Below are 54,530 nucleotides of genomic sequence, written 5' to 3'. Positions count from 1 at the left end.
CGAAGATGCCCGAGCCGGGGGTGAAGAAGTTCACGAGGGTGGCGATGAGGCCGCCGATCGTCGAGGCGAGAAGCGCCATGACGGGAACGCCGCTCTTCGACTTCTTCGTCATGATCTTCGGCGCGAAGCCCTGCTCGGCGAGCGCCGAGAACATGCGCGACGCGGAGTACAGGCCGGAGTTCAGCACCGAGATCACCGCGGTGAAGATGACGAGCTGCATGATGACACTCGCTCCGGGGATGCCGAACTGCTCGAGCGCGTACGTGAACGGCGCGTTCGCGACGTCGGTCGGCACGGGGAGTTCGTCCCACGGAACCACCGTGACGATGATGAGCACGGAGCCGACGAAGAACAGCAGGATGCGCCAGATGATGGTGCTCGTCGCCTGACGGATGCCCTTGGCCGGATCCTCGGACTCGGCGGATGCCATCACGGCGATCTCCGTGCCGAAGTACGAGAAGATCACCAGCGCCACTCCTGTGAAGGCGACGCCGAAGCCGTTCGGCGCGAAGCCGCCGTGCTCCCACAGGTTCGAGATCGAGACCTCGGAGTTCGGCCACAGTCCGAAGGCGAACAGCAGACCGGCGCCGAGGAAGACGACGATCGCGAGCACCTTGACGCTGGCGAGCCAGAACTCGACCTCGCCGAAGGCGCGGACGGAGATGATGTTCGTGCCGACGAAGATGCCGATCAGGATCAGCGACCAGGCCCATGACGGGACCGCCGGGAACCAGCTCGCCATGGTCTCGCCGCCCAGCACCGCTTCGTAGGCGAGCACGCCGACCCAGAAGTACCAGTACAGCCATCCGACGAGATAAGCGGCCCAGTTGCCGAGACCCACTCGTGCGTACTCCATGAACGAGCCGATGGCCGGGCGCGACGCCGCCATCTCGCCGAGCATGCGCATGGCGAGGAACACGAGCAGCCCACCGATGAGATACGACAGCACGGCCGCGGGACCCACGGCGCGGATGACGTTTCCGGATCCGACGAACAGGCTCGCGCCGATGATCCCGCCGAGCGTGATCATCGTCACGTGACGGGATCGCAGCTTCTTGGCCTGCGGCCTGTCGACGGGCACCACCCCGGCTGTGGTGTCCGGTGACACCGGCCTGTCCCACGATGATTCGGATGATCCGTTCATCTCGATGCCGCCTTTCGTCACCACGCGGCCTCCACGTCGAGGCCGTCGTTCAGAGACACTTCTCCGACCGAGAATGACACGGCGGAGATGCCATGGTGCCACGTCGTCGCGGTGCCGCGCAGTATTCTCTCAGGCGGAGTGCGCGGGAACTCAGACTCAGCTGCCGAGTCGGCGGCGCGTGACTCCTGACGTCTCGTGGCTCCGGCGCACATCCGCCCCGCTCGGGACGAGCAGAAGGCCCCGCCGATCAGCGGGGCCTTCTGCTCTCTGCAGTCGTGGGGATCAGTCGCCGGCGAGGGATGCAGCGCCGATGATGCCCGAGTTGTTGCGGTGGATCGCCGGGACGATCGGGGTCTTGAGGTCGAGCAGGGGGAGGAAGTCGCCCGCGTTCTTCGACACGCCTCCGCCGACCACGAACAGGTCGGGGCTGAAGAGGAACTCGATGTGCGAGTAGAACTTCTGCAGGCGCTCGGCCCACTCGGCCCAGCTGAGTCCTTCGCGCTCGCGTGCCGAGGTCGCGGCGAACGTCTCGACCGACTCGTACTCGCCGAAGTTCAGGTGGCCGAGCTCGGTGTTCGGCAGCAGAACGCCGTCGTACAGGAAGGCGGACCCGATTCCCGTGCCGAGGGTGGTGAGCAGCGTGAAGCCGCGCACATCGCGCGCCGCGCCGTGACGGGCCTCGGCGACGCCGGCCGCGTCCGCGTCGTTCACGAAGACGATGTTGCGGCCCAGACCGTCGCGGAAGAAGCGCTCGGCGTCGAAGTCGATCCATTCCTTCGAGACATTGGCGGCCGAGAGCGTCTTGCCGCGCTTCACGATGGCGGGGAACGCCACACCGAGCGGAAGAGTCGAGTCGTGCACGTCGAGGGTCTTGAGAACCGTCTGCACGGCCTGCAGCACATCCTGGGGAGAAGCGCCCTCGGGAGTGGGTACGCGCACCCTGTCGGAGGCCATGATGCCGTGCTCCAGGTCGACGATGCCTGCTTTGATACCCGTGCCGCCGATGTCGACGCCGATCGCTTTTGCCATGCTCGATAGCTTAGCGACCGACGTCAGCGCCGATAGGATCGATGACACCACGTGAAGAAGGGGATCGGCCATGTCGAACGGCGATGAGAAGTACTGGTACAACCTGGAGACCGGCCAGGTGGAGTTCGGCATGATCTCCGCGTCCGCCGATCGCGTCGGGCCCTTCGACACCGAGGCCGAGGCATCTCGCGCGCCGGAGAAGCTCAAGGAGCGCTCGCGTGCATGGGCCGAGGAGGAAGCGGCCGAGAGCGGCTGGGACGCTGGCATCGGCAAGGGCGCTGAGTGACCGTGGACAAGCAGAGGGATTTCGTCCTCCGGACGATCGAGGAGCGCGGCGTCAAGTTCGTCCGCCTGTGGTTCACCGACGTCATCGGCACGCTCAAGTCCGTCGCCATCGCACCGGCCGAGGTGGAGGGCGCGTTTGCCGAGGGCATCGGCTTCGACGGCTCGGCCATCGAGGGTCTCACCCGTAGCTACGAGTCCGATCTGCTCGCGCAGCCCGACCCGACCACCTTCCAGACCCTGCCCTGGCGCGGCGAGATCGATCCGACCGCGCGCATGTTCTGCGACATCACGACCCCGGACGGTCGCCCGGCCGTGTCCGACCCTCGGCACGTGCTCAAGCGCACGCTCGCGAAGGCCGCCGACGCCGGATTCACGTTCTACACGCACCCCGAGATCGAGTTCTACCTGCTCAAGTCCTCGTCGTTCGGGCCCGAGGGGCCGGTTCCGGTCGACTCCGCGGGTTACTTCGACAACGTTCCCGGCGGCACGGCGCACGACTTCCGTCGCCGCTCGGTGCGCATGCTCGAAGACCTCGGCATCTCGGTCGAGTTCAGCCACCACGAGGGCGGTCCCGGCCAGAACGAGATCGATCTGCGCTACGCGGACGCGCTCACGATGGCCGACAACGTCATGACGTTCCGCACTGTGATCAAAGAGGTCGCGATCGAGCAGGGCGTGTATGCGACGTTCATGCCGAAGCCGCTCAGCGGTCACCCCGGCAGCGGGATGCACACGCACATGTCGCTGTTCGAGGGCGAGCGCAACGCGTTCTACGAAGAGGGCGCCAAGTACCAACTCTCGAAGACCGGCCGTCACTTCATCGCCGGGCTGCTGCGCCACGCCAACGAGATCTCCGCGGTCACGAACCAGTTCGTCAACTCGTACAAGCGACTCTGGGGCGGGGACGAGGCGCCGAGCTTCGTGACCTGGGGACACAACAACCGTTCCGCCCTCGTGCGCGTGCCGATGTACAAGCCCAACAAGGGCGGATCCTCGCGCGTCGAGTACCGCGCTCTCGACTCCGCCGCCAACCCCTATCTCGCATATGCGCTCATGCTCGCCGCGGGTCTCAAGGGCATCGAGGAGGAGTACGAGCTCCCGCCCGAGGCCGAGGACAACGTGTGGTCGCTGAGCGACGCCGAGCGGCGCGCGCTCGGCTACGCCGCGCTGCCCGCGAGCCTCGACCACGCTCTCGAGTACATGGAAACGTCGGAGCTCGTCGCCGAGACTCTCGGCGAGTCGGTCTTCAACTACGTGCTGCTGAACAAGCGCAAGGAGTGGGAGGCCTACCGTGGCCAGGTCACGCCGCTCGAGCTGAAGAACAACCTCGAACTCCTCTGACCTGCCGGCATGGCTCGATCAGACGACTCGGTCTCGCTCTCGGCACTCGCCCGGCTCGGTTTCGCCGAGCTGAGCGAGGCTGCCGCGAATCTCGCTGAGCTTGCCGAACTGCTCGACGTCGACCGGTTCGTCCTGCTCGACGGAGCTGTGGCTGCAGACCCCGACGCCGCCGTCGACGGGCTGTTGCGCGTCGCCCGCCGCGACCCGCAGCCGGTCGCGGCGCTCTTCGCGGACGCCGAGGCCCGCCGCAGCGCGTGGCGCGTGTTCGGCGCCTCCAGCGGGTTCGCGGACTTCTTCCTGCGGCACCCCGACCAGATCTCCATACTCGCGGAGCCGATCAGAGCCCTGCCCAGCGCGGATGAGCTGCGGCGTCGACTGCTCGACGCCGTGGGAGCTCGCGACGGATTCGCCGCAACGGGCGACGATGCGGCCGTGATCGCGCTGCGCGTCGCGTATCGCCGGAACCTCGCCGCGATAGCAGCGTTCGACCTCGCCGCGCATAATCCCGTGATGGTGCTGCCCGACGTCGCTGCGGCGCTGGCCGACATCGCGGGCGCCGCACTCGAGGCATCGCTCGCCGTCGCGAGAACGAAGACGGCCGAGACGCTGCGCCGCGAGCAGGTGGCTGCGACGCAGCTCGCTGTGATCGGCATGGGCAAGGCGGGCGCGCGTGAGCTGAACTACGTCAGCGATGTGGATGTGATCTTCGTCGGAGGGACGAGCGACGAACAGATCGTCGAGGAAGCGCGTGCGATCGACATCGCGACTCGCCTCGCGCGCGAGACCATGCGCGGCTTGAGCGGTATCGAGGTGGAACCCCCGCTCTGGGAGGTCGACGCGGCCCTGCGTCCGGAGGGCAAGCAGGGAGCGCTCGTACGGTCGCTGTCCTCGCACCTGGCCTATTACGACCGCTGGGCCAAGAGCTGGGAGTTCCAGGCTCTGCTCAAGGCGCGACCGCTCGCCGGTGATCCGGTGCTCGGCGGCGAGTACATCGCGGCGGTGCAGCCGAAGGTCTTCTCCAGCGCGGCCCGCGAGGACTTCGTCGACAGCGTGCAGCGGATGCGTGAGCGCGTGATGGAGTACATCGACCCGGCCGACGCTCCGTACCAGCTGAAGCTCGGTTCGGGAGGGCTCCGTGACATCGAGTTCACCGTGCAGCTGCTGCAGCTCGTGCACGGGCTCACCGACTCCCGTCTGCGCACGAGGGGGACGCTGGAGACCCTCGACGCGCTGGTCGACGGGGGATACATCGGGCGAGCAGAGGCTGGTACCTTCGCCGACGACTACTGCATCCTTCGGGTCATGGAGCACAGGCTGCAGCTCCGGGAGCTGAGTCGCACGCATCTGATGCCGCGGACGCCGGCCGGACTCCGGATACTCGCCCGCAGCTCGGGCCTCGCGGATTCCGGCGAGTCCATCTGGGCGCGCTGGGAGAGCGTGCGCCGTGAAGTGCGCGACATCCACACCAAGCTCTTCTACCGGCCCCTGCTCAGCGCGGTCGCTTCGCTGCCCGAAGAGGAGCGCACGCTCTCGACGGCGCAGGCTCATGACCGCCTGATGGCGATCGGGTTCCGCGATCCCGCGGGCGCCCTGCGGCACATCGGTGCTCTCACCACGGGTCTCAGTCGCAAGGCCACGATCCAGCGGCATCTGATGCCCGTCATGGTGCGATGGTTCGCCGACGGGAGCGACCCGGACTACGCGCTTCTCGCCTTCCGCCGCATCAGCGAGCGACTCGGCGAAACGCCGTGGTTCCTGCGCATGCTGCGTGACTCCTCGGGCGCCGCCGAGAGTCTCACGCGACTCCTGTCTTCATCGCGCTACGTCGGCGAACTCATGGAGTGGATTCCCGAGTCCGTCGCATGGCTCGACAGCAGCGACCTCCTGCGGCCCCGCAGCGGTGCTGCGATCGACGAGGAGGCCAGGGCGATCCAGACCCGTCACGAGTCGATCGGGGGCGCCCTGCAGGCCGTGCGCGCGCTGCGGCGGAGGGAGCTGCTGCGCACCGCGATGGGCGGTGTGCTCGATGTGCTGACGATCGAGGAGATCGCACGGTCGCTGACCGAGATCACCGAGGCGACGATCCAGGCGGCGCTGCGTGCCGTGCGGCGGGAGATCGTCCCCGATGCCGATGACGCGCTGGACTTCGCCGTGATCGCGATGGGTCGCTTCGGGGGAGCGGAGCTGGGGTTCGGTTCCGACGCCGACATCCTCTACGTCTACGACGCGAACGGAGTCGACCCGCAGAGGGCGCAGTCGCTGGCGACGCGCATCGTCGCGGGCCTGCGCGAGCATCTCACCGATCATCGGGTGCCGCTGGACCTCGATGCCGACCTGCGTCCGGAGGGGCGAAACGGCCCCGTCGTCCGCACGCTCGACGCATATGCCGAGTACTACCGCCGATGGTCCCTCTCGTGGGAGGCGCAGGCGCTTCTGCGCGCGCGTGGCGTCGCCGGCAGCGCCAAGCTCATCGCCCGGTTCACCGACCTCGCCGACAGCATCCGCTATCCGGCGACGATCGACCTGCAGGGCACACGCGAGATCAAACGGATCAAGGCCCGCGTCGAGGGCGAGCGGCTGCCGCAGGGCGTGGACCCCAGACGGCATCTCAAGCTCGGTCCTGGCACCCTGAGCGACGTCGAATGGCTGGTCCAGCTGCTGCAGCTGCAGCATGCGTACGACGTCCCGGCGCTGCGCACCACGTCGACGCTCGGCGCCCTCGATGCTGCGGTCGACGCCGGGTTCGTGCCGCCGGAATCCGCCGAGCTGCTGCGCGACGCATGGCTGCTGTCGAGCCGTCTGCGGTCGGCGATCACTCTCTATACGGGCAAGACCAGCGACGTCCTGCCGACCGAACCCCGCGATCTCGACGCGGTGGGTCGTCTGCTCGGGTACCCCGATCGTTCGGCGAGCGTGCTGGACGACGACTACCTGGGCGTGACGCGGCGCGCCCGCAGAGCATTCGAGGACCTCTTCTACGGCTGATGTCGTGCGGGCGCGTCGTTTGCCTTTTCAGCCCCTGTCGAACAGGCTGAGCGCATGACGATCTCGAAGCTTGGTGTGATCTGGAACCCCTCGAAACTCGACGGGGATGATCTGCGCAGCGCTGTGGCCGACGCCTTCCCTGAGGCGGAGCCGCAGTGGTGGGAGACCACGGTCGACGATCCGGGACACGGGATGGCCTCCGCCGCGGTCGAAGCGGGGTGCGATGTCGTGATCGCCGTCGGCGGCGACGGCACCGTGAGAGCAGTGGCCGAGGCGGTCGCCGGCACGGACACGGCTCTGGGCATCGTGCCTCAGGGCACCGGCAACCTCCTCGCCCGTAACTTGGATGTTCCGCTGAACGACATTCCCGCGGCGTTGCGTCGGGTGCGCGACGCGGAACCCCGCAAGATCGACATCGGCTGGGTCGACCACGACGGCACCGAGCACGCGTTCGTCGTCATGGTCGGATTCGGCATCGATGCCCAGATGCTCGTCGAGACCGATGACGATCTGAAGAGCCGGGCCGGCTGGATCGCGTACGTCGAGGCGATGGGGCGGGCTCTTGCGGGCACCGAGATGACCGATATCACGCTCACGCTCGACGATGGGGAGCCCCAGGGGCTCCGCGGCCACACCATGCTGATCGGCAACTGCGGGATGCTGCAGGGCGGAATCCGCCTGCTTCCGGACGCCCTCATCGACGACGGGCAGCTCGACATGCTGCTCGTAAGTGCTGACGGTCCGCTCCAGTGGCTCGACACGGTCCGTTCTTTCATCTGGGAGAACGGGATCCGTCGTGCCTTCGGCGCGGTCGACCAGGCCGTGAGCACGGAGTCGACGACGCATGTCGCCGCGGAACGTATCACGGTGACGCTCGCGTCGCCGCAGACGTTCGAGATCGATGGTGAAGAGGTCGGAGAGATCTCGGAGTTCTCTGTGCGCGTTCAGGCGGGCGCGCTCACAGTGCGCTGAGTGCTGTCACCGTTCGCTGAGCGTTCCCGGGGGGACGACCTTGCTGTCCTGAGTGGGGAACACGACCTTCTGCACGATGATGATGACGCTGGCTGCGACGGGAATCGCGACCAGCGCGCCCAGGATTCCGCCGAGAGCACCACCGGCCACGGCGGCGATGACGACGAGCGCGCCGGGAACGGCCACTGCCTTGTTCATGATGCGCGGAGACAGGACGTACGCCTCGATCTGCATGTACACGAGGTAGTAGACGAACGCGATCAGTGCGGTGACAGGGCTCACGATCAGACAGATCAGCGAGTTGATGATCGAGGCGCTCAGGGTGCCGACGAGCGGGATCATCGAGCCGATGAAGGCGATCAGGGCGAGCAGAGCAGGCACCGGTGCGCCGATGATGCTCAGGAAGATCAGGCTCAGGACGCCGTTGACGAGCGCGAGACTTGCCTGACCGATCACGTACCGCCCCACCGCGCCCGAGACGTCGTCGAGGAGGCCACTGAACGTGTCGCGCTGGTAGGCGGGCACGAATCGGGACGCGACGCCCTTCATGCTGCGCAGTGACGCCATGAAGTAGAGCGTGAGGATGAGCACGATCGTGACGCCGGTGAATCCGCCGGCGATCCCTGCACCGACCGCGAACACTCCGCCGCCGATGTCGGCGAGGTTGCCCGGATCCTGCAGGAACGACAGGACCCCGTTCGCCGCGTCTTCGAACGTCGACCCGAACTGGGAGTTGAGGTCCTTGAACCAGGCCGACGCCATGATGTCCTTGACCATCTGCGGGCCGTTCTCGATCAGGTTCGCGACCTGCTCCACGAGGATGGGCACGATCGCCAGGATGATGCCCGCGAAGGCGAGCACGACCCCGGCGACGACGATCGCGACGGCGGCCGGACGCGGAAGTTTGCGCTCGAGGAAGGCGACGATCGGGTCGAGGCCGAGGGCGAGGAAGATCGCCACTCCGATGTAGACGAGTACGGTCGCGAGCTGGTTGACGATCCCGCCGAGCATCAGGGCCACCAGCACGCCGAGAGCGCCGAGGAGACCGTACATGAACGGGTTGATGCGAGCTATCGCCGCGGCTGCGGTCTTCGGCTGCGCCGGGGGAGTCTCGGAGGTGAAGACCCTCTTCGACTGCGGCTTGTCGTGCTTGCGGCGCATTGCGGCCCCCACTGTGTTCGATCGGACCCCTCAGTTGACCAGTCGCACAGGACGAAAGCAAGCGCGACACGGTCACGTGCGGTCGCGGGGCGCGTCGCGCATGTCCGTGGCCTCTGCCATCATTCGTCCATGGAGACGATCACGCTGCGCCCCTGGTCGGCCGATGACATCAGTCTGCTTCGGCTGGCGAACAGCGGCGAGATGACAGCCCATCTGAACGGCCCCGAAACCGAGGAGCAGCTGGCGGCACGCAGCGCCCGGTACCTGCGTCTGCGGGCGACGGGCGAAGCACGGATGTTCGTGATCGAGGATGACGCGACACGAGCGGTCGGGTCCATCGGCCACTGGATGACTGAGTGGCGGGATGAGCCGGCACTGGAGACGGGATGGTTCGTCGTTCCCGAGGCGCAGAGACGAGGGATCGCGTCGCGCGCCCTGCGCCTGCTGATCGATGACGCTCGTGTCCATCGTGACGGACGTCGATTTCTGACGGCTTTCCCGTCGGTGACGAACCCGGGCTCGAACGCTCTGTGCCGTCGTGGTGGCTTCGCGCTCGTCGGCTCGATCACCGAGACCTTCCGAGGCGCAGAGCTGACGATGAACGAGTGGGTGCTCGACCTCGAGGCATGATCGCGGCGTACACGGGAAGAGCCCGTCAGGCGGACCTGACGGGCTCTTCTGCGGGGGTCCGGATCAAACGCCGTAGTACAGCTCGAACTCGAACGGGTGCGGGCGCTGGGCCATCGGCAGGATCTCGTTCTCGTACTTGTAGGAGATCCAGGTCTCGATGAGCTCCTCGGTGAACACGCCGCCCTCGAGCAGGAACGCGTGGTCCTGGCGCAGGGCCTCGAGCGAGTCCAGCAGGGAGTTCGGGACCTGCGGGATGTTCTTCGCCTCCTCGGGCGGCAGCTCGTAGAGGTCCTTGTCGACCGGCTCGTGCGGCTCGATGCGGTTCTTGATGCCGTCGAGACCCGCCATGAGCTGTGCGGCGAACGCGAGGTACGGGTTGCCCGAGGCGTCAGGCGCGCGGAACTCGATGCGCTTGGCCTTGGGGTTGGAGCCCGTGATCGGGATGCGGATCGCGGCCGAGCGGTTGCCGGCCGAGTAGACCAGGTTGACCGGAGCCTCGAAGCCCTTGACCAGGCGGTGGTAGCTGTTCAGCGTGGGGTTCGTGAACGCGAGCAGTGCCGGGGCGTGGGCGAGGATTCCACCGATGTACCAGCGGGCGATGTCGCTGAGCTGGCCGTAGCCGGCCTCATCGTAGAACAGCGGCTTGCCGTCGCTCCAGAGCGACTGGTGCGTGTGCATTCCCGAGCCGTTGTCGCCGTACAGCGGCTTCGGCATGAACGTGGCGGTCTTGCCCCACTGGTCTGCCGTGTTCTTGACGATGTACTTGAACTTCAGGATGTCGTCGGCCGCGTGCACCATGGTGTCGAAGCGGTAGTTGATCTCCTGCTGACCCGCGGTGCCCACCTCGTGGTGCGAGCGCTCGAGGATGAAACCGGCGTCGATCAGCTTGAGCGTGATGTCGTCGCGCAGGTCGGCCGTCTTGTCGACGGGGGAGACGGGGAAGTAGCCGCCCTTGTACGGCGTCTTGTTGCCGAGGTTGCCGCCCTCTTCCTCGCGGCCGGTGTTCCACGCCGCCTCTTCCGAGTCGACCTTGTAGAAGCTCTCACCGGCGGTGACCGAGTAGCGCACCTCGTCGAAGATGTAGAACTCGGCCTCGGGAGCGAAGAATGCGGTGTCGGCGATTCCGGTGGACGCGAGGTACTTCTCGGCGTTCTTGGCGACCTGACGCGGGTCCTTCGAGTAGATCTCGCCGGTGCGCGGGTTGTAGATGTCGAAGATCATGACGAGGGTGCTGGCCTCGCGGAACGGGTCGATGTACGCCGTCGTGACATCGGGGATGAGCTGCATGTCGGACTCGTGGATGCTCGCGAAGCCGCGGATCGAGGAGCCGTCGAACAGCTGTCCGTCGGTGAAGAAGTCCTCGTCGACGGTGGAGGCGGGGATGTTGAAGTGCTGCTGGACACCAGGGAGGTCGGTGAATCGGATGTCAAGGAACTTGACGTCGTTCTCCTTGATGTAGGCGAGCACCTCGGACGAATCTTTGAACATGTACGACTCCTGGATTGCGGATCGATGGCTTCACGGCCATTGTGCACAGTACGTGCAGGGCGTTACCCCACGGTATCGACTTTGTTTCGGGGATGTTACGCGCCGGTAGGCTTATGACGTGACGGATGCCGCTGATACGTACCCCGGAGAACGACTCGGAATGCCGGAGGCGGGACCCGGAAGCATCGCCCGCCCGGGGCGCCGGATCGGGGCCCTTCTGATCGATTACGCCGCGGCGACGATCATCGCGACGGGATTCCTCGGCTTCGATCAGTTCGCGCTGCCCAGCGAGGCGGGTCTCACGCAGTTCGCTCCGCTGGCGGTGTTCGCGCTGCTGCAGATCCTGTTCATCCCGACCGCGGGCGGAAGTCCCGGTCACAGAATCCTCGGTATGCGGGTCATCCGATTCTCGGGCGGCTGGGTCGGAGTCTGGCGGCCGATCGTCAGGACGCTCCTGATCGTCGTTGTCATCCCCGCCGTCATCTGGGATGCGGATCAGCGCGGGTTGCATGACAAGGCATCCGGGCTGGTGCTGATCCGGGCCTGAGAGGTCGGGTCAGTCCCTGCCGCGATTGCGCCGTCGCGCCTCACGCGGTGCGCGACCCCCGACGAACGACCGCGCCGGGTCGACGACGTAGCCCTGACGCAGCGCCTCGCGCCCGATCAGCATGCGGAAACCCATCTCGTCGCGGTTGCTCAGAGTGACCTCGGCGAGCACCTCGCGGTCGTAGAGACGGATGAGCAACTCGACGACATAGCGTCGCTGTGCATGGCCCGACGAGCTGCGCACCTCGCGCCGATCGTGCACGGGTGACTCGACGACGACCGAGTCCTCCTGGCTGTCCTGCCAGGGCTTGACCTGGAATCTCACCCACGACGCGCCGTCGCGCTCGAACTCGTGGATATCGAATGCGTGCAGCGAAGAAGTGCGTGCTCCCGTGTCGATCTTGGCTTTGATCCAGTCGACGCCGAGATCGGGCAGGCTCACCCATTCTCGCCACCCGATAAGAGTGTTTGAATGGGATGACTTGCTCACCCGACCATCCTGGCAGGAAATCCCCGTGAAGATCGCAGTGCTCTCCCGTGCGCCGCAGGCGTACTCCACCCAACGACTGCGCGCGGCCGCGTTGCAGCGCGGCCACACCGTCAAGGTGCTCAACACGCTGCGATTCGCGATCGATCTCACCGCAGACGAACCCGACCTGCACTACCGCGGACGTCAGCTCAGTGACTACGACGCGATCCTCCCGCGCATCGGCAACTCCATCACGTACTTCGGCACCGCTGTGGTGCGTCAGTTCGAGCAGATGGACGTCTACACGCCGAACACGGCGAACGGCATCTCCAGCGCACGTGACAAGCTCCGCGCCAACCAGATCCTCTCCCGACACAACATCGCGATGCCTCCCACCGCGTTCGTGCGCAACCGCGCCGACGTGCGCCCCGCGATCGAGCGCGTCGGCGGTGCGCCCGTCGTCATCAAGCTGCTCGAGGGCACCCAGGGCATCGGCGTGATCCTCGCGCCTCAGGTCAAGGTCGCCGAGGCGATCATCGAGACGCTCCACTCGACCAAGCAGAACGTGCTGATCCAGAAGTTCATCTCCGAGAGCCGGGGTCGCGACATCCGCGCCCTCGTCGTCGGCGACCGGGTCGTCGCGGCGATGCGTCGCTCCGCTGCGGGCGACGAGTTCCGCTCGAACGTGCACCGTGGCGGCTCGGTCGAGGCCATCGAGCTCGACCCGGTGTACGAGCGGGCCGCCGTGCGGTCCGCCCAGATCATGGGCCTGAGGGTCGCCGGGGTCGACATGCTCGAGGGCGAGGACGGTCCCCTCGTGATGGAGGTCAACTCCTCGCCGGGGCTGCAGGGGATCGAGACCGCGACCAAGCTCGATGTGGCCGGGGCGATCATCGACTACATCGCCGGTCAGGTGGCGTTCCCCGAGATTGACGTCCGCCAGCGGCTCACGGTCTCGACGGGCTACGGCGTCGCCGAGCTGATGGTGCACGGCGCTGTGGACCTCGTCGGGAAGACCCTGGGCGAAGCGGGGCTCTGGGAGCGTGACATCACGGTGCTGACCCTGCACCGTGGAGTCAGCGTGATCCCGAATCCTCGTAAGCACGTCGTGCTCGAGGCCGACGACCGTCTGTTCTGCTTCGGCAAGCTCGACGAGATGCGATCCATGATCCCCGAGCGTCGTCGGCGCCGCGCCAAGGTGCGCCGGCTCCCGCGTCAGCCGCTCTCTGAGTGAACGACGAAACGCGGCCGCCCTCCGAGGAGGACGGCCGCGCTTCGTGCGTGCGGGTGGTCGGGATCAGCGCGGACGCTGAGCGCGGACCTTCGTCGGGTCGATTCCCTTCGGGATCGGAAGCGACGAGATCGACTGGGACACGGATTCGATGCGACGGAGCACCGCGCCCATGGTCGCCTTGTCGATCGTCTTCGGAAGCTTCTTGATCGTCTTCGCGAGGTCGGCGATGCGAAGGTCGTCTTCGCCGGTGCCGACGTAGAGGACGGTGACCGGCACGCCGTGTGCGACACGAGCAGCCTTGCTGCGCTCATCGTTCACCAGTCGCGTGAGGCGGCCTCGAGCGCCTTCGCCGACCACGACGACGCCACCGCGACCGACGGTGCGGTACACCGCGTCCTGGGTCTTCGGGTTGATGCCGACAGGGGCATCGGTCGCTGACCAGTGGCGGCCGAGGCTGGTGCTCATGACATGCCCGGCCGCGCCGGGCCTGCCTTCGATCTTCTGGTACATCGCAGAGGTCGACAGGCGGGTCATCAGGAACATCGATCCGAGCACGCCGACCATGAGTCCGGAGATCGCCCACAGGATGAGCGTCCAGATCTGGAAGGGCGGGATGAGGTAGCCGACGATGAGGCCGAGGAGCACGCCCAGCACCAGCAGGGCGATCTGAGCCCAGGGAAGCCACGGGTACACCTCACGGGTGAACCTGAAGAGGGACTTGATCTGGGAGAAGAACCCGGGGCGCTTCTCGGGCGCGGGCGTGCGGTTTGCCATGCTTCCAAGAATACCGATTGCCCGGGGTCTTCATGACCTCGTTCGCGTGAGGCGGATTCGCCTCGGCGGCAGTGCTTCTGCACCGGTCGGACGTCGGAGCGAATCAGCGCACATTGGTGCGGAATGCCTCTGCCATCACGCCGGAGACGATGGGATGGACGGATGCGCAGCGCGGACGTTCATCATGACACCACCATGCTGGTGCCGGGTGCCCACAGGGTCATCCGGCTCCTCGATGTCGACGAAGGGCCCTACGCGGGAGCCCTCGTCACGGATCGTGAGTCTGTGGCGGTTTTGACGGATGCCGACACTCTGAGCGGGTGGGCGGGGTGGGGGCACGCGGGTGATGAGCATGTCGCGGGTCCGCTGGACGTCGTACGCCGCAGCGACGGACATGATGTGCTGCTGCCCTGGTGCACCGAACGCGTGGCAGTCTTCCTCGGGCGCCGCGAGGCTGTCGCAGAACTCCTCTCCGCGGGGGAGGTGAGCACGCTCGTCGGCAGCCTGCTGCGCGGCCTCGACGAGCTCGGTCGCTCACCCTCGGGCACCGAGACCGGAGAGTGGTGGCTCTCCGACCGAGGCCGCCCGCTGTTCGTCATCGGTCACGGCGACGACGCGCGGGTGGCGGCGGCGACACTCATCGACCGGGTCCACAGGACCACGCTCGATCGCATCTCGGCGAGACTCCTGGCGTCGATCCGGGAGGGGCTGCAGAAAGACGCCCAGCGACCGGGTGCTCCCACCCGACAGCTCCAGCTCTGGGAGGGCGAGCTCTTCTCGATCGCCGCCCCGCGTCCGCTGCGGCGTGACACCCATGCTCCGGAACGGGCCAGAGACAACGAGATGGCGCGCAGCCTGCGCGCGGCGCCCATCGAGACCCGGCGCGATGCGCGAGCGGCAGCGCGGGGGATCGAGGCCGGGGAGCGGTCGGGAGTCGTTCATGCGGTGCGTCTCGCAACGATCGCAACGATCACATCGGTGCGCGAGACGACGCGATGGATCGCGCGCTGTCGCTCTCGGTTCGTCACGTCGGGTCGCCGGATGGCGACCGATCACGCCATGTCAGAGAGTGCCCAGGGGCGGCGTGAAGGCGTTGAGAGGGCATCCGCCCGTCCCCTGCGCCGCTTCATCGTGGCCGGCGCAGCCGGGGCCATGATCCTCGCCGGTGGTCTGCTCTGGCCCGGCGGTGCGACGGGCGAAGCTCCCGCCGTGGACGGTGCAGCGATGAGGGATGACGGGCGCGATGTGGAGATCGCTGCGGAACCGGGACGCGAAGAGGCGACGCGCTCACCCTCCGCGCCTGCTCCGCAGGCGACGACCGCCGACGATGGGGCGGAGGATTCGGGGCCCGACGTTCCGGATCTCGACGATCCGGTGAGTGCGGCACCGGCGCTGCTGTCGGCGGTGTACGCGTGCGCAGAACAGGGTGATCAGGCGTGTGTCGAGGCCGTCGCTCCGGGATCTACGGCGGTGAACGATATTCTCGCCACCGAGAAGAAGGGCTCGCGCGCACAGCAGGTGCAGGTGTCGCTCGTCGATGAGTACGGCGACGTCGCTGTGGTACGGGTCTCGCCTGCCTCATCCGGTGCGACCGCATCGTCGTCGAGCGGCGAGAGGATGCTCGTGCTCGTCCGACCGGAAGAGAAATGGCTGGTCCGCGACGCCTACGACGTCGCGGACCAGCCAGGGTGATGCTGTGTCGGTCAGGCTCCGAGCTGAGCGGCGAACTGCGCCGACTCGAGACGGGCCTTGACGGCGCCCAGGAAGCGGGCGGCATCCGCTCCGTCGATGATGCGGTGGTCGTACGAGAGTGCGAGGTACACGTAAGAGCGGACGGCGATAGCGTCAGCCCCGCCGACCTTGACCAGACCCGGGCGCTTGACGACGGTACCCGTGCCGAGGATCGCCGACTGCGGGAGGAACACGACGGGAGTGTCGAACAGCGCGCCACGCGAACCGGTGTTGGTCAGCGTGAACGTTCCACCGGCGAGCTCGTCGGGCTTCAGCTTGTTGTCGCGGGTGCGGGCAGCCAGATCGGCGATCTCGTGAGCGATCTCGGCGATGTTCTTCGACGCCGCGTCGCGCAGCACCGGCGTGAGCAGGCCACGCTCGGTGTCGACCGCGATCGACACGTTCTCGGACTCGGGGTAGACGATGTTCTCGCCGTCGACCGTGGCGTTCACGATCGGGAAGGCGCGAAGCGCTTCAGCGGCAGCGAGTGCGAAGAACGGCAGGAACGACAGCTTGTCGCCGGTCTTCTCGAGGAACGAGCCCTTGACGCTGTCGCGGTATTCGGCGAGAGCCGTGACGTCGACCTCGACGACGGTCGTCAGCTGAGCCGTCTGCTGCATCGACTCCACGGCACGCTTGGCGAGTACCTTGCGCAGTCGCGACATCGGCTGCGTGGTTCCACGCAGCGGCGACGTCTCGAGCGGCGCAGGTGCTGCCGGCGCAGCCGACGCGGGCGCCGAGTTGGCGGTCTCGGCAGCCTTCAGCACGTCTTCCTTGCGGATGCGGCCGCCGACTCCGGTTCCGGTCACGCTCGCGAGGTCGACGCCCTGCTGAGAGGCCAGGCGGCGAACCAACGGGGTGACGTACAGGTTGTCGCTCTCGGTGGGCAGCGACAGCTTCTGCTCGGATTGTGCAGGAGCTGCGGGGGCCGGTGCTGCGGCGGGGGCCGGCGCTGCTGCGGGGGCCGCTGCTGCTTCGGGAGCGGGTGCTGCTTCGGGAGCCGGTGCTGCTGCGGGAGCGGGGGCTGCTGCGGGAGCGGGTGCCTCTGCGGGAGCGGCGGGTGCCTCTTCGGGAGCGGCCGGTGCCTCTGCAGCCGGAGCGGCGGCCGGGGCAGCGGCGGGAGCTGCGCCGGAGCCGACGCGCGCGAGCACGGCGCCGACGGCGACTGTCTCGTCTTCGGCGGCGACGATCTCCTGCAGCACGCCGGCGACCGGCGACGGGATCTCGGTGTCGACCTTGTCCGTGGAGATCTCGAGGAGTGCCTCGTCGACCTCGACGTTGTCGCCGACCTGCTTCAGCCAGCGGGTGACGGTGCCTTCGGTCACACTCTCACCGAGCTCCGGGAGGACGATGTCCTTCGCGTCGCCGGAGGGCGCCGCCTGCGATGCCTCCGCAGCAGGCGCCTCGGCAGCAGGTGCCTCGGCAGCAGGTGCCTCGGCTGCAGGTGCCTCGGCTGCGGGCGCGGCCTGCTCGGCGGGAGCCGCGTTCTCTTCGGCGGGGGCGGCCGCAGGAGCGTCAGCAGCGGGTGCTGCAGCGCTGCCGTCACCGATGCGCGCGAGCAGCGCGCCGACCTCGACGGTCTCGTCTTCGGCGACCAGGATCTCCTCGATCACACCGGTCACGGGGGAGGGGATCTCGGTGTCGACCTTGTCGGTCGAGATCTCGAGCAGGCCCTCATCCGCCTGGACGGTGTCTCCCACCTGCTTGAGCCAGCGGGTGACCGTACCCTCTGTGACGCTCTCGCCGAGAGGGGGGAGGACGACGGATGTGCTCATGACTGAGTCTCCTTCAAGAAGTTAAATGACGCGTGACTAGCTTAGTGAACTGCGCACCGGTTGGTGTTCAGAGGGTGTGGAGGGGCTTTCCGGCGAGGGCGAGGAAGGCTTCGCCGAGCGCTTCGCTCTGCGTGGGGTGCGCGTGGATCAGGGGTGCGATGTCCTCCGGATGCGCTTCCCAGGCGACGGCCAACTGACCCTCGGTGATGAGCTCGCCCACACGGTCGCCCAGCAGATGGACGCCCACGACCGGCCCGTCCTTCAGCCGCACGACCTTGACGAGCCCAGTCGTGCCGATGATCTCGCTCTTGCCGTTGCCGGCGAGGTTGTATTCGTACGCGACGACGGCGTCCGCACCGTGTTCCGCGACGGCGGCTTCCTCGGTCACGCCGACCGAGGCGACCTCGGGACTCGAGTACGTCACCTTCGGGATCTGCACGTCGGGGACGTTCGCCGGCGAGAGTCCCGCGATCCGCTCTGCGACGGCGATTCCCTGCTGGAAGCCGCGATGCGCCAGCTGAAGCCCCGGGGTGATGTCGCCGACTGCCCATATACCGGGAACACCGGTGCGCAGATCCGCGTCGACCGTGACGAACCCGCGCTCAAGGGTGACTCCCGCCTCCTCGAACCCGAGGTCGGCCGTCACCGGACCGCGGCCGACCGCGACGAGGAGGTAGTCGGCCGAGAACTCCTTGCCGTCTTCGAGGGTCACGGTGACCGACCCCTCGTCCTGGGAGGCGGACTGGAAGCGGGTGCCGAGCGAATACTGGATGCCGCGGCGACGGAAAGCACGCTCCAGGCCCTTGCTCATGGCGATGTCCTCGTTGGGGACGAGGTGCGGCAGAGCCTCGATGATCGTGACCTCGGTGCCGAACGAGCGCCACACGCTCGCGAACTCGACGCCGATGACGCCACCGCCGAGGATCAGCACGCGCTCGGGGATGACATCGAGAGCCAGCGCCTGCTCGCTCGTCAGGATGCGCCCGCCGATCTCGAGGCCCGGCAGCGTGCGGCTGTACGAGCCGGTGGCGAGGATGATGTCGGTGCCGACATAGACGTCATCGCCCACGCTGACCGAGCGATCGGCGTTGAGCCGACCCAGTCCGGCGACGGTGGTGGTGCCACGTGCCTTCACGAGTCCTTCGAGACCCTTGTACTTCTTCGCGACGATGCCCTCGCGGTAGGCGCGGACGCCCGCGGGATCGATGCCCTCCAGCGTCGCGGAGATGCCGACGTGCGCGGCGTCGCGCACGTGCTCCGCGACCTCAGCGGCATGCAGCAGCGCCTTCGTGGGGATGCATCCGCGGTGCAGACAGGTGCCGCCGACCTTGTCCTTCTCGATGAGGGCGACGGACTTGCCGAGCTCGCTCGCACGCAGGGCGGCCGCATAGCCGCCGCTCCCGCCTCCCAGGACGACGATGTCGAAGGTGTGCGTTGTCATGGTCATGCCTCCTGGTGGGATGCGTCGGCGAACGCGATGATCGATCGGACCATGGCGCCCGTGGGGCCCTTGTCGGTGAAGCCGTACGGCGCACCGTTGTGCTCGCCGGATCCGGCGATGTCCAGATGCACCCACGGGATGCGCGGTGCGTCCTTCTCGTCCGAGACGCGACCGACGAACCGACGCAGGAAGAGTCCGGCGTACGACGCCCCGCCCATGCGGTCGCTCATGTTCGCGTTCTGCATGTCGGCGATGGGGGAGTCGAGGGAGTCCTCCATGTGGTCGGGCAGTGGCATGTGCCAGGCGAGCTCGTCGGCGGCCTCCGCCGCGGCGAGGAACTCCTTCACGGCCCCGTCGTCGCCGAAGACGCCGGTGTGGCGGTGGCCGAGGGCCATGACGATCGCGCCGGTCAGCGTCGCGACGTCGATGATCACATCGGGATTCTCTCGACTCGCGGCGACCAGACCGTCGGCCATGACCAGTCGGCCCTCGGCATCCGTGTTCGGAACCTCGACCGTCGTGCCGTCCAGCATCCTGATGACGTCGCCCGGGCGCAGCGCTCGACCCGACGGCATGTTGTCGGTGATGCACAGCCAGGCGGTGACGCGCACCGGGAGGCCCAGAGTGGCGATCGCCCGCACCGCCGCGACGCTCGTCGCGGCCCCCGCCATGTCGAACTTCATGCCGACCATCGACGCCGCGGGCTTGAGGGACAGGCCGCCGGTGTCGAACGTGATGCCCTTGCCGACCAGTGCGATGTGGCGGATCGCGTTCTCGGGCGCGTAGTCGAGGCGCACCAGACGTGCGGGGCGGTCGGATCCCTGTGCGACACCGAGGATGCCCCCGAAGCCCTGCTCGGCGAGCGCCTTCTCGTCCAGGATCTCGACCGTGACGTCGAGGCCTGCCACGCTGTCGGCGGCGCTCTGCGCCAACTGCGCGGGACTCTGCCACTCCGCCGGCACGAACACGAGATCCTTGACGAGCGCGACGGCTTCTCCTGCGGCGACGGCGCGCGCCAGCAGGGTCTCATCGAGATCCGCGTGCAGGATCACCGACGTCGCGCGGCTCTTGCCCGCGTCGCGGCGGTAGCCCTCGAAGCGGTAGCCGCCGAGCACGGCTCCCTCTGCGGCGGCATCCGCGAACTCCTCGAGTCCGGGGGCCAGGCCCAGGGAGACGGTCGCGAATCCGGTCAGCGATCGCAGGGCGGCGCCGACCGCGGTGCGCACAGTGCCGGCGTCAGGGGTGCGTCCGACGCCGACGACGGCGAAAGGAAGATCGGTGACGTCCGGGGCGTACACGCGGGTGAACGCGGAGGCGGACCCGGTGAAGCCCACAGCCGCGAGGGAAGCGGCGAGTCCGGGGTGACCGGACAGCGACTCGGAGGAGTCCGAGATGTCGGCGATGACGAGCACTGCGGCGTCTGCAGCGCTTCCGGGGAACTGATCTGAGGTGCGCGAGAGCGCGGGAAGCGTCATGTCCTCCATCCTACGGATCGACACGGGCGGGATCGCGGAGCGGAGTGTTCGCTCTCAGCATGACGCCCGCAGCCCTCCCGTCGGAACGTGCTCGTAGCATGGAGACATGCCCTTCTCCGGAGACATCCATGAACGTGTCGCGAACGCGCCGGCTGTGCCGCGCGGGCTGCCGCTTGTCCTGCTCCTGACGGGCTTCACCGACGCCGGCAACGCCGTCTCCGGCCTCATCGAGCACCTGCGTGAGACCACGTCACCGCAGCCGATCGCGGTGTTCGACAACGACGTCCTGCTCGACTACCGCGCTCGACGCCCGGTGATCTCGTTCGACCAGGATCACCTCACCGAGTTCCGGCCCGCACGGCTCGAGCTGTCGCTCGCGACCGATGCACTCGGCCAGAAGTTCCTGCTGCTGTCCGGCTACGAGCCCGACTTCGCCTGGAACGAGTTCGCGCGCACCGTGCTCGAGCTCGCGGATGAGTTCGAGGTCTCGGGACTCAACTGGGTCCATTCGATCGCGATGCCGGTGCCGCACACCCGCCCGATCGGCACCACGGTGAGCGGCAACCGCCGCGAGCTCTCGATCGCGCACTCGGTCTGGCGGCCGCGCACTCAGGTGCCGGCCACCGCCGGTCACCTGCTCGAGTTCCGGTTCGCCGAGCGCGGGGATCGCGTGGTCGGTTTCGTCCTCCTCGTGCCGCACTACCTCGCGGAGACCGAGAACCCGGATGCGGTGATCACTGCCGCTGAACGCCTGATGGCGGCGACGGGGCTGGTGCTGATGCTCGACGAGATCCGTGAGAGCCGTGAGGCCTACGTGAACCGGGTCGACGAGCAGGTGATCGGCAACGATGAGCTGCAGCAGATGGTCCACGGACTCGAGCGTCGTTATGACGCCTACATGGCGGGACGTGATCCGGAGGACGGCAGCTTCGATGAGGGCGGCTTCAACGAGAGGGACCTCCCCAGCGCCGACGAGCTCGCCGCCGAGCTCGAGAGGTACCTCGCTTCTCGTCCCAGCGGTGACGACGACAAGCAGGGGCGAGGCTGACCGTCGAGCGACGTCGGACGACGCATCGCGGAGCCGAACTCGGCTGTAATGCACCCGCATCCCCACACGTATGCGATACTAGGACTCTGACCCGTTGTCAATCGATCTTTTCGGAGATCCGACTTGACAAGGGTCTTACTAGTGTCCGAAAAGTCCCGGGGTCGTCAGCGGCCCCGTGAAAGGCGAAACGTGACTCCTGCCACGACAAAGAACACCCGGACGAAGAAGACCGCTGAAGCTCCGGAGGGCGAGGCGAAGGTCGAGGAGGTGGCTGAGAAGCCTGCCCCGAAGACCGCCGCGCAGCGCGCCGCTGCGAAGCGCGCCCCCGCGAAGAAGAAGAAGGCGGACGACATCGTCGAAGATGACGAGGCTCCCGTCGCAGAGGCGGCTGAGGAGGAGGACGAGGACTCCAAGCCCAAGTTCACCGAACCGCTGCCCACCGGCGCGATCGTCATCTCGTCGAACGACGATGAGGACGTCCCGGTCTACTCGACCCAGATCACCGGCGCCACCGCCGATCCGGTCAAGGACTACCTGAAGCAGATCGGAAAGGTCGCGCTCCTCAACGCGGCCGAAGAGGTCGAGCTCGCGATGCGCATCGAGGCCGGTCTGTTCGCGGAGGAGAAGCTCTCCGCGATGTCGGCCGCCGAGAAGACGAGCCAGCTCGGACTCGACCTGCAGTGGGTCGCCCGCGACGGACAGCGCGCGAAGAGCCACCTGCTCGGTGCCAACCTCCGTCTCGTCGTCTCCCTCGCCAAGCGCTACACCGGTCGCGGCATGCAGTTCCTGGACCTGATCCAGGAGGGCAACCTCGGTCTGATCCGCGCGGTCGAGAAGTTCGACTACACCAAGGGCTTCAAGTTCTCGACCTACGCCACCTGGTGGATCCGTCAGGCGATCACCCGCGCGATGGCCGACCAGGCCCGCACCATCCGCATTCCCGTGCACATGGTCGAGGTCATCAACAAGCTCGCGCGCGTGCAGCGTCAGATGCTCCAGGACCTGGGTCGCGAACCCACTCCCGAAGAGCTGAGCCGCGAGCTCGACATGACGCCGGAGAAGGTCGTCGAGGTGCAGAAGTACGGTCGCGAGCCGATCTCTCTGCACACCCCTCTCGGAGAAGATGGAGACAGCGAGTTCGGTGACCTCATCGAGGACACCGAGGCCGTCGTTCCCGCGGATGCCGTCGGGTTCACGATGCTGCAGCGCCAGCTCGAGCAGCTGCTCGACTCGCTGTCCGAGCGCGAAGCGGGAGTCATCCGCATGCGTTTCGGACTCGGCGACGGTCAGCCGAAGACGCTCGACCAGATCGGTGACACGTTCGGCGTGACGCGTGAGCGCATCCGCCAGATCGAGTCGAAGACGATGGCGAAGCTGCGCCACCCGAGCCGCTCGCAGTCGCTGCGGGACTACCTCGAGTGATGCAGGCGAACGAAGGCAAGGCTCTCGAAGCGACGGTCGACGGCACCAGCTACGCTCGTATCCCGTTGAAGACGCGAGTCGTGATGCCGAACGACGACCTCGACGCCGTCATCACGGAGTACGCGAAGGATGCCGTGCAGCCGGGCGACCTGCTGTTCGTGACCGAGAAGATCGTGGCGATCACGCAGGGTCGGTCGTACCGCCTCGACGAGATCACGCCGCGACCCCTCGCACGTTTCCTCTCGAGGTACGTGGTGCGCACGTCGTACGGGATCGGCCTCGGCATGCCCGAGACCATGGAGATGGCGCTGCGCGAGTGCGGCACTCTCCGCATCCTGTTCGCAGCCGGAGTCTCGGTGATCACCAAGGCGTTCGGTCGACGTGGCGACTTCTATCGCATCGCCGGCGACAAGGCGCGCGCGATCGACGGACCGACGAAGAACACGATCCCTCCCTACAACGAGGCCGTGGTACTCGGACCGAAGAACCCGCGTGAGGTCGCCGTCCGTGTGCAGAAGCTGGTCGGCGCCGACGTCGACGTCGCGGTCGTCGACATCAACGACATCGGCGGGAACATCCTCGGTTCGACGCTCGACAAGGCCGGCGAACGTCGCCTCGTCCAGATCCTCGGCGACAACCCGCTCGGTCAGGCGACGCAGTCCACGCCGATGGGCATCGTCCGCGCGGTCTGACCGCGACTGCGTGATCTGACACGACGAAGGCCCGGATGCACGAGCATCCGGGCCTTCGTCGTGCCGTCGCCGCGGCTCAGAAGCCGATCGCGGCCTGATAGCGCGGCTTGTGACCGGTGCGGATGCCGGTGACGCTGGGCTTGTTCTCGTACACGCCAGCGCCCCAGTTGCCTTCGACGAGCACCGGACCCTCCGGAGTGACGACGATGTCCCACCCCACGTACTGCACCTGCGGGACGACCCTGGCGGCCTGGTCGACGAACTTCTTCACCTCGTCGATCATCGGCAGCTGGAACTCGGCGATCGGGAAGCCCGAGTCCGGGTGCGTCACGTGGACGTGCCCGTGCGAGTCGTAGCCGGGACCCACCGAGTGGCCGTTCTCGTCGAGCATCGTGTAGAAGCCGCCGAAGCTCATCTGGTCGCTCACGGCGCCGCGGCCGAACTTTTGGGCCATGGCGAGGATGTGGGTCTTCTCACCGTCGAAGAACGCCGTGACGCGGGTGGTGTTGACGGTTCCGGGGCACACGGCCGCGAGATCGGCGTGCTGACGGATGACCTCCTCGACGAGAACCTGGTTCTTGCCGAGCAGCTCGGCGTGGAATGCGTTCCAGTCGGTGACGTCGGCGGCGTGGTAGCGGTGCACGCCCGTGCCCGCCTGGCCGTGGGTCTCCTTGACGACGATCGTGCCCTGTCGCTCGGTGAAGTCGCGAAGCTCGTCGGCATTGCCTTCGACGATCATCATCCACTCGCGCTTGAGGAGAGCGTCGAAGCGTCCGTTGAACTCGGCCTTGTCGTGGAAGAGGTGGCGGTAGTCGGGGTGATCGTACTTCTGGGAGATCTCGTTCGAGACCGGGTGCGTCATGTACGTGTCGCGCTCCGCCTTGGTGAGGATGGCGAAGTCGTAGTCGATGTAGTCCTGGAAGCCGACGTTGTGGCGACCGGCCGACCACAGCATGTCCGCGACCACGACCGGCACGGCCTTGCCGTGCTGCGCAGAGGCTTCCTTGGCCCGCTCGACGACCGAGGCGACATCGATGCGACGGGCGCGCGCGAGCAGATAGCGGACGCGGGGCACGGGGGAAAAGCGTGACATGGATCTCCAGGGTCGGGTACCGCACCAGTCTACGGGGGAGGCTCAGGGCAACCTGGAAGGCCCGGGTTAGGCTGGAGGGCGTGTGTGAGACGACTTCCTCCTCCCGCCCGCGCGCGATGATCTCCCGATCTGCTCTCGCCTCGGGCGCGTCGGCAGCTGTGGCCGCCGGCGGGCACCTGGCAGACCTGCGGCGCGACGCCTGGGGGCACGGAGTGCTCGCCGTCGCCCACGCGGTCACCGCGGCGGGTGCAGGCGCCGTGCTCGTGGATTCGGAGGAGGAGGCCGAGACACTGGCGCTCGAGGGGATCGAAGCGATCACCGACGGGACCGCCGACATCGATGCCCGTCTGCTCTATGGTCTGCCTGACGGCGAGGGCGCGCTCCGGACGAGGCCCGTGATGCGTCTGGTCGGGCGCGTTCTGTCGACGAAGCCGCTCAAGGCGGGCGACGCGGTCTCCTACGGCTACACCTACCGCGCGACCCAAGCCACGACCGCAGCCCTCATCACCGGGGGCTACGCGCAGGGGGTCGTGCGCGCGCTCGGCAACGCGGCGCACGTCGAGATCGGGGGAGCCGTCCTCCCGATCGTCGGGCGTGTCGCGATGGACGTCTGCGTCGTCGATCTCGGAGTGCACGAGGTCTCCGTCGGCGCCGAGGCCACGTACTTCGGCGGCACCGGTGCGGTGGCGCCCGCACTCGCCCGCTGGAGCGCCATCACGGGGCTCTCGGTGTCGGAGCTGATCACCGTCGCGGGCACCCACGCCGACCGGGGGTGGGAGGCATGAGTCGTCCCGAGCTGCGGTTGCACACCGATCGACTCGTCGCGAACATCCGTGCGGTGCGTGAGCGGATCGCTCCCTCGCAGCTGATGATGGTGTTCAAGGATGACGCGTACGGTCACGGATTGACCTGGGCGGTGGAGTCGGCGCGAGACGCAGGGATCGAGTGGTACGGGTCGTACGACATCGCCAGCGGCGTCGAGATGCGACGCCTGCTGGGATCCGACGGTCGGATCTTCGCCTGGGTGACATCGACGGATGAGGAGATCGACGAAGCCCTGGCGCATCACATCGACCTCGGCGTCGGAACCGCGGAGTACCTCGATCGCGTCATAGAGCGGGCGAGGGTGCTCGGCACGCGCGCGCGGATCCATCTCAAGATCGATTCGGGTCTGCACCGCAACGGCCTGCTGCCGGAGGAGTGGGAGGGCACCGTCGCGGTCGTCCGCGCTGCGGAGCGCGAGGGGCTCGCCGCGTTCGTCGGCATCTGGAGTCACCTCGCGGAGGCCAGCGACGCCGAGGACGACGACGCGCGCTCGGTTTTCCTCGAAGCCGTCCGCGTGTCCGGCGAGTCCGGCGCGACTCCTGAGGCGCTGCACCTGACCGCCTCGGCGGCGTCGTGGTGGCGTCCGGAACTCCGGGGCTCCCTCTCGCGGGTCGGAGCCTTCTGCTACGGCATCCGATCGGCTGAGGGGCCGGAGCTCGACGGGATCGCGCCCGTCGCCGAGCTGTCGGCCGCGGTGACTCGAGTGCGCCGCGATGACGTGGTGATCGCGATCGGTTCCTTCGACGGCATCCCGTCGACGCTCGCCGGCGCCGAGGTCGGGACGCCGGCCGGAGCCCGAGTGCTGCGGAGCGTCGGCGAGACGTCGTCTGTCGTGGCCGGCTGGCCCGGGGCCGCGGTGGGCGACGAGGTCACGCTGTTCGGCCGCGGCGAGTACGGCGAGCAGAGCGCGACCGGGCTGGCCGAGCGGATCGACACGGTGGGCGAGGAGATCCTCACGAGGCTCACCCCCCGCGTGCGGCGCGTCATCGTCTCATGACGCGAAGAGCGTCGTGACATGAAAAACGGAGCCCGACGTGCGACGGGCTCCGTTCTCGACGAGGGCTGCGATCAGTCGATCAGGCGAGCGGTCTCGTCGTGCCAGCTGGTGGCGATGCTGCGGAGCTTCTCTTCGTACTTGCGGCCGTGGTGGGCGCAGAAGAGCAGTTCGGAGCCGTTGACCTCGGCCGCGATATAGGCCTGAGCGCCACAGGAATCGCAGCGATCCATAGCGGTCAGGCGGAACTCGACGGCGGAGGTCTCTCGTTCGGTCGTTGCGTTCATCACGGTGCCTCCTTGAGTGTCGGGTTCGCTGGTTGGGCGTGTTCAATACAACCACGCGATTCCTGTGTGCATGCCCGCTTTGCGGCGTGTTTCGCTCAGCGCGTACGCGGCGGGCGTCGTGTGGTGACCCGCGGGGAGTGTCTGCGCGGCTCCGGCGCACTGCGCGAATAGAATCGGAGATTGTGACCGCCGAGTATTCCGCCCATCATCTCCAGGTGCTCGAAGGGCTCGAGGCCGTCCGCAAGCGCCCCGGTATGTACATCGGTTCGAACGGGTCGCCGGGTCTGATGCACTGCCTGTGGGAGGTCATCGACAACGCCGTCGACGAGGCCGTGGCGGGCAACGGATCGAAGATCGACGTGATCCTGCATTCCGACGGCAGCGTCGAGGTCCATGACCGAGGTCGCGGCATCCCCGTCGACGTCGAGCCGCGCACCGGCCTCACCGGTGTCGAGGTCGTCTTCACCAAGCTGCACGCGGGAGGCAAGTTCGGCGGCGGGTCGTACGCGGCGTCCGGCGGATTGCACGGCGTCGGCGCCTCGGTCGTCAACGCCCTCTCGGAGCGCCTCGACGTCGAGGTCGACCGTGGTGGCAAGACGTACGCGATGTCCTTCCATCGCGGTGAGCCCGGGCTCTTCGCCGACAAGGGCGAGAAGCGCCCGGATGCGCCCTTCACGCCGTTCGAGCAGAAGAGCGAGCTGCGTGTGATCGGAAAGGCGCCCCGTGGCGCGACCGGCACTCGCGTGCGGTATTGGGCCGACCGGCAGATCTTCACCAAGGACGCCGCCTTCCAGCTGAACGAGCTCGAGACGCGAGCGCGCCAGACGGCGTTCCTCGTGCCCGGGCTCGAGATCGTCGTGAAGGATGCCCGCGCGACGGGCGAGGGTGACGAAGCCGCGCAGGTCGACGAGACCTCGTACCACTACGAGGGCGGCATCTCGGAGTTCGTCGAATACCTCGCGACCGATGCGCCGGTCACCGACACGTGGCGCATCCAGGGGGAGGGGACCTTCAAGGAGACGGTCCCCGTGCTGCAGGCGGATGGACACATGGTCGCGACCGAGGTCGAGCGCGTCTGTGCCGTCGATATCGCGATGCGGTGGGGAACGGGCTACGACACGGTGACCCGCTCGTTCGTCAATATCATCTCCACACCCAAGGGCGGCACGCACCAGCAGGGCTTCGAGCAGGAGCTGCTCAAGGTGCTGCGTGCGCAGGTCGAGCAGAACGCGCGCCGACTCAAGGTCGGCGGCAACGACAAGGTCGAGAAGGATGACGTTCTGGCGGGTCTCACCGCCGTGCTCACCGTGAACGTGCCCGAGCCCCAGTTCGAGGGACAGACGAAAGAGGTGCTCGGTACCCCCGCCGTGCGCCAGATCGTCGCACAGGTGCTCCGCAAGGACCTGGCCGCGCGGTTCGCGTCGACGAAGCGCGATGACAAGAGCCAGGCCACACAGCTGCTCGACAAGGTCGTCGCCGAGATGAAGGCGCGCGTCTCGGCGCGCGCGCACAAGGAGACGCAGCGTCGGAAGAACGCTCTGGAATCGTCGACGCTGCCGACGAAGCTCGTCGACTGCCGGACGAACGACGTCGACCGCAGCGAGCTGTTCATCGTCGAGGGCGACTCTGCCCTCGGTACCGCCAAGAACGCGCGCAACAGCGAGTTCCAGGCGCTGCTGCCGATCCGAGGCAAGATCCTCAACGTGCAGAAGGCATCCGTCGGCGACATGCTCTCGAACGCGGAGTGCGCGTCGATCATCCAGGTGATCGGCGCAGGGTCGGGCCGCAGCTTCGACATCGACGCGGCTCGCTACGGCAAGGTGATCCTGATGAGCGACGCCGATGTCGACGGCGCGCACATCCGCACGTTGCTGCTCACGCTGTTCTACCGGTACATGCGACCGCTCATCGAACACGGGCGGGTCTTCGCCGCCGTGCCGCCTCTGCACCGGGTCATCGTGATGAACCCCGGCTCCAAGCCGAACGAGACGATCTACACGTACAGCGAGCAGGAGATGCATGCGCTCCTGACCAAGCTGCGCAAGGCCGGCAAAAAATGGCATGAACCGATCCAGCGCTACAAGGGCCTCGGTGAGATGGATGCCGAGCAGCTGGCGACCACCACGATGGATCGCGGCGGACGTCTGCTCCGCCGGGTCCGGATGGAGGATGCGGAGGCGGCGGGGCGTGTGTTCGAACTCCTGATGGGCAACGAGGTCGCGCCGCGGCGCGAGTTCATCATCGAGTCGTCCGATCGGCTCTCGCGCGAAGCCATCGACGCCTGAATCTCATCGCGCCGGCGGCAGGACCGAGCGGTAGACCTCGAGCAGCGCGTCGAGATGAGCGTGCTGGGCGACCTCGCCGCGGTGGGCGATCGCTGCGGTGCTCATCGCCGTGATCCTGGCTGGATCGTCGCGGAGCTCTCGGAGGGTCGCGACGAGTCCTTCGGCGTCCGGGGTGCTGGTCACCGCTCCTCCGCCCGCCGGAAGCATCTCCGCCAGGTCGGGGTCGGTGACGACCACCGGGAGGCCTGAGGCGATCGCCTCGAGGATCACCATCGGCTGATTGTCGAAGTCGAGAGAGCTTGAGACGAGCACGTGCGCATCGCGCATGCCCTCGAGAACCCGGGACTGCGGTACTGCGCCGTGCACGGTCAGTCGTCCCTCCGGCAGGTCGGCGGAAGCCGCGGACACTCGAGTCCGCGCGACACCGTCGCCGAACATCTCGGCGCGGATGCCGGTCAGCTTCCGGGCTGCGTCGAGGAAGACCTCGGGGCGCTTCTCCGGCGACAGCCGTCCGCACCACACGACCCGCAGGTCCTCACCCGGCTCGACCACGCGCGCCAGCGGCATCCCGATCTCCGTCAGCACCGATTCCTCCAAGCCGTTGGACAGCACGGTCAGCGGCGTCCGGACCCCCTGGTCGACGAGTTTCGTCGCGAAGTGCCGAGAGGGGACGATGACGTGATCGGCATGGTTCGCCTGGCTCACCATCAGTCGCCACATCCGCCTCGCCGTCCGCGTGGCGGTGTACGGAGCTGTCGGATCGAGCTGCGCCGTGTCGTGGCTCAAGCGGCGGCGATGCATCGCGGCGAGCAGGATCGTCGTGACGGAGGGAAGCGGCAGCACCGAGCGTGTGTAGACGTCGATGCGCCCGTGCATGGTCTGCACGACCGGAACACCCTGGGCCTGTGCGGCCTCGAATCCTGCGAGAGCGGCGAACATCTCGGTGTGCACGTGCACGACGTCGATCGCGCGGCGGCGCAGCCCTTCGAACAGCACGCCCGCAGCGGCCGAGGGCGTCCAGGTGAACGGGTACCCGTCGGGTGCGAAGCCTCGTGCCGTGGGCAGCCGAACGATGTGCGGGTCGTCGCTCGGCTCCGACAGGGGACAGAACACGAAGACCTCGTGCCCCGCGTCTTCGAGGGCCTCGCGGTGCGCCTTGATCACGGTCTGCACTCCGCCCAGTGTCGGCAGATAGTAGTCGGTGACCATGGCGATGCGCACTCGACCACAATAGGACGGCTATCGTGAGGTGCATGTCCGGAGCCCGTGTGCTGGTGACGGGGGCGAGCGGGTTCCTCGGCGGCTATGTCGTGCCCGAACTGCGCCGACACGGCTACGAGGTCTTCGCAGCCGGGAGGAACGCGACAGCCCTCGCCCGCGTCGCCGACGAGCGACACCGGGTCGTGGGAGATCTCGCTTCTCTCTCGTCGCAGGAGCTCCCGGTCGACGCCGTCATCCACTGTGCGGCGCTGTCCACTCCCTGGGGCTCGTGGAAGGAGTTCCACGGGGCCAACGTCGCAGGTACTCGCCACGTCGTGGAGTTCGCGCGGCGCAACCGCGTGCGGCGGCTCGTGCATGTCTCGTCGCCGAGCGTCTACGCCGCGAACCGCGACCGTCTCGACATCCGCGAGTCCGAGGTCGACCGCACCAACCGCCTGAACGGCTACATCCGTTCGAAGAACGCGGCGGAGGATCTGCTGCTCGATGCACGCGATGCGCAGGAGATCGAGGAGCTCGTGATCCTCCGGCCCCGGGGCCTCATCGGCGCCGGCGATCCGAGCCTGGTTCCGAGGCTGCTGGACGTGCATACCAGGGTCGGGGTGCCCCTCTTCGGCGGCGGGGAGAACCTCATCGACGTCACGGCCGTCGAGAACGTGGCATCCGCGCTCCGGCTCGCGATCACCCGGGGAGACGCTGCGGGCGGGGTGTACAACATCTCGAACGGCGATCCCCGCCGATTCCGAGATCTGCTGACGACGTTGCTCACGCTGCTGGGGGAGCAGCCGCGCTTCCGCCCCCTGAACAGACGGGTCGCCTGGGCTCTCGCATCGACTCTGGAGGCGGTCTGCTCGGTGATTCCCGGTCGACCGGAACCCCCGCTGACCCGGTACACCCTGAGCACGATCGCCTACTCGCAGACTCTCGACATCTCACGGGCGAGGGAAGACCTCGGCTATCGGCCGGAGGTCTCGCTGGACGATGCACTCAGTGCGGTCGCCGCGCATCTGAAGGCCGGCTCGTGACAGGACGCCTGCGTCACTATGTCTGCGGCAGCACGTCTCACGACGTCGGCGCGATGTTCCGCGGTGTCACCGCAGGTCGGCGCGAGTTCCCGTCGGGTTCCTTCCTCTACGACGCCGAAGACGGTCGTCGCGTTCTCTTCGACACGGGATACGCGACGGGTGCCTGGCGCACGGGGTGGCGGGGCGACGTGTATCGGCGGCTTCTGCCTCCGCATGTCGTCGACGGCGACGACATCGCGGCGCAGCTCGCCGCGGACGGCATCGATACGGCGTCCGTCACGCATGTCGTCCTCTCACACCTGCATCCGGATCACGTCGGAGGAGTCCGGCGCTTTCCCGGAGCGACCTTCGTGCTCAGCGCGGGGCATGAGCGCACGCTGCGGCACCCCCGACTGCGCTCGGGCGTGCTGCCCGGGCTGTTGCCCGAGTGGTTCCCGCGCGGCGATCGGATCGTGCTGGAGAAGGAGTCGTTCCGTCGAGTCCGCATCGGCTCGGTCGAACTCCGGGTCCACGACCTGCTCGGCGACGGGTCGTACCTCGTGCTGGACCTTCCCGGACACGCCGACGGTCATCTCGGTGCGCTGGTCGACGGACGGGTGCTGCTCGCCGGGGATGCCGCGTGGGGGAGCGATCTCCTCGACGTCTCATCGAGACTGCGGGCGCTGCCACGGGCGATCCAGCATGACGCACGCCGTTACGCCGACACGGCGGAGAGTCTGCAACGACTCGCCGAGGAGGGGATCCGGGTCGTCTGCAGCCACGATCCGCTCGACGCGAAGGATCTGATCGACTGATGGGGAAGCTGCGGATCCTGCGCGAGTTCGCGATGGTGCGGTGGCTCCGTCCGATGCGCACGCGAGCTTCGATCGATCGACGCCAGCGACGCCTGCTGGCCGCGCATGTGCGGTTCCTGCGGAGACGATCACCGTATTTCGGCGAGTTGCTGAAGACGCGTTCTTTCGCGGACCTGCCACTCATGGACAAGAGCATCATGATGAGCCGCTTCGACGAGATCAACACGGTCGGTGTCGCCCGTGATGACGCACTCGCACTCGCGATCGCGAACGAGCGTGCTCGCGAGTTCAGCACCGACCTCGGACCGAACTCCGTCGGACTCTCCAGCGGCACGAGCGGGCACCGTGGGCTGTTCATCGTCAGCGATGCCGAACGCGACGCCTGGGTGGGCACCGTGCTCGCGCGCACGCTCCCGCGCCGGATGCTGCTCGGGCACCGGATCGCGCTCTTCCTGCGCGCAGACAACACGCTCTACGAGTCGGTGGCATCGAAGGCGGTGTCATTCCGCTACTTCGACGTCTACGCGGACATGGATGAGAACATCGCCCGACTCCGCGAGTACCGGCCGACCATCCTCGTCGCACCGCCTTCCGTGCTGCGGGTGATCGCGCGGGCCGCCGATTCCGGTCGCTTCGACGCGTTCCCGCAGAAGGTGTACTCGGTCGCAGAGGTGCTCGAGCTGTCGGATGAGCAGCGCATCCGGAAGTCGCTCGCCCAGACGAGGATTCACCAGCTCTATCAGTGCACGGAAGGATTCCTCGCCCACACCTGTGAACACGGCGTGATCCATCTGAACGAAGACGGTGTGCTGGTCGAGCGCGAAGAGCTGGACGGTGAGCGGTTCACGCCGATCGTGACGGATCTGCGTCGCCGCGCCCAGCCGATCGTTCGCTACCGACTGGGCGACGTCCTCCGTGAACGGCGTGAACCGTGCCCCTGCGGAAGCGCACTCACCGCGATCGAACGGATCGAGGGACGGGAAGGGGACACCCTCGTCTTCCGGAGACTCGATGGTCGCAGTATCCCGGTCTTCGCCGACGTGATCACGCGGGCTCTGATCCACGCCGAGGGATTCGATGAGTATCGAGTGACACAGACCGGTGAGTCGCGGCTGGAGATCGCGCTCGACACGGTCGATGATCGATCTCGGCGCCGCGTCACCGATGAGGTCGACGCGCTGGCCGATCGACTGCACTGCGAACGGCCGGAGCTCGTCTTCGTCGACTACGTGAGCGACGGGGCGGTCAAGCTGCGCCGAGTCGTGCAGGAATGGGGGGACCGGAGATGGTGAAGAGCTGCGAGATCACGGGATGGGGAACGTCTCTGCCCGCACGCGCCGTGCGCTTCGGCAACGACGTGCGCTATCGCATCGAGGATCATGTGTCGCATCTCGACATGCTGGTCGACGCGTGTGAGCGGGCGTTGGACGCCGCAGGCATCACAGCAGATGAGGTCGACCTGGTGCTCGGCGCCTCGGCTGCCGGAATCCAGCCGATCCCCTGCACGGCGGCACTGGTGCTCGAGCGACTCACGCTCACCGGGCACGCAGCCGCGTTCGATGTGAACTCGACCTGCACCAGCTTCATCACGGCGCTCGACGTGGCTTCGCGATATCTCGATGCCGGCGACCACGAGACGATCCTCGTGTTCGCCGGCGACGTGGGCACGCGCTTCCTCAATCCGGAGCAGCGTGAGAGCTTCGAGCTGTTCAGCGACGCGGGCGCCGCCTTCGTGCTCCGGCGCTCCGCGATGCCCGGGCGTGGAGTGGTCGCGAGCGCTCAGCGCACCTGGCCCGCGTATGCCCATGACACCGAGATCAGGGGAGGGCTGTCGCGCTCGCCCGCTCAGCGGTTCGCGCAGAGCGACGCGGCGGACTATCTCTTCGACATGGACGGACGTCGGGCCCTGCTCGGGATGATGCGGGTGCTTCCGGAGTTCTTCGGCGACTTCCATCGCGCGTCGGGCATCTCGTACGACGACGTCGCCCTGTGGGTGCCGCACCAGGCGTCCGCGGCACTCGGGCCGATGCTCGACCGTCTCAGCATCCCGGCTGAGAGACGCGTCGACGAGGTCGCCGCGTTCGGCAACATGGTCTCCGCCTCGGTGCCGTTCATGCTCGCGCGATCACTGGACAGCGGCCGGCTCGCGTCGGATGACGTCGTGATCCTCTGCGGGACCGCCGCCGGCCTCACCGCGAACATCCTCGCGCTCCGCATCTGACGTCGCTCAGCGTCGATGACGGTCGGGCCGACGGCGCACGTTCTCAGACCAGGGTGCGGCCGATGCTCCCGATCACGCCGTCGATCGGCTGACCGGACGCATCGCGACGAGCGCCGGGCTCGGGAAGCTTGCGCACGGCTCCGGTCGGGTCCACGGCCTGTGCGGGGCCGGGGCCGACCCAGGCGATCATGAGCCGGTCCTCGCCCTTCAGGAACGCGTGGGCGCGCACGCCACCGGTGGCGCGGCCCTTCGACGGGTAGTCCGTGAACGACGACACCTTGGCGCGGCCCGGTTCGGTTCCTGGCAGGCTGCTGTCGGAACCCGAGACGGTCGCGACCACTGCATCGGTCTCCGGCGGCACCGCCCCGAAGAACAGAACCGTCGATCCCGAGCCGAGCTTGATCCCTGCCATGCCGCCCGCCAGAGCGCCCTGCGGGCGCACGACCGAGGCGGAGAATCGCAGGAGCTGGGCATCGGTCGTCACGAAGACCAGGTCGGCATCGTCACGAGCCTCCATGGCTCCGACGACCGAATCTCCGGGTTTCATGCCGATGACCTCGAGATCGGGTCGTACGGGCAGCATCGACGGGACGATGCGCTTCACGATGCCCTGGGTGGTTCCGAGCGCCACCGGCACATCGCTGTCGAACCGTATGAACTCGAGGATCCGTTCACCGCGGGTCGTGATCCCGAGGTAGTCGCGCAGCGGAGTGCCGGCGGCGAGCTGGACGGACGACGACGGCACGGACGGCAGATCGACGGGGGAGAACCGCAGCACGCGTCCCTCGGTCGTCAGCGCCCCGATGTCGGCCCGCACCGTCGTCTCGACCGTCGTCAGGATGGCGTCGTGCTTGCTCCGACGGGCGGGCACGGTCAGCTCCTGCCCCTCGGCGAGGTCGACGCGCACTGCACGACCCGTCGTGGAGAGCACGAGGACGGTCGGCGCGTCGGCGATCTGCAGGTCTGCGGTCGCGCCCTTCGATGCGCGCGGCTTCGGGGGCGCCGCATTCATCAGGAGCGTTCGTCGGGGCGTCCCGTATGCGTCGGCCGCGGCATCCAGCTCTGTGGCGACGGCGGCACGCAGCAGCACGTCGCTCGCGAGCAGCTCGCGGAGCCCGGCGATCTCGGCGAGCAGCGAGTCCCGCTCGGCTTCGAGTTCGATGCGCGAGAACTTGGTGAGTCGACGCAGGCGCAGTTCGAGGATGTACTCGGCCTGCAGCTCGCTGAGATCGAACACGGAGCGCAGACGCGTACGAGCCTGCTCGGAGTCATCGGAGGAGCGGATGACCTGGATGACCTCGTCGATGTCGAGGATCGCGATCAGCAGTCCCTCGACGAGGTGCAGACGCTCTTCGCGGCGTGCGAGGCGATACCTGCTGCGCCGTGTGATCACCTCGAGGCGATGCGCGACGTAGACGCTGAGCATCTCCTTCAGCCCGAGCGTGCGGGGCTGTCCGCCGACGAGAGCGACGTTGTTGATGCTGAAGGAGTCCTCCAGCGGGGTCAGGCGGTACAGCTGCTCCAGCACCGCGTTTGCGTCGAACCCCGTCTTGATGCCGATGGCGACACGCAGACCGTGGTTGCGATCGGTGAGGTCGGTGACGTCGCTGATGCCCTGCAGCTTCTTCGACTGCACCGCGTCGCGGATCTTCTCGATGAGGCGTTCAGGACCGACCATGTACGGCAGCTCGGAGACGATGATGCCGGTGCGGCGCGGCCCCAGGGATTCGACCGAGACCTTGCCGCGCACCTTCAGAGCACCGCGACCGTTCGCGTATGCATCCTTGACGCCGTCGAGCCCCATGAGGATGCCTCCCGACGGGAAGTCCGGGCCGGGCACGAACTCCATGAGGTCTTCGGTCGTCGCATCGGGGTTCTCGAGCAGATGGGTCGCCGCCGCGACGACCTCGATGAGGTTGTGCGGGGCCATGTTCGTCGCCATGCCGACCGCGATGCCGCTGGCACCGTTGACGAGAAGATTCGGGAAGGCCGCGGGGAGCACCGCAGGCTGCTGGAACTGGCCGTCGTAGTTCGGCACGAAGTCGACGACGTCCTCGTCGAGGTTCTCGGTGAGCGCCATCGCCGGAGCGGCGAGACGAGCCTCGGTGTATCGGGCTGCGGCCGGTCCGTCATCGAGCGAGCCGAAGTTGCCGTGACCGTCGACGAGCGGCACGCGAAGAGCGAAGTCCTGGGCGAGGCGCACCAGCGCGTCGTAGATCGCCGAGTCGCCGTGCGGGTGCAGCTTTCCCATCACCTCGCCGACGACACGGGCGCTCTTCACGTGGCCGCGATCGGGACGCAGCCCCATCTCGGCCATCTGATACAGGATGCGGCGCTGCACGGGCTTGAGGCCGTCGCGCGCATCCGGGAGCGCACGCGAATAGATGACCGAGTAGGCGTACTCGAGGAACGAGCCCTGCATCTCGCTCTCGAGATCGATGTCCTGGATTCTCTCCGGAGCGAGCTCGGGCGGCGGGGTCTTCGGCATGGCCATCCTGAATGGTGCGAGGCTGAGGTCGTACGGGAGCCTGTGTCAGACTGGCTCGGATGTCCCTCATGCTACCGTCCGAGTCGCCCACCGCCCGGAGCCTCGTCGGGGTGGCGGACGACCTGTTCGCTGCTCTCCGCGGGGAGTCGGCACATCTGCCGCGCGCCACCTCGGTCGTGCTGGTGCTGATCGACGGGCTCGGGGCGATCGGACTCCGGGCGCACGCCGGTCACGCACGAACCCTCACCGGGGGGATGGCGAAGAAGGATGTGGCGCATTCCGTGTTCCCGTCGACCACCGCCGCGGCTCTGACGAGTCTTCTGACGGGCGCCTGGCCCGGTCAGCACGGCCTGGTCGGGTACCGCGTTCTCGATCGGTCTCGTGATGTGCTCGTGAATCAGCTCACGGGATGGGAGTCGGAGGGACTCGACCCGGCGACGTGGCAGGCGAGGCCGACGATCTTCGAGCGTGCCCGCTCCGAGGGGCGCCCGGCGTTCGCGGTGGGCGTCGCCGCCTATGCGCACAGCGGATTCACGCGCGCCACGTTGCGCGGCGCCGAGTTCGTCGCGGCGGACACCCCTGCCGAACTCATCGCGACCGCGTACGATCTCGCCGAACGGCATCCGGGCTCTCTCGTGTACTGCTACCTGCCCGAGGCCGACAAGGCAGGACACAGGCACGGTGTGGCCTCCCTCGAATGGGTGGCGGCACTCGAGGAAATCGACGGTGCGCTCGCACGTCGGGTGCCGCCCGGCATCGGCGTCGTCGTCACGTCAGACCATGGGATGGTCGACGTTCCGGCTCAGCGGCAGATCGTTCTCGAGGCCGAGCACCTTCAGGGTGTCCATGCCATCGGAGGCGAGCCGAGGATGCTGCACATCTATCTCGACGATGAGGCGGACATCGACGACGCGGCAGCGCGATGGTCACGAGACCTCGACGGCCTCGCAGACGTCGGCACCCGCGGGCAGGCAATCGACGCAGGGTTCTTCGGTCCCGCGGTGACGGACGACGCCGCGTCGCGGATCGGGGATCTCCTCGTGGTGGCGCGCGCGAACGGCGCCGTGTACGACGGCACGGCGCCCGACCAGCGAAGCCGAGGGATGATCGGACAGCACGGCGGAATCACGCCGGAGGAGCGACAGGTGCCGCTGATCCGCTTCGGTGCTTTCGTGCGCTGAGCGTCCACTCCGCCGTCGCGAAGGCCGGATTACTCGTCGGTACGCGCTCCGAACACGATCTCGTCCCACGACGGCATCGCGTTGCGTCGCTTGCGTCGGCCACTGCTGTCCGAACCGCTGGGCTCGGGTGCGGGATCCGGGGTCGCGCTGGTCTCGTCGACCGGCCCTGTCTGCTGCAGTGCATCGAAGATCGCGATCGGGTCGTTGTCGACCCCGAACACGTCATCGTCGAGGATCGGCGCAGTCTCACGCTGACCTCGTCTGCGGCGCAAGGCCTCGAGCAGGTCCGCTGTCTCCGGACTGGTGGTCTGCGACTCCGGAGCACGCTTGGTCGCCGCATCCTGGACAGATGTGGGGGAGCGCTCGGGCAGGGCGGTGTCTTCGACGACCTCCGGGGCGGGGACGAGGCGGGGACCGAAGGCGCCGGAGTCGAAGCGGCTCTCGTCCTTGTACGGCGACGTCTGGCGTTCGCTCTCGACCGCGCGCAGACGAGGAATGAGTCCCTCCGGCAGCGAGCCCTGGCGGGAGAGCTGGGTGGCATCGGCGTTCAGTGGTGCGAGGGCACTCCGCCGCGGGTCGAAGCTCCACCGGGCGTCATGCTCGACGTCGTTCGCCGCGAACTCGAGCTTGATGATCCAACCGTTCTCGTCTTTCCAGCTCGCCCAGCGCTCCGCCGACGCCTCGACATCGCTGAGCTTCGCACGGATGGCGGTGCCGAACGTCGGCTGCGCGTCGGGCTCGACCTCGCTGCCGATCAGCACCGGAACGGCGAGGGCCTGACCGATGATGTGCTCGCGTTCCGCGAGCACCGGGCCTTCGAAACGTGCCACGTCCTCGACGGTGATCCCGAGCAGCTCGGCGACCTCGGGGGCTGTGAGTCCGGCGCGGATCTGCGCCTGGATGTCGCGGGGGCTCGCCGCGAGACGCTGCGGCGTGGGCTCGCCCTGGCGGGTCGCCCGTCTGATCTCACGGTGCAGGACGTCGTCGATGGGCAGCGCGAACCGCTCGCCCGACTCGGTTGCGAGTACCAGGACTCCTGCTTCTGTGCCGACGATGGTGACGTTTTCCATGCGAATGCCCCTCTGATGGGTGTGCATTCATGGTGTCACGGGGCCGTGCTCGGAGCCGGGAATACTCTGGGCGCGCCGCCAGTTTGCTCTGTCGCACCCACGGGCATTTGCTTATTGTCCTGAGGTCGTGCAAACTATGGCCGCCGATTACCCCGACGGCGCACCACCCACTCGCATGAAAGTGGAGATTCACCACATGGCAACCGACTACGACGCTCCCCGCAAGAGTGAAGACGACTCCGAGTCGATCGAAGCCCTCAAGGAGCGTGTGCCGGACAAGCTCTCCGGCTCCTCGGGAGACGAGGATGCAGACAACCCGTCCAGCTTCGATCTTCCTGGCGCCGACCTTTCCGACCTCGAACTCGACGTCGTCGTGCTGCCCGCGCAGCAGGACGAGTTCACCTGCATGAACTGCTTCCTCGTGAAGCACCGTTCTCAGCTCGACCACGAGGGAGCTTCCGGCCCCATCTGCAAGGAGTGCGCCGCCTGAGCGCATCCGAGCGACGCTCCGCGCGCCTCTGACCATCCGGTCAGGGGCGCGTTCGTCTGTGTGGGTCAGTTCCGCGCGTGACGGATCGCCGCGGCGAGTCGGTCAGGCGTGCGCGTCGAGATGGTCCATGCATTGACCGGATCATCGACGTCGAGATTGGGAACGACGACGATGCCCTCGATCCCGCCTCGGATCATGTGCCATCCCCGTGCGGGGAGCCCAGGGCCCCGCGCCCGTCGGGCCTCCTCGCCGGTGAGTGCCACCGGATCGCCGAGATGTTGGCAGGCGATGTGGGCCCGTCCCGCACGGAGGATGCCCTCCTCGACCGAGACCAGCGGTGCCGCGGCGACGAGCGCGATCACGAGCAGCGCAGAGACCGCCGCGCCGATGATCAGCGCGAAGGTCGCCGAGCCGAGCGGGATGAAGATGAGTGACACCATCGGGCCTGCGAGAGCCACCGTCGCCAGGAGCCAGAGGCTCGGCGAGAGTCTCTCGCGGTAGCGCGGTCGTGTGTCGGGAGCGATGTTCTGCATTAGCCTCGTGGGGTGACTGATTCCGTTGATCTCCCCATTATCGCGCCCGTGCTCGACGGCGCAGCCGTCGTGCCCGGATATGCGCATCCGGGAGACGCCGGCGCCGACCTCGTCGCGGCCGACGCCGTGCACCTCGAGCCGGGGGAGCGCGCCCTCGTCGCGACGGGCGTGCGCATCGCCCTTCCGGAGGGATACGCCGCGTTCGTCGTGCCGCGCAGCGGACTCGCCGCCAAGCACGGGATCTCCATCGTCAACTCGCCCGGCACGGTGGACGCGGGTTATCGGGGTGAGATCAAGGTGAGCCTGATCAACACCGACATCCGCAGCGCGTACGATGTCGCCGTCGGCGATCGCATCGCGCAGCTGATCATCATGCCGGTGACGCGCGCCGTCTTCATCCCTGTCGACGAACTGCCGGACAGCGTCCGCGGCGAAGGCGGTTTCGGCTCGACCGGCTACCAGGCAGCATCCCACTCGAATCCAGCAGGACAGGCCAATGACTGACAACAACGCGACTCCCTCGAAGTCGGCCCCCGAGAACCGGGCGACCGAGGGCCCCTTCGACGACTCCGAGGCGAATCCGGTTCGGCCGTACATCGACCTCGGGGGCATCAAGATCCTTCCTCGCGAGGGACTGAACCTGCGACTCGAGGTCGAGGAGCAGTCGAAGCGCATCGTCGCCGTCGGCCTCGACTACGCGGACTCCTCGCTGCAGGTGCAGCCGTTCGCGGCGCCGCGTTCCGGTGGACTCTGGGACGAGACCCGCGTGCAGCTGCGCGATCAGGTCCGCACCCAGGGTGGTCGCGTCGAAGAGCGCGAGGGCCCGCTGGGCAAGGAGCTCCTCGCCGAGGTGCCCGCGACGGCGAACGAGGGATCCGGCCTGCGTCTCGCACGGTTCGTGGGCATCGACGGACCGCGGTGGTTCCTGCGCGGCGTCATCGGCGGAGCCGCAGCGTCCGACCTCGAGGCTGCAGCCAAGGTCGAGGACCTCTTCCGCTCGATCGTGGTCGTCCGCGGCGGAGCGCCCATGCCGCCTCGGGATCTGATCCCCCTCAAGATGCCCGCGACGCCCGGTTCGGCGTGAGCACCCCGGCGTCTGAACCGGAGCGCGAGCAGAGCGCCTCGGACATCCTCGGTGCGGCCCTGGGTGGCGCGGCCCGCCGCGCCGGTCTCGACCCGACCGAGACGGGAGCGACGCACAGGGTCGTGTGGTCTGCGATCGGCGGTTGGCGGGGGATCCTCGAGTCGGTCCTGCCGAGCCTCGCGTTCGTCATCCTCTTCACGATCGCGCCGGAGCCGCTGCTCCTGCCTCTCGGAGTGTCCGTGGGCCTCGCGGCGGTGTTCACAGTGGTCCGACTCATCCAGAAGTCGCCGCCGTCGGCGGCCATCGGCGGCCTCGTGGCGGCCGCGGCGGCCGCGGCGCTGGCGCTGTGGACGGGAAGAGGCGAGGACAACTTCGTCCCCGGGCTCATCACGAACGCGGCGTACGGCACCGCGATACTCGTGTCGGCGCTCATCGGGTGGTCGCTCATCGGACTCGCCGTCGGGTTCCTGATGGGCGAGGGCACGGCGTGGCGCGACGACCGACGCAAGCGACGCGCGTTCCTCTGGCTCGGAGTCGCCTGGGCGGCACTGTTCTACGCGCGGCTCGCCGTGCAGCTGCCGCTGTATCTCGCGGGTGAGGTGACCGCCCTGGGCACTCTGAAGCTCATCATGGGCCTGCCTCTGTTCGCGCCACTGATCGCCGTCACCTGGCTGGTCGTGCGCGCGCTGTACCCACGCACCGTGAATTCCGGAACACCGCAGGAGTCATGATAGATTTATCTTGATATCAAGATAAATTGCAGGCTTTCGCCCGGAGGCTGAGCGGAGCAGACTGGTTAGGTCTGCCTTGCTAGCCGCAGGGGCTCGCTGGCGAGCAAGATGGAGGCGCCTGTCGCTCCCATCCGAATAGAAGGAGACGGATTCGTGTCCACGGTGAACAGCTTCGGTGCCAAGAGCACCCTGACGGTCGGCAGCACCGACTACGAGATCTTCCGCATCGACACGGTGCCCGGTTTCGACAAGCTCCCGTTCAGCCTCAAGGTGCTCCTTGAGAACCTGCTTCGCACCGAGGACGGCGCGAATGTGACGAAGGCGCAGATCGAAGCACTGGGATCGTGGGATGCCGCGGCAGAGCCGAGCACCGAGATCCAGTTCACGCCGGCCCGTGTGGTCATGCAGGACTTCACCGGTGTTCCCTGCATCGTCGACCTCGCCACCATGCGCGAGGCCGTGACGGCGCTCGGCGGCGACGCGAACAAGATCAACCCGCTCTCGCCGGCGGAGATGGTGATCGACCACTCGGTGATCGCCGACCTCTTCGGATCCGAGAACGCGCTCGAGCGCAACGTCGAGATCGAGTACGAGCGCAACGGCGAGCGCTACCAGTTCCTCCGCTGGGGCCAGACGGCGTTCAGCGACTTCAAGGTCGTCCCCCCTGGAACCGGCATCGTGCACCAGGTGAACATCGAGCACCTGGCCAAGGTCATCTACGACCGCGACGTCGACGGCGTGCTGCGCGCGTACCCCGACACCTGTGTGGGCACGGACTCGCACACGACCATGGTCAACGGCCTGGGCGTGCTCGGCTGGGGCGTCGGCGGCATCGAGGCCGAGGCCGCGATGCTCGGTCAGCCCGTGTCGATGCTCATCCCGCGCGTCGTCGGCTTCAAGCTCTCGGGCGAGATCCCCGCCGGCGTCACGGCGACGGACGTCGTGCTCACCATCACCGACCTGCTGCGCCAGCACGGTGTGGTCGGCAAGTTCGTGGAGTTCTACGGCGAGGGCGTGGCATCCGTGCCGCTGGCCAACCGTGCCACGATCGGGAACATGTCGCCGGAGTTCGGTTCCACCGCCGCGATCTTCCCGATCGACGACGTCACGCTCGACTACCTGCGCCTGACCGGTCGCAGCGACGAGGCCGTCGCGCTCGTCGAGGCGTACGCCAAGGAGCAGAAGCTCTGGCACGACGCCTCTCACGAGCCCACCTTCAGCGAGTACCTCGAGCTCGACCTCGGCACCGTCGTGCCGTCGATCGCGGGCCCGAAGCGTCCGCAGGACCGCATCCTCCTCTCCGAGGCGAAGTCGCAGTTCGAGCACGACATCCTCTCGTACGCCTCGGCGTCGACCTCGGACTCCGTCGTCGACCTCGAGTCGAAGCACTCCTTCCCGGCATCCGACCCCGGTTCGGTGCCCGGCGAAGAGGAGCCGACCACGACGCGTCCGGTGCACATCAACAGCGGCGCCCCGGCCAACGCGTCCACGCCCGTTCCGGTCACCACGCCGTCGGGTGAGAAGTACATCCTCGACAACGGTGCCGTCACGCTCGCGGCGATCACGTCGTGCACCAACACCTCGAACCCGTCGGTCATGATCGCCGCAGGGCTCGTCGCCCGCAAGGCGCTCGAGAAGGGCCTCAAGCAGAAGCCGTGGGTCAAGACGACACTCGGCCCCGGCTCGAAGGTCGTCACGGACTATTACGAGAAGTCCGGACTCGACAAGGACCTCGAGGGCCTCGGCTTCTACACCGTCGGCTACGGCTGCACGATCTGCATCGGCAACTCGGGCCCCCTGATCGAAGAGGTCTCCGCGGCCATCAACGATCACGACCTCGCTGTCACGGCTGTCCTCTCGGGAAACCGCAACTTCGAGGGTCGCATCAGCCCCGACGTGAAGATGAACTACCTCGCGAGCCCGCCGCTGGTCATCGCCTATGCGCTGGCCGGGTCGATGCACTTCGACTTCGAGAACGACGCGCTCGGCAAGGGAACCGACGGCGAAGACGTCTTCCTCAAGGACATCTGGCCGACCCCGGCCGAGGTCCAGGAGCTGGTCGACTCGTCGATCTCGCGCGAGCAGTTCATCAAGCAGTACGCCACCGTCTTCGACGGCGACGAGCGCTGGCGCAGCCTCCCCACTCCGGATGACGACATCTTCCAGTGGGACGAGAACTCGACCTACGTGCGCAAGGCGCCGTACTTCGACGGCATGACGATGGAGCTCACCCCGGTGCGTGACATCGAGGGTGCGCGCGTCATGGCGACCCTGGGTGACTCCGTCACGACCGACCACATCTCGCCTGCAGGAAACATCAAGGCCGGTACGCCTGCGGCTCAGTACCTCACCGAGCACGGCGTCGACCGCAAGGACTTCAACTCCTTCGGTTCGCGTCGAGGCAACCACGAGGTCATGATCCGTGGAACGTTCGCGAACATCCGTCTCAAGAACCGGATGGTCTCGGCCGTCAACGACGGGCAGGTCGTCGAAGGCGGGTACACCCGCGACTTCACCAAGGAGGGCGGCCCGCAGTCGTACATCTACGACGCGAGCATGAACTACCAGGAGCAGGGCACCCCGCTCGTCATCTTCGGCGGCAAGGAGTACGGCTCCGGCTCATCGCGCGACTGGGCGGCCAAGGGCACGAGCCTGCTGGGCGTCAAGGCGGTCATCACCGAGAGCTTCGAGCGCATCCACCGCTCGAACCTGATCGGAATGGGCGTCGTCCCCCTGCAGTTCCCCGCCGGCGAGAGCTGGGAGTCGCTGGGTCTCGACGGCACCGAGGTCGTCTCGATCTCGGGCCTCGAAGAGCTCAACAACGGCACCACGCCGAAGACGGTCCGCGTGACCGCCACGCCGACCGTCGACTCGCCCGAGGGCAAGCAGGTCGTGGAGTTCGACGCGGTCGTCCGCATCGACACCCCCGGTGAGGCGGACTACTACCGCAACGGCGGCATCCTGCAGTACGTGCTGCGTTCGCTGGTCTGATCGCACAGCCGGAAAGGGCTCGGTTCTTCGGAACCGGGCCCTTTTCGCGTGTCAGCGCCCATGTCAAGGGGGAGTCGCTCTCCGAGCTTTCCCGGATGCCCGAGGTAGGATCGAGCAGGCGTCCGCACCGGAATCGGATGCCGCCGACGGTGCCTATGAGGAGGTGCAGATGCCCATTCTTCCGAGCATCTCAGGACCCCGTGATCTCGATGCCCTATCCGAGGACCAGCTCGTCGAACTCGCGGCGGAGATCCGCGACTTCCTCGTCGAGAACGTGTCCCGTACCGGTGGGCACCTGGGCCCGAATCTGGGCGTCGTCGAGTTGACGATCGCCCTGCACCGCGTCTTCTCGTCGCCGGACGATCCCTTCATCTTCGACACCGGCCACCAGTCGTACGTGCACAAGCTGCTCACGGGACGGCAGGACTTCTCGTCGCTGCGCCTCCGGGGCGGCCTCGCCGGATACCCCCAGCGCGCCGAGAGCCCTCACGACGTCGTCGAGTCGTCGCACGCGTCGAGTTCGCTCAGCTGGGCCGATGGAGTCTCGCGTGCGCTGACGGCGACGGGCCGAGCGGACCGACATGTGGTCGCCGTTCTGGGCGACGGTTCGCTCACGGGTGGCATGACGTGGGAAGCGCTCAACAACATCTCCGATGACAACGACCGCAACCTGGTGATCGTGGTCAACGACAACGGTCGTTCCTACGCCCCGACGATCGGCGGCATGTCCCGCTATCTCAACCGCGTTCGCACGGCTGCCGCCTACAAGGACCTGCACCACAAGTCCGATCGGCTCTTCCGCGCCTTCGGACCGGTGGGTCGAGCGGTCTTCCGCGGAGTCCGGGGCGGCACGCACGGGTTCCTCTCCCGCTTCACGAACAACGAAGCGCTGTACTCCAACCTCGACATCAAGTACCTCGGTCCCGTCGACGGGCATGACCTCCCCGCGCTGCTCGAAACCCTGGAGCTCGCGAAATCGTTCGGAGCACCGGTCATCGTGCATGCGATCACAGAGAAGGGCCGTGGGTATCAGCCGGCCCGCGATGACGAGGCGGATCAGTTCCACGCGGTCGGTCGCATCGATCCCGTGACGGGTGAGACGCTCTCCTCCGGCGGAACGGGCTGGACCGACATCTTCTCCGAAGCCCTCGTATCGGTCGGTGAGCGACGGAGCGATGTGATCGCGATGACCGCGGCCATGCTCCGCCCGACCGGCCTCGCCCCGTTCGCCGAGCGCTTCCCCGATCGCGTCTACGACGTCGGTATCGCCGAACAGCACGCCGTCGCATCTGCGGCGGGTCTCGCCTTCGGCGGCCTGCACCCGGTCGTCGCGCTGTATGCGACGTTCATGGGTCGAGCCTTCGACCAGGTGCTCATGGATGTGGCTCTGCACCGGGCCGGCGTCACCTTCGTCCTCGATCGGGCCGGTGTCACCGGTCCCGACGGCCCCAGCCACCACGGCATGTGGGACCTGGCGATGCTGCAGATCGTCCCGCACATCCGAATCGCCGCCCCGCGAGACGGAGTCCGTCTCCGCGAGGCGCTCGACGAAGCGGTCCTCGTGGAGGACGCACCCACGGTGATCCGGTTCCCCAAGGGGGATGTGGCTCCGGAGCTCCCGGCGATCGAGCGACTCCATGACGGGGTCGACGTGCTCGCCCGGGGTGAGTCGGAGGATGTGCTCCTCGTCGCCATCGGCCCCTTCGCCGCCCTCGCGATGGATGTCGCGAAGCGTCTCCGCGCCCAAGGGATCGGCGCCACGGTGATCGACCCTCGATGGGCGATCCCGGTGCAGCCGTCGATCGTGAGCATGGCCGCACGCCACCGTCTCGTGATCACGCTCGAGGACGGCATCCGCGTCGGAGGCATCGGCACGCGCGTCCGTCAGGTGCTCCGCGAGGCCGGCATCGATACCGCGGTCGATGAGCTCGGACTTCCGGACGAGTTCATCGATCATGCGACCCGCGACGAGATCCTCGTGGACGCGGGCCTCACCGCGCCGAAGATCGCGCAGGACGTCGTGTCACAGGTGCTCGGAACCCGCATCCCGGTCGCTCGGCATGCCGGCGAGACCGGAACGATCGATCTGCCCCTTCGCGAACGCAGCTGATCTCTCAGTTCAGCGCGTGCAGCGCCGCGACGGCATCGCCGCGACGCTCCGTGTCGCGAAGAGCGGACGACAGCAGGTAGCCGTCCGTCAGCGCGTCGCCGGTGACCATGACGCGCACGAGTTCGACGCCGCATGCGCGACGCACATCCTCGGCACTGGCCGCGATGATCCGCGTGTTGATCTCGTCGTTGTGAGGAAGCTCGGTGCCGTCCAGCCCTCGGATGACGTCTCGCAACGCCGCGCCGACGATGTTCGACGCTCGCTCCGTGACGTTGACCACATCGAGCTCGAACACGCGCAGATCTCGACCGGTCGGTATCGGGCGCCACTCGAATGACGCATGCACCCGGTGCTGGTGCCCGCCGGCTCCGGTCATCTCGCGGGCGGGAAGGTCGGTCGCCCGGCAGCGCACATCGATGAGTCTGTACCAGTAGAACAGCGGGAACGCCCCGTGCGATCCCGGGTCGAGCACCACGACTTCGCCGACCGCACCCCCGCGGGAAGTGGGACGGCGCTGCGGCCTGTTGCGGATGATCGGCTTTCCGTTGCGCGTGCGGATCGCCGCCCAGCCCTCATCGACGGTGACGACGAAGATCTTCAACAGCGCCGGAACCACCAGAAGAATGGTCAGAATCGCTGTGCCGGTCTTGAACAGACCCGACATTCCCTTACCGCCCAGCATCGAGAGGAGCATGTCCATGACACCACTGTGCCGGTTGCAGGCGCGCATGTGGGCGCTCTGAGGCACGAGGACTCGGGAGTTCACATGCTGTTCGGTGGACGTTCGTCGCGGCGCCGCGATGCGGATACTCGATCGTCCGTAGACGGCGTGTCGGCGACGACCCCAGGAGGTCTCAGCCGAGGTCCGACAGGATCTCGGAGATCGCGCGCTCGACGCATCGCCGCGCTCGTCGAGCGGGCGATGTCGTTCTGGCCCCGCTCCGGCGACGTCGACGGGCGTCCCGTTCAGCAGACATGACGAAGGGGGCCGCGCCGAGCGCGACCCCCTTCGATGCATCCGATCAGCGGTTCTCGATGCCGCGGATCTGCGGGGTGTGGAACTCTCCGCCGAAGGCGCGCTGCGAGGCACCCTCGCGGTCGAGGTAGGGCGAGGCCCCGCCGTCGATGAAGGGCCAGCCCGCGCCGAGGATGAGGCACAGGTCGATGTCCTCGACCTCGGGTACGACCTCCTCGTCGAGCATGAGCTTGATCTCGCTCGCGAGACCGTCCTGCACCCGCTGCAGGATGGTCTCGGCGGACGCGGGCGCCTTGCCGATGGCCGGCTTCAGCAGCTTCTCGGCCTGCTTCGTCCAGCCGGTCACCCGACCGCCCTTGTCCTTCTCGATCACGGCGTCGAGTTCCGCGAGAGCGTGGAAGTTCTCGTTCGCGTAGAAGCGATCCGGGAACGCCTGCGCCATCGTGTCCTGCACGTGGGCGGCGACCTTCCATCCGACCAGGTCGATCAGCTGGAAGGGCCCCATCGGCAGTCCGAGCGGCGCGAACGCCTTCTCGACATCCGTGATCGGGGTACCCTCGTACACCGCGCGAGCGGCCTCACCCATGACCTTGGCCAGCAGACGGTTCACCACGAAGCCCGGAGCATCTGCGGTGAGCACCGCGTTCTTGCCCAGGTTCTTCGCCACGACGAACGCGGTTGACAGTGCCGCCTCCGAGGTCGTCGGCGTCTTCACGATCTCGATCAGGGGCATCACGGCGACCGGGTTGAAGAAGTGGAAGCCGACGAGGCGCTCGGGGTGAGCGAGCTTCGCACCGATCTCCTCGACCGACAGCGACGAGGTGTTGGTCGCGAGGATCGCGTCCTCGGCGATGATCTTCTCGATCTCCCCGAACACCTGCTGCTTGACTCCGACCTCCTCGAACACGGCCTCGATGACGAAGTCGCAGTCCGCGTAGAGGCTCTTGTCGGTCGTGCCGGTGACGAGCGCACGCAGCTTGTTCGCGGAGTCTGCGTCCAGGCGGCCCTTGCCCTCGAGCTTGCCGATCTCCTCGTGGATGTAGGCCACACCCTTGTCGACGCGCGCCTGGTCGAGGTCGGTGATCAGCACCGGCACCTGCAGCTTGCGCACGAACAGCAGCGCGAACTGGCTCGCCATGAGCCCCGCCCCGATGATGCCGACCTTGGTGACCTTCTTCGCGAGAGCCTTGTCGGGGGCGCCGACGGGACGCTTGGCGCGCTTCTGCACGAGATCGAACGCGTACATGGATGCCGCGAACTGGTCGCCCGTCACGAGTTCGACGAGTGCCTCGTCCTCTCGGGCGAAGCCCTCGGCCTTGGTGCCGCTCTTCGCCTTGTCGAGCAGGTCGAGTGCGGCGTACGGTGACTTCGGCACGGTGCCGATCTTCGACTCGAGCATGCCGCGCGCCATCTTGACGGCGACCGGCCACTTGGTGAGTCGCTCGATCTTTCCTGGTTCGTTCTTGCGCTCGACCTTCTTGCCGCCGAGCACCGCGTCCGCCCAGGCGAGCGAGTTCTCGAGGTAGTTCGCCGCGGGGAAGATCGCGTCGACGATGCCCAGGTCGAACGCCTGCTGCGGCTTCAGCATCCGGTTCTGCTTCAGCGGATTCGAGATGACGACCTCGAGGGCATTTTCGATGCCGATCAGGTTCGGCAGCAGGTAGGCGCCACCCCAGCCGGGGATGATCCCGAGGAAGACCTCGGGAAGCGCGATCGCCGCGGCGGACGCGTCGACCGTGCGATAGCTGGAGTTCAGCGCGATCTCGAGGCCGCCGCCGAGTGCGAGCCCGTTCACGAACGCGAACGAGGGGACGTCGAGCTCGCCGAACTTGCCGAGCACCTTGTGGCCGAGCTGCGCGATCAGGCGGGCGTTGTCACGCGAGCCGACCTTGCTGATGTCGGAGAGGTCGGCGCCTGCGGCCAGGATGTACTGCTTGCCGGTGATGCCGACCGCCTGGATCTCGCCGGCGGCGGCGCGGGCGGCGAGGCCGTCGAGCGTCTCGCCGAGAGCGGTGAGCGTCGCCGGGCCCAGGGTGTTCGGCCGAGTGTGGTCGCGTCCGTTGTCGAGGGTGATCAGCGCGAGCACCTTGCCCGACGCGAGACGGATGTCGCGCACGGGCGAGTGCGTGATCACCTCGCCGGCGGTAAGGGCCTGGATGGGGGAGAAGTCGACGTTCGCGTACTGTTCGGAAATCGAGTGTGCCATCGGCGCTTACTTCCTCTTCTTGCCGTCGAAGTGCGGGTTCTCCCAGATGACGGAGCCGCCCTGGCCGAGACCGACGCACATGGCCGTCAGGCCGTAGCGCACGTCGGGACGCTCGGCGAACTGCGCCGCGAGCTGGATCATGAGACGCACACCGGATGCCGCGAGCGGGTGTCCGAGTGCGATCGCCCCGCCCCACTGGTTGACACGGGGGTCGTCGTCTGCGATACCGAAGTGGTCGAGCAGCGAGATGACCTGGATCGCGAACGCTTCGTTCAGCTCGAACAGGCCGATGTCGGCGATCGTCAGGCCGGCCTTCTTCAGCGCCTTCTCGGTCGAGGGGATCGGGCCGATGCCCATGATTTCGGGCTGCACGCCGGCGAACGCGAAGGACACCATGCGCATCTTCGGGGCGAGTCCGAACTCCTTCACCGCCCCGCCTCCGGCGAGCAGCGACATCGTCGCGCCGTCGGTGAGCGGCGACGAGGTGCCGGCGGTCACGCGTCCGTGCGGACGGAACGGCGTCTTGAGCGCCGCGAGGTCCTCCATCGTCGTCTGGGGGCGGCGGCCCTCATCCTCGGTGGCGAGGCCCCAGGCGCCGTCTGCGTTCTTGGTCGCGACGGGCACGAGATCGGGCTGGATCTTGCCGGCGTCGTATGCGGCCTGCACCTTGTGCTGGCTGAGCATGCCGAACCGGTCGGAGCGCTCCTTGGTGAGGTGCGGGAAGCGATCGAAGATGCGCTCCGCCGTGACGCCCATGTTCAGAGCACCCGGGTCGACCATCCTCTCCGCGACGAAACGCGGGTTGGGGTCTGCATTGCCGCCGATCGGGTGGTGACCCATGTGCTCGACGCCGCCGGCGAGGGCGAAGTCGTACATGCCCACACCGATGGACGCGCCCATGGTCGTGACGCTGGTCATCGCTCCGGCGCACATGCGCTCGACGGCGAGGCCGGGCACGGTCTGCGGGAGTCCGGCGAGGATGGCCACCGAGCGTCCCAGGGTCAGGCCCTGGTCGCCCGTCTGACTCGTCGCCGCGATCGCGACATCGTCGATGCGGTCGGCAGGCACGGCCGCGTTCCGCTCCATCAGGCCGATGGTCGCCTTCACGGCGAGGTCATCTGCGCGGGTGTTCCAGTACATGCCCTTTTCGCCGGCGCGCCCGAAGGGGGTGCGCACTCCATCGACGAAGAAGACGTCCGAGATCTCGGCCACTCTGCCTCCAAGTTTGTGCGGTGGCCTCAGTCTATGGAGGCCCCGAAACGGGGAGGAATCGGTTGGATCGAACCTACGAAGCGGGCGCGGACGCCTCGTCCACGGGTTGCGCTGCTTCTACAAAGGCAGCCGCGATCTTCTGTGCAGTCTGTGCAATCTGCCACGGGCGTGCGCCGAGCGCGGCGAGGGCTGAGGCGATGGCCTCCGGTGTGGTGCCCGGGACATCCCAGGCGATGCGTCGGAGGTAGTCGGGGGTGAGGAGGTTCTCGGTCGGCATGCCGAGTTCCTCGGCGGTCGCCTCGACGAGCGGCCTCGCGGCCTTCAGCCGGGCGTCGGCCTCGGGGTTGCGATCGGACCATGCGCGGGGAGGCGGCAGCGTGTCGCTGGGCACGCGCTCGCGGGGGAGCTCTTCGGTGGTACGGCCGTCGACCATGGCCTGCCACCATCGGTCGAGTTGCGTGCGGCTGGCCCGGCCCTGGAACTCCTTGACGCCTGCGAGGGCCTGCTTGCTCTGCGGGTTGGCCAGCACGGCGGCGACGAGCGAGCGGTCGGGCACCAGGCGTCCAGGCGAGACGTCCTGCTCCTGCGCGAACGACTCCCGGGCCTGCCAGAGCGCGCGGGCGACAGCGAGATTGCGTGCCCCGCGCACCTGGTGCAGCCCGCTCAGACGGCGCCAGGGATCCTCACGAGGAGGCTTGGGCAGCCGGGTGAGCGTCGCGGCGAACTCCTCGGCGGCGTACTCGGTCTTGCCCTGCGCTTCGAGCTCGAGGGTCAGGGCCTCGTACACGTCGATGAGGTGGAGCACGTCGAGAGCGGCGTACTCGAGCCACGCCGCAGGCAGAGGTCGCGTCGACCAGTCGGCGGCCGAGTGCTCCTTCTTGAGCGTGATTCCCAGGGTGCTCTCGACCACGGCGGCGAGTCCGACGCGCTCGTGTCCCAGAAGACGTGAGGCCAGTTCGGTGTCGAAGATCGACGGCGGCAGCAGGTCGAGCTCGCGGAGCGAGGGCAGGTCCTGGCTGGCGGCATGGAAGATCCACGGCACGTCGCCGATGGCGGCCTGAAGAGGGCTGAAGTCGCCCAGCGCCGGCGGATCGAACAGGAAGACGCCGGCATCGCGCCGGAAGACCTGGACCAGGTACGCCCGCTGGGAGTAGCGGAATCCGGATGCCCGCTCGACGTCGACGGCCACCGGGCCGGTCCCTGCGGCCAGCGTGGCGCATGCCGCTTGGAACTCCGAGACGTCGGAGATCACGGAGTATTCAGTCACGTGCTGCCTTTCGCGCGCCGATCACGGCGATGCCCTCGGAACCCGGCGGAAGACCCGCCAGCATTCCCACCAGTTCGGCCCATGCCTCGACGTGAGGTCGGAAGGGGCCTGCAGGCGTCCAGGACGCCCTCAATTCTATCTGCGCTCCGTCGCCTTCGTCCGCGAGGCCTCCGAAGCCCTTCGAGAGTGTCTTCGTCGAGGTGCCGGATTCGGCGTGATAGAGAGCGCCACGGGAGTCGAGCGCATCGACGAGCCAGGACCAGGTGACGTCGGCCAGGAGCGGGTCCGTACCGATCTCGGTCTCCAGAGGAGCCTGGGTGAAGATCACGACTCGCCAGGCCCCGCCCCAGGCCGAGGGCGCATCCGGGTCGTGCAGCAGCACGAAGCGTCCGGTGCCGTAGACGGACTCACCGGAGTCGTCTGGGCGGACGTCGGCGGCCAACGCCACGGCGTAGGGCGCGAGGCCCTGGGGGGTCGAGATCTCCCGCACCGTGAGGTCGGCGCGGAACGCTGTGTCTCGGAGTTCGGCCACAGCGGCGTCGAAGATCGTCCCGGCATCGGGGTGTGCGGTCACGGCAACAGGCTAGAGTCAGGAAGCGATGAAGAGTCTCAGGCACGCCGTTGCGCTCCTTGTCCCCGGATTGTTCGCCCTCGGTGGCGCGATGACGCTGCTGGTGCTCAGCATCGCCCGGCGGGTGGTGCTGCCGGCCACGCGTCCCGCCGATGTCGAGATCCTCTCGGTCGACACGGGCGCTCAGACGATCGAGCTCACGCGCACTCCCGATACCGAGCTTCCCGGTCGCTACGGTCTGTTCACGACGGGTACTCACGGTTACGTGAAGCTCGGTGCCGTGCTCGGCGCGGATGCCGCCACGGTGCGGCGCAAGCTGCTCACGCAGATCGAGCCGGGTGCGCGGGTCGATCGCGCCGCCGCCTTCAGCGGTTGGTACTACTCGTCGCCGAGCGAGCTGCACCTGCGCTGGGAGAACGTCCTGGTCGGCTCACCGGCAGGCCCGTGTCCCGCGTGGTTCTTCCCTGCGGACTCCAAGACCTGGGTCATCCAGGTCCACGGGCGCGGCGTGACCCGCGCGGAGTGCTTGCGCGCAGTACCCGTACTGCATGCGGCCGGATTCCCGAACCTCGTCATCTCCTACCGGAACGACGGTGAGGCGCCGCGCAGTCGGAGCGGCGCGTACGCTCTCGGGGCAGCGGAGTGGCGCGACGTCGACGCGGCGATCTCCTACGCGGTGCGACGCGGCGCGGAGCGGGTGGTGCTCATGGGCTGGTCCATGGGCGGGGCCGTCGCACTGCAGACTGCGCTCAACTCGGGGAACCGCTCTCGGGTCGCAGGGCTCATCCTCGAGTCGCCGGTCGTCGATTGGCGCGGCGTGCTGCGATTCCAGGCGAAGAAGGCCGGTATGAGGGCGCCGCTCCCCGATCTCGCGATGAGTGCTCTCTCGGTGCCTCTGACGGCGCGCCTCAGCGGTGCGGACGAGGCGATCTCGTTCGACCGGCTCGACATCGTCGCGCGAGCCGAGGAGCTCGACCTGCCGATCCTCATCCTGCACAGCGATGACGACGGCTTCGTGCCCGCCGACGCATCGCATGCCCTGCAGCGCGCGCGCCCCGACATCGTCACGATGCCCCGGTTCTCGGTCGCCCGCCACACCAAGCTGTGGAACTACGACCAGATGGGGTGGAGCGCGGCGATCACCGACTGGCTCCGTGACCAGGGGCTCAGCGCTTCTGTCTGACCTGTTTCTTGGCGCGCATGAGCATTCCGGTCATGCCGCCGATGCGCAGCGGT

The 54,530-nt window shown here is 67.6% G+C and carries 47 protein-coding genes (1 of these 47 cut by a window edge); 26 read left to right on the top strand and 21 right to left on the bottom strand.

Features of this window, described 5'->3' with window-relative positions:
- Positions 1-1,108: amino acid permease (locus IXW21_RS09625; RefSeq protein ID WP_323742209.1), on the bottom strand; the 1,108-nt coding region annotated here is incomplete at its 3' end.
- Between the two features lie 318 nt (positions 1,109-1,426).
- A complete protein-coding gene (gene ppgK, locus IXW21_RS09620) occupies positions 1,427-2,173 on the bottom strand; it encodes a polyphosphate--glucose phosphotransferase (protein WP_194764029.1) in 747 nt (248 codons plus the stop codon).
- Positions 2,174-2,243: 70 nt separating this feature from the next.
- Between ppgK and IXW21_RS09615 the strand changes: the two genes are divergently transcribed.
- Genes IXW21_RS09615 through IXW21_RS09600 form a run of 4 tightly spaced genes read left to right on the top strand, consistent with a single transcriptional unit; the run spans position 2,244 to position 7,756 of the window.
- Complete coding sequence (locus IXW21_RS09615; RefSeq protein ID WP_194764028.1) at positions 2,244-2,459, top strand: SPOR domain-containing protein; 216 nt, start codon at positions 2,244-2,246, stop codon at positions 2,457-2,459.
- A gap of 2 nt (positions 2,460-2,461) precedes the next feature.
- Complete coding sequence (gene glnA / locus IXW21_RS09610) at positions 2,462-3,799, top strand: type I glutamate--ammonia ligase (protein WP_194764050.1); 1,338 nt, start codon at positions 2,462-2,464, stop codon at positions 3,797-3,799.
- A gap of 9 nt (positions 3,800-3,808) precedes the next feature.
- A complete protein-coding gene (locus tag IXW21_RS09605; protein WP_194764027.1) occupies positions 3,809-6,784 on the top strand; it encodes a bifunctional [glutamine synthetase] adenylyltransferase/[glutamine synthetase]-adenylyl-L-tyrosine phosphorylase in 2,976 nt (991 codons plus the stop codon).
- A 54-nt stretch (positions 6,785-6,838) separates the two neighbouring features.
- Entirely contained in the window at positions 6,839-7,756 is a 918-nt protein-coding gene (locus IXW21_RS09600; protein ID WP_194764026.1) for a diacylglycerol/lipid kinase family protein, read from the top strand.
- Between the two features lie 6 nt (positions 7,757-7,762).
- Here the strand turns inward: IXW21_RS09600 and IXW21_RS09595 are convergent, their stop codons facing one another.
- A complete protein-coding gene (locus IXW21_RS09595) occupies positions 7,763-8,917 on the bottom strand; it encodes an AI-2E family transporter (RefSeq protein ID WP_194764025.1) in 1,155 nt (384 codons plus the stop codon).
- Positions 8,918-9,046: 129 nt separating this feature from the next.
- On the opposite strand from IXW21_RS09595, the gene IXW21_RS09590 reads away from it, so the two are divergent.
- On the top strand, positions 9,047-9,547 hold the full coding sequence (locus IXW21_RS09590) for a GNAT family N-acetyltransferase (RefSeq protein WP_194764024.1): 501 nt from the start codon (positions 9,047-9,049) through the stop codon (positions 9,545-9,547).
- 63 nt (positions 9,548-9,610) lie between these two features.
- Here IXW21_RS09590 and glnA (IXW21_RS09585) read toward each other — a convergent pair whose 3' ends face one another.
- Positions 9,611-11,035: a type I glutamate--ammonia ligase gene (gene glnA, locus IXW21_RS09585; RefSeq protein ID WP_194764023.1), complete on the bottom strand. Its 1,425-nt coding sequence runs from the start codon at positions 11,033-11,035 to the stop codon at positions 9,611-9,613.
- Positions 11,036-11,195: 160 nt separating this feature from the next.
- On the opposite strand from glnA (IXW21_RS09585), the gene IXW21_RS09580 reads away from it, so the two are divergent.
- Entirely contained in the window at positions 11,196-11,582 is a 387-nt protein-coding gene (locus IXW21_RS09580) for an RDD family protein (protein ID WP_194764049.1), read from the top strand.
- A gap of 9 nt (positions 11,583-11,591) precedes the next feature.
- On the opposite strand, the gene IXW21_RS09575 is transcribed toward IXW21_RS09580, so the two are convergent.
- A complete protein-coding gene (locus IXW21_RS09575) occupies positions 11,592-12,071 on the bottom strand; it encodes an ATP-dependent zinc protease (RefSeq protein WP_194764022.1) in 480 nt (159 codons plus the stop codon).
- Positions 12,072-12,096: 25 nt separating this feature from the next.
- On the opposite strand from IXW21_RS09575, the gene IXW21_RS09570 reads away from it, so the two are divergent.
- Positions 12,097-13,284, top strand: a complete 1,188-nt coding sequence (locus tag IXW21_RS09570; protein ID WP_194764021.1) for a RimK family alpha-L-glutamate ligase — start codon at positions 12,097-12,099, stop codon at positions 13,282-13,284.
- 63 nt (positions 13,285-13,347) lie between these two features.
- Here the strand turns inward: IXW21_RS09570 and IXW21_RS09565 are convergent, their stop codons facing one another.
- Positions 13,348-14,058, bottom strand: a complete 711-nt coding sequence (locus tag IXW21_RS09565) for a DUF4191 family protein (protein WP_194764020.1) — start codon at positions 14,056-14,058, stop codon at positions 13,348-13,350.
- Between the two features lie 162 nt (positions 14,059-14,220).
- Between IXW21_RS09565 and IXW21_RS09560 the strand changes: the two genes are divergently transcribed.
- Positions 14,221-15,750, top strand: coding sequence for a hypothetical protein (locus IXW21_RS09560; RefSeq protein ID WP_194764051.1), 1,530 nt, complete (start codon positions 14,221-14,223; stop codon positions 15,748-15,750).
- An 11-nt stretch (positions 15,751-15,761) separates the two neighbouring features.
- Here IXW21_RS09560 and sucB read toward each other — a convergent pair whose 3' ends face one another.
- The 3 genes from sucB to IXW21_RS09545 all read right to left on the bottom strand — a co-directional run bounded on the left by sucB (position 15,762) and on the right by IXW21_RS09545 (position 20,480).
- Entirely contained in the window at positions 15,762-17,564 is a 1,803-nt protein-coding gene (sucB, locus tag IXW21_RS09555; protein WP_194764019.1) for a 2-oxoglutarate dehydrogenase, E2 component, dihydrolipoamide succinyltransferase, read from the bottom strand.
- 67 nt (positions 17,565-17,631) lie between these two features.
- A complete protein-coding gene (gene lpdA / locus IXW21_RS09550; RefSeq protein ID WP_194764018.1) occupies positions 17,632-19,005 on the bottom strand; it encodes a dihydrolipoyl dehydrogenase in 1,374 nt (457 codons plus the stop codon).
- 2 nt (positions 19,006-19,007) lie between these two features.
- On the bottom strand, positions 19,008-20,480 hold the full coding sequence (locus tag IXW21_RS09545; RefSeq protein ID WP_194764017.1) for a leucyl aminopeptidase: 1,473 nt from the start codon (positions 20,478-20,480) through the stop codon (positions 19,008-19,010).
- Positions 20,481-20,586: 106 nt separating this feature from the next.
- Here IXW21_RS09545 and IXW21_RS09540 point away from each other — a divergent pair, with 106 nt between their 5' ends.
- From IXW21_RS09540 to IXW21_RS09530, 3 genes are all read left to right on the top strand, one after another.
- Complete coding sequence (locus IXW21_RS09540; protein WP_194764016.1) at positions 20,587-21,528, top strand: proteasome assembly chaperone family protein; 942 nt, start codon at positions 20,587-20,589, stop codon at positions 21,526-21,528.
- A gap of 189 nt (positions 21,529-21,717) precedes the next feature.
- Positions 21,718-22,950 (top strand): RNA polymerase sigma factor, encoded by a 1,233-nt coding sequence (locus IXW21_RS09535; protein ID WP_312168009.1) that lies wholly within the window; start codon positions 21,718-21,720, stop codon positions 22,948-22,950.
- A complete protein-coding gene (locus tag IXW21_RS09530; protein ID WP_194764015.1) occupies positions 22,950-23,642 on the top strand; it encodes a coenzyme F420-0:L-glutamate ligase in 693 nt (230 codons plus the stop codon). The genes IXW21_RS09535 and IXW21_RS09530 overlap by 1 nt, the downstream gene beginning before the upstream one ends.
- A 76-nt stretch (positions 23,643-23,718) precedes the next feature.
- On the opposite strand, the gene IXW21_RS09525 is transcribed toward IXW21_RS09530, so the two are convergent.
- Positions 23,719-24,735, bottom strand: a complete 1,017-nt coding sequence (locus tag IXW21_RS09525; protein ID WP_194764014.1) for a sugar-transfer associated ATP-grasp domain-containing protein — start codon at positions 24,733-24,735, stop codon at positions 23,719-23,721.
- Between the two features lie 80 nt (positions 24,736-24,815).
- Here IXW21_RS09525 and IXW21_RS09520 point away from each other — a divergent pair, with 80 nt between their 5' ends.
- Both IXW21_RS09520 and IXW21_RS09515 read left to right on the top strand, forming a co-directional pair.
- Positions 24,816-25,520, top strand: a complete 705-nt coding sequence (locus IXW21_RS09520) for an alanine racemase C-terminal domain-containing protein (RefSeq protein ID WP_323742207.1) — start codon at positions 24,816-24,818, stop codon at positions 25,518-25,520.
- The gene (locus IXW21_RS09515; protein WP_194764013.1) at positions 25,517-26,557 is read left to right on the top strand and encodes an alanine racemase; all 1,041 of its coding nucleotides are present in this window, start codon (positions 25,517-25,519) and stop codon (positions 26,555-26,557) included. Before IXW21_RS09520 ends, IXW21_RS09515 begins: the two co-directional genes overlap by 4 nt.
- A gap of 71 nt (positions 26,558-26,628) precedes the next feature.
- On the opposite strand, the gene IXW21_RS09510 is transcribed toward IXW21_RS09515, so the two are convergent.
- Positions 26,629-26,841 (bottom strand): hypothetical protein, encoded by a 213-nt coding sequence (locus IXW21_RS09510; RefSeq protein WP_042540282.1) that lies wholly within the window; start codon positions 26,839-26,841, stop codon positions 26,629-26,631.
- Positions 26,842-27,023: 182 nt separating this feature from the next.
- On the opposite strand from IXW21_RS09510, the gene IXW21_RS09505 reads away from it, so the two are divergent.
- On the top strand, positions 27,024-29,126 hold the full coding sequence (locus tag IXW21_RS09505; protein WP_194764012.1) for a DNA gyrase/topoisomerase IV subunit B: 2,103 nt from the start codon (positions 27,024-27,026) through the stop codon (positions 29,124-29,126).
- A 3-nt stretch (positions 29,127-29,129) separates the two neighbouring features.
- On the opposite strand, the gene IXW21_RS09500 is transcribed toward IXW21_RS09505, so the two are convergent.
- Positions 29,130-30,347 (bottom strand): glycosyltransferase, encoded by a 1,218-nt coding sequence (locus IXW21_RS09500; protein ID WP_194764011.1) that lies wholly within the window; start codon positions 30,345-30,347, stop codon positions 29,130-29,132.
- A 32-nt stretch (positions 30,348-30,379) separates the two neighbouring features.
- Between IXW21_RS09500 and IXW21_RS09495 the strand changes: the two genes are divergently transcribed.
- The 4 genes from IXW21_RS09495 to IXW21_RS09480 are packed head-to-tail and all read left to right on the top strand — an operon-like array spanning position 30,380 to position 34,384.
- Positions 30,380-31,369: an NAD-dependent epimerase/dehydratase family protein gene (locus tag IXW21_RS09495; RefSeq protein WP_194764010.1), complete on the top strand. Its 990-nt coding sequence runs from the start codon at positions 30,380-30,382 to the stop codon at positions 31,367-31,369.
- A complete protein-coding gene (locus tag IXW21_RS09490; RefSeq protein ID WP_194764009.1) occupies positions 31,366-32,163 on the top strand; it encodes an MBL fold metallo-hydrolase in 798 nt (265 codons plus the stop codon). Before IXW21_RS09495 ends, IXW21_RS09490 begins: the two co-directional genes overlap by 4 nt.
- Complete coding sequence (locus IXW21_RS09485; RefSeq protein ID WP_194764008.1) at positions 32,163-33,455, top strand: F390 synthetase-related protein; 1,293 nt, start codon at positions 32,163-32,165, stop codon at positions 33,453-33,455. Before IXW21_RS09490 ends, IXW21_RS09485 begins: the two co-directional genes overlap by 1 nt.
- Entirely contained in the window at positions 33,449-34,384 is a 936-nt protein-coding gene (locus IXW21_RS09480; protein WP_194764007.1) for a 3-oxoacyl-ACP synthase III family protein, read from the top strand. The genes IXW21_RS09485 and IXW21_RS09480 overlap by 7 nt, the downstream gene beginning before the upstream one ends.
- Positions 34,385-34,427: 43 nt before the next feature.
- On the opposite strand, the gene IXW21_RS09475 is transcribed toward IXW21_RS09480, so the two are convergent.
- On the bottom strand, positions 34,428-36,872 hold the full coding sequence (locus IXW21_RS09475; protein WP_194764006.1) for a DNA gyrase/topoisomerase IV subunit A: 2,445 nt from the start codon (positions 36,870-36,872) through the stop codon (positions 34,428-34,430).
- Between the two features lie 59 nt (positions 36,873-36,931).
- Between IXW21_RS09475 and IXW21_RS09470 the strand changes: the two genes are divergently transcribed.
- Complete coding sequence (locus tag IXW21_RS09470; protein ID WP_194764005.1) at positions 36,932-38,053, top strand: alkaline phosphatase family protein; 1,122 nt, start codon at positions 36,932-36,934, stop codon at positions 38,051-38,053.
- 29 nt (positions 38,054-38,082) lie between these two features.
- Here IXW21_RS09470 and sepH read toward each other — a convergent pair whose 3' ends face one another.
- Positions 38,083-39,123, bottom strand: a complete 1,041-nt coding sequence (sepH, locus tag IXW21_RS09465) for a septation protein SepH (RefSeq protein WP_194764004.1) — start codon at positions 39,121-39,123, stop codon at positions 38,083-38,085.
- A 196-nt stretch (positions 39,124-39,319) separates the two neighbouring features.
- Here sepH and IXW21_RS09460 point away from each other — a divergent pair, with 196 nt between their 5' ends.
- Positions 39,320-39,613, top strand: coding sequence for a DUF4193 domain-containing protein (locus IXW21_RS09460; RefSeq protein ID WP_042540214.1), 294 nt, complete (start codon positions 39,320-39,322; stop codon positions 39,611-39,613).
- 65 nt (positions 39,614-39,678) lie between these two features.
- On the opposite strand, the gene IXW21_RS09455 is transcribed toward IXW21_RS09460, so the two are convergent.
- Positions 39,679-40,146: a DUF3093 domain-containing protein gene (locus tag IXW21_RS09455; protein WP_194764003.1), complete on the bottom strand. Its 468-nt coding sequence runs from the start codon at positions 40,144-40,146 to the stop codon at positions 39,679-39,681.
- A gap of 12 nt (positions 40,147-40,158) precedes the next feature.
- On the opposite strand from IXW21_RS09455, the gene dut reads away from it, so the two are divergent.
- The 5 genes from dut (at position 40,159) to dxs (ending at position 47,062) form a co-directional block, all read left to right on the top strand.
- Complete coding sequence (gene dut, locus IXW21_RS09450; RefSeq protein WP_194764002.1) at positions 40,159-40,650, top strand: dUTP diphosphatase; 492 nt, start codon at positions 40,159-40,161, stop codon at positions 40,648-40,650.
- Entirely contained in the window at positions 40,643-41,230 is a 588-nt protein-coding gene (locus IXW21_RS09445; RefSeq protein WP_194764001.1) for a DUF3710 domain-containing protein, read from the top strand. The genes dut and IXW21_RS09445 overlap by 8 nt, the downstream gene beginning before the upstream one ends.
- Complete coding sequence (locus IXW21_RS09440; protein ID WP_194764000.1) at positions 41,227-41,961, top strand: DUF3159 domain-containing protein; 735 nt, start codon at positions 41,227-41,229, stop codon at positions 41,959-41,961. The genes IXW21_RS09445 and IXW21_RS09440 overlap by 4 nt, the downstream gene beginning before the upstream one ends.
- Positions 41,962-42,114: 153 nt before the next feature.
- Positions 42,115-44,952, top strand: a complete 2,838-nt coding sequence (locus IXW21_RS09435) for an aconitate hydratase (protein WP_323742206.1) — start codon at positions 42,115-42,117, stop codon at positions 44,950-44,952.
- Positions 44,953-45,121: 169 nt separating this feature from the next.
- On the top strand, positions 45,122-47,062 hold the full coding sequence (gene dxs, locus IXW21_RS09430) for a 1-deoxy-D-xylulose-5-phosphate synthase (RefSeq protein ID WP_194763998.1): 1,941 nt from the start codon (positions 45,122-45,124) through the stop codon (positions 47,060-47,062).
- Positions 47,063-47,066: 4 nt separating this feature from the next.
- Here the strand turns inward: dxs and IXW21_RS09425 are convergent, their stop codons facing one another.
- From IXW21_RS09425 to IXW21_RS09405, 5 genes are all read right to left on the bottom strand, one after another.
- Positions 47,067-47,762 (bottom strand): SPFH domain-containing protein, encoded by a 696-nt coding sequence (locus tag IXW21_RS09425; protein WP_194763997.1) that lies wholly within the window; start codon positions 47,760-47,762, stop codon positions 47,067-47,069.
- A 322-nt stretch (positions 47,763-48,084) separates the two neighbouring features.
- The gene (locus tag IXW21_RS09420; protein ID WP_194763996.1) at positions 48,085-50,244 is read right to left on the bottom strand and encodes a 3-hydroxyacyl-CoA dehydrogenase NAD-binding domain-containing protein; all 2,160 of its coding nucleotides are present in this window, start codon (positions 50,242-50,244) and stop codon (positions 48,085-48,087) included.
- A 6-nt stretch (positions 50,245-50,250) separates the two neighbouring features.
- The gene (locus IXW21_RS09415; protein ID WP_194763995.1) at positions 50,251-51,456 is read right to left on the bottom strand and encodes a thiolase family protein; all 1,206 of its coding nucleotides are present in this window, start codon (positions 51,454-51,456) and stop codon (positions 50,251-50,253) included.
- Positions 51,457-51,529: 73 nt separating this feature from the next.
- Complete coding sequence (locus IXW21_RS09410; RefSeq protein WP_194763994.1) at positions 51,530-52,723, bottom strand: ribonuclease D; 1,194 nt, start codon at positions 52,721-52,723, stop codon at positions 51,530-51,532.
- Positions 52,716-53,297, bottom strand: a complete 582-nt coding sequence (locus IXW21_RS09405; RefSeq protein ID WP_194763993.1) for a DUF3000 domain-containing protein — start codon at positions 53,295-53,297, stop codon at positions 52,716-52,718. Before IXW21_RS09405 ends, IXW21_RS09410 begins: the two co-directional genes overlap by 8 nt.
- Positions 53,298-53,322: 25 nt before the next feature.
- Between IXW21_RS09405 and IXW21_RS09400 the strand changes: the two genes are divergently transcribed.
- Positions 53,323-54,477 (top strand): alpha/beta hydrolase, encoded by a 1,155-nt coding sequence (locus tag IXW21_RS09400; protein ID WP_194763992.1) that lies wholly within the window; start codon positions 53,323-53,325, stop codon positions 54,475-54,477.
- Here IXW21_RS09400 and IXW21_RS09395 read toward each other — a convergent pair.
- Positions 54,461-54,530, bottom strand: partial view of a SufE family protein gene (locus IXW21_RS09395; RefSeq protein WP_194763991.1) — the end only. The gene runs 362 nt beyond the window's last position; only the last 70 of its 432 coding nucleotides appear in the window; its start codon lies off the right edge, out of view — the gene reads right to left on this strand; the stop codon is at positions 54,461-54,463. The genes IXW21_RS09400 and IXW21_RS09395 overlap by 17 nt on opposite strands.

Origin of the sequence: Microbacterium sp. UFMG61, from assembly GCF_015354505.1 — a bacterium.
Lineage (GTDB): Bacteria > Actinomycetota > Actinomycetes > Actinomycetales > Microbacteriaceae > Microbacterium.
The sequence above is the reverse complement of the archived record's forward strand: the minus strand, read 5'-3'. Positions and strand labels throughout refer to the sequence as shown.

Bases quoted from the DNA above. Each gene is read 5' to 3' on its own strand.
- ppgK (WP_194764029.1), bottom strand. From the start codon at position 2,173: ATGGCAAAAGCGATCGGCGTCGACATCGGCGGCACGGGTATCAAAGCA.
- IXW21_RS09615 (WP_194764028.1), top strand. From the start codon at position 2,244: ATGTCGAACGGCGATGAGAAGTACTGGTACAACCTGGAGACCGGCCAG.
- IXW21_RS09605 (WP_194764027.1), top strand. From the start codon at position 3,809: ATGGCTCGATCAGACGACTCGGTCTCGCTCTCGGCACTCGCCCGGCTC.
- IXW21_RS09600 (WP_194764026.1), top strand. From the start codon at position 6,839: ATGACGATCTCGAAGCTTGGTGTGATCTGGAACCCCTCGAAACTCGAC.
- IXW21_RS09595 (WP_194764025.1), bottom strand. From the start codon at position 8,917: ATGCGCCGCAAGCACGACAAGCCGCAGTCGAAGAGGGTCTTCACCTCC.
- IXW21_RS09590 (WP_194764024.1), top strand. From the start codon at position 9,047: ATGGAGACGATCACGCTGCGCCCCTGGTCGGCCGATGACATCAGTCTG.
- glnA (WP_194764023.1), bottom strand. From the start codon at position 11,035: ATGTTCAAAGATTCGTCCGAGGTGCTCGCCTACATCAAGGAGAACGAC.
- IXW21_RS09580 (WP_194764049.1), top strand. From the start codon at position 11,196: ATGCCGGAGGCGGGACCCGGAAGCATCGCCCGCCCGGGGCGCCGGATC.
- IXW21_RS09565 (WP_194764020.1), bottom strand. From the start codon at position 14,058: ATGGCAAACCGCACGCCCGCGCCCGAGAAGCGCCCCGGGTTCTTCTCC.
- IXW21_RS09560 (WP_194764051.1), top strand. From the start codon at position 14,221: ATGCGCAGCGCGGACGTTCATCATGACACCACCATGCTGGTGCCGGGT.
- sucB (WP_194764019.1), bottom strand. From the start codon at position 17,564: ATGAGCACATCCGTCGTCCTCCCCCCTCTCGGCGAGAGCGTCACAGAG.
- lpdA (WP_194764018.1), bottom strand. From the start codon at position 19,005: ATGACAACGCACACCTTCGACATCGTCGTCCTGGGAGGCGGGAGCGGC.
- IXW21_RS09545 (WP_194764017.1), bottom strand. From the start codon at position 20,480: ATGACGCTTCCCGCGCTCTCGCGCACCTCAGATCAGTTCCCCGGAAGC.
- IXW21_RS09540 (WP_194764016.1), top strand. From the start codon at position 20,587: ATGCCCTTCTCCGGAGACATCCATGAACGTGTCGCGAACGCGCCGGCT.
- IXW21_RS09530 (WP_194764015.1), top strand. From the start codon at position 22,950: ATGCAGGCGAACGAAGGCAAGGCTCTCGAAGCGACGGTCGACGGCACC.
- IXW21_RS09525 (WP_194764014.1), bottom strand. From the start codon at position 24,735: ATGTCACGCTTTTCCCCCGTGCCCCGCGTCCGCTATCTGCTCGCGCGC.
- IXW21_RS09515 (WP_194764013.1), top strand. From the start codon at position 25,517: ATGAGTCGTCCCGAGCTGCGGTTGCACACCGATCGACTCGTCGCGAAC.
- IXW21_RS09510 (WP_042540282.1), bottom strand. From the start codon at position 26,841: ATGAACGCAACGACCGAACGAGAGACCTCCGCCGTCGAGTTCCGCCTG.
- IXW21_RS09495 (WP_194764010.1), top strand. From the start codon at position 30,380: ATGTCCGGAGCCCGTGTGCTGGTGACGGGGGCGAGCGGGTTCCTCGGC.
- IXW21_RS09485 (WP_194764008.1), top strand. From the start codon at position 32,163: ATGGGGAAGCTGCGGATCCTGCGCGAGTTCGCGATGGTGCGGTGGCTC.
- IXW21_RS09480 (WP_194764007.1), top strand. From the start codon at position 33,449: ATGGTGAAGAGCTGCGAGATCACGGGATGGGGAACGTCTCTGCCCGCA.
- IXW21_RS09475 (WP_194764006.1), bottom strand. From the start codon at position 36,872: ATGCCGAAGACCCCGCCGCCCGAGCTCGCTCCGGAGAGAATCCAGGAC.
- IXW21_RS09470 (WP_194764005.1), top strand. From the start codon at position 36,932: ATGTCCCTCATGCTACCGTCCGAGTCGCCCACCGCCCGGAGCCTCGTC.
- sepH (WP_194764004.1), bottom strand. From the start codon at position 39,123: ATGGAAAACGTCACCATCGTCGGCACAGAAGCAGGAGTCCTGGTACTC.
- IXW21_RS09460 (WP_042540214.1), top strand. From the start codon at position 39,320: ATGGCAACCGACTACGACGCTCCCCGCAAGAGTGAAGACGACTCCGAG.
- IXW21_RS09455 (WP_194764003.1), bottom strand. From the start codon at position 40,146: ATGCAGAACATCGCTCCCGACACACGACCGCGCTACCGCGAGAGACTC.
- IXW21_RS09445 (WP_194764001.1), top strand. From the start codon at position 40,643: ATGACTGACAACAACGCGACTCCCTCGAAGTCGGCCCCCGAGAACCGG.
- dxs (WP_194763998.1), top strand. From the start codon at position 45,122: ATGCCCATTCTTCCGAGCATCTCAGGACCCCGTGATCTCGATGCCCTA.
- IXW21_RS09425 (WP_194763997.1), bottom strand. From the start codon at position 47,762: ATGGACATGCTCCTCTCGATGCTGGGCGGTAAGGGAATGTCGGGTCTG.
- IXW21_RS09420 (WP_194763996.1), bottom strand. From the start codon at position 50,244: ATGGCACACTCGATTTCCGAACAGTACGCGAACGTCGACTTCTCCCCC.
- IXW21_RS09400 (WP_194763992.1), top strand. From the start codon at position 53,323: ATGAAGAGTCTCAGGCACGCCGTTGCGCTCCTTGTCCCCGGATTGTTC.